Consider the following 55,925-nt stretch of genomic DNA (forward strand, 5'->3'; position numbering starts at 1 on the left):
CGGGGGGCGTGGTGTGGGGGTCTGGGGGGTGGGAGTGGGGGGTGGGGGGGGGGTGGGGGGTGGTTTTCCCTCCCCCCCCCCCCCCCCCCCCCCCCGACAGCCGGGCATCAGCTGAGCCTGGATCGCCGCGGCCGTCCAGGCCACGTACTCCTCGTGCCCCCAGCCGCACACCCCGGTCAAGTGGTCGTAAGCCTCGTGCGAGGTGAGCAACCCGATCGCGTCGGCCAACCGGCCGCGATCCCCCTCGGGCGCCAACCCCGCTTCCTCCAGCCGCGCCACGATCTCCGTGCGGCGGGCCACCGCCAGCTCCGCGCGCACCGCCGCCACCGCCGGGTCGGCCGCCGCCGCGGTGGTGAACGCCCGCCAGATCGGCAACGACCGGCGTACCCCCGCGGCGACCCGGCCGACCACCTCCGGCAGGTCCGGCAGCTCCGCCGGCCCCACCAGCGCGTCCAGGTTCACCGCGTCCGGGTTGCCCGCGAAGCCGTCGCGGAACGCGGCGAGCAGCAGGTCCGCCTTGCGCCCGGCCTGCGTCACCGTCTCCAGGCTGACCTCGGCCGCCGCGGCGATCTGCCGCATGCTCGTGCCCGCGTACCCGCGCTCGGCGAACAGCCGGCCCGCCGTCGCCACCACGTGCGCCCGGGTGCGGCGGGCCCGGGCCTCGCGCAGCGGCGATTCGTAACGTCGCCGTTCGCCTTCGGGTATCGTCATCATTTGGATAGTACAACGTATCGGTCAATCAAGGGGGAACCATGGCTTCGGTGCTCGTGTGCGTCCAGCCCGCTCGCGGGCACGTCGGGCCGACCAAGCCGATCGTCGAAGCGCTCCGGGCCGCCGGGCACGACGTCACCGTCGTCACCGGAGCGCGCTACCGAGCGACCTTCGAGGCCTTGGGCGCCGAGGTGCGCGTGCTGCCACCGGAAGCCGACTTCGACGAGACCGACCTCGACGGCTCCATCCCCGGCCGCGCCGGCCTGAAGGGCCTCGAGCTCGCCCGGTTCGAGCTGACGAACTTCGTCCGCGTGCTGCCCGCCCAGCTGAGCGTCCTGGACCTCGACGTCGACGTCGTGCTGTGCGACCCGCTCTTCATGGCCGGCCTGGCGCTGGTGCGCCGCGAACCCCGGCCACGGCTGCTGACGCTGGGTTTCCTGCCGTTCATGCCCCCGGTGCCGAGCGGCCCGCCGCCGAAGGGGCCGGCCGACCGCCTTCGCGGCGCGGTCCTCCGGACACTCGCGCCGTGGGTGCTCGGCCCGGCCCAGCGGCAAGCCCGCGAGCTGCTCGGCGAAGACCCCGGCATGCTCTTCACGGACTGGCCGCTGCACAGCGACGGCGTGCTGCAGATGACCTGCCCGGGCTTCGAGTACCCCCGCCCCGGAGCGCCGCTGCACTTCATCGGCCCGACGACGGTCAGCGGCACGGGCGAGCACCCGCTGCCGCCGTGGTGGGCCGACCTGGACGGCTCCCGCCCGGTCGTGCACGTGACCCAGGGGACGGTGGCGAACGACGACCTGGGCCGGCTCGTCGAACCGGCGATCGACGCGCTCGCCGGCGAGGACGTGCTGGTGGTCGCGACGACGTGCGGCGGACGGCTGCGGCCCGGCCCGCTGCCCGAGAACGTCCGGGTGGCCGACTTCCTGCCGTACGACGAGCTGCTCCCCCGCTGCGCCGTGATGCTCGGCAACGGCGGGTACGGCGGCGTCAACCACGCCCTCCGCTACGGCGTGCCGCTCGTCGTGGTCGGTGCCAGCGAGGACAAGCGCGAGGTCGCCGCCCGCGTCACCTGGTCCGGCGCCGGGATCGGCCGCGCCCGCGCCTCGGCGTCACCGCGGGCGATCCGGCGGGACGTCCACTCCGTGCTGACCGAGCCGCGCTACCGGAACCGGGCGCGGGAGCTGGCCGCCGAAATGGCCGCCGGACCGGTGATGGACGACGTCGTCAAGCTGGTCACGGAGTGCTGAAGCGCTCGTCGACCTCCTCGGCCGTCAACCCGAAGTCCGCCAGGCTGTACTTGTGCACCGGTTTCGCGGAACCCGTCCGGCTCTGTTCGTGCACGGCCGTCATGGCCGCCCGCGCCTCCGGGGTCAGCGTCAGTCCGAAGTGGTCGTACACAGTGGACACCGTGCCGACCGGGTCGGCGACGAAGTCCTCGTACGCGACATCGCAGAACTGCGCCGGGTTGTGCCGGGCCCGCGCCGAGCGGAACTCTTCGGCGCCGCGCGCCCACAGCTCCAGCTGGCCGCGGCCGATCACCTCACCGCGGAACTTCGTCGACCAGCCGTCCGCGGCCTTCTCGGCCAGGCTGCACATCGAGCCCATGATGGTGCGCGGCGCGCGGTGGGTCTGGATCACCAGCGCGTCGGGGTAGTTCGCCATCAGGGCGTCCAGCGCGAACAGGTGGCTCGGGTTCTTCAGCACCCAGCGCTTGCCGGCGTCCGGCAGCCCGATCAGCTGCAGGTTGCGCCGGTGCCGCGCGTAGGCGTCCGTCCAGTCCTGTTTGGCCAGCCAGCGCGAGTACCGCGGCAGGTGCGCGAGGCATTCGAACGACAGCGACCGCATCGACTGCCGCAGCAGCTGCCAGCACTCCTCCACCTGGTCGGCGGACATGTGGTGCACGCCCATGAACTCCGGGTGCTCGACGTGGTGGCGTTCGTAGCCGGCCTGGATCCCTTGGAACACCGGGTTTTCCGCCCACGTCGAGCGCGGCGGCCGCGGCTGCGGCACCTCGGCGAGCCACACCTCGAGGCCCTGGTGCGCGGGGTCCTCGACGAGCAGCCGGTGCAGCGCCGTCGTGCCGGTGCGCGGCAGGCCGGTGACGAAGATCGGCCGCTCCACCGGGACGTCCACGGAGGCCGGATGCTGTTTCCAGCCCGTTTCGCTGAGCAGCCGGGCGACGAGCGCGCCGCGCAGCATCGCCCGGTGCACTTTGTTGCCGAACGGCGTCAGCTCTTCGTCGGCCTCGTACGACTCCAGCAGCACCCGCAGGCCTTCGGTGTATTCGTCGCCGCCGAAGTCGTCGAGCCCGGTGAGCTTCGACGCCGAGGCGTGCAGGTCCTCGAACGTGCCCAGGTCGTCCCGTCCGGGGAGCATGGCGCCTCCTAGTGGTGGTACTCGCCGCCGTTGACGTCGAGGCACTGCCCGGTGATCGCGCGCGCCATCGGCGAGGCGAGGAACACCACGGCGTCGGCGATCTCGTCGGGTTCCGGCAGCTTGCGCAGGTCTATTGTGGACGCCGTCTCGGCGTACACCTCTTCCGGCGTGATGCCGCGTTCCTTGGCCAGGTAGTTGAAGTACCACTTGAGATTGGGCGCCCAAATGTAGCCGGGAGCGACGGTGTTGACGCGGATCCCGTCCGGCCCGAGCTCGCTCGCGAGGCTTTGGGACAGCGACAGCAGCGCCGACTTCGCCATCTTGTACGCGCCGAACGTCCGCCGCGAATGCCGCAGCACCGCCGAGTTGATCATCACCAGCGAGCCCTTGCTCTCCTTGAGCGCGGGCAGGAACAGCCGGGTCAGCCGGAGCACGGAGATCCCGGCGGTCTCGAACCCCTTGCGGACGGCGTCGAGGTCCACAGTGGCCAGATCGGTGAGCGGCGGCACGGCGAAAGCGTTGTGCACCACCGCGTCCACCCGGCCGAACGCCTCGACGGCCTCGCTGACGAGGTTCGCGGCCGAGTCCTCGTCGTCGATGTCGGTGCGGACCGCGACGGCTCGCCGTCCGAGATCGGTGACCTCCTTGGCGACTTCGGTGAGCCGCGACTCGGTGCGCGCGGCGACCACGACGTCCGCGCCCGCCATGGCGCTGCGCACCGCGATCGACCGGCCGAGCCCGGGGCCGATGCCCGAGACCACGACCACCTTGCCCTGCAACAGGTTCTCCACGCTCACCCCAGCATCCGGGCGGCGACGGCGTCCTGCCGCGCCGCGATCCGCGCCGACCACTCGGCCGGCGTCACCCGCGCTTCTTCGTGGAACGGCAGCCGGTCGGGCAGCTCGTCCACCTTGACCACCTCGACGACCGGGCCGTCCTCCGGGCCGAGGTCCCGCGCGAGCCGCTGCCAGCGGATCTGGACGTACCCGCGGTCGTGCCCGGTGCGCTCCAGCCAGTTCGCGACACCCGGGTCGCGTTCGCTGATGACGAACCGGATCTTGCCGTCCGGGTCGACCCGCGCCTGGTCGGCGGTGAGGCTGGTCTGGTGGTTGATGTAGTCGAGCGAGACGTACCAGAGGCTGCCGAGCTGGATGCCCTGGTAGGGCGCGTCCGCGCAGCGCGGCACGGTGACGACCATGGCCTCTTCGTCGCCGAGCTCGTAGTGCCCGGCCGAGGAGAACTGCGTGGTCAGCCCGCCCGGCGTCGAGCGCGGCTCGGTCATCGTGTTCACCGGCAGGTTGTCGTAGAACCACTTCGGGAAGGCAAGGAACGTCTTCAGGCGGCTCAGCAGCATCTTGCCGGTGACGCCGTAGCGCTTGGCCAGCGCCGAGCGGTCCGGCACCGGCGGCGCCTGCCCGGCGGTGTCGACGCACTGGATCCGGATTTCACCACGCTTCTCGGTCGCCCAGTCGCTGTGGACCTCGCGGACCACGAGCATCGACGAGCCCTTGCCCAGGACGAAGTAGTTCGGGCCCGGGTCCTCGCGAGCCGGGCCGAAGCGCAGCTCGAACCGGCCGTCTTCGCCGATTTCGATCGCGCGGTCGTCGAACGCGGCGAGACTGTCGGGCACCACGACCGGCGAGTAGTCGCCGTTGAGGACCTGGAAGCTCAGGTCGGCGGTGGTCCCGCGGACGCCGGTGACCAGGTACTCGCGGTCGTCGCGGATGTTCGCGTTGAAGTACAGCGTGTCCGGGTTGTCCAGGCCCATCTTCGTGTAGGGCCCGGTGGACGCGGTGAAGTACGGGTAGTCGCGCTGGTAGGCCCAGGCCATCTGCAGTGACGCGCGGATGCTCCCGGCGAGGTAGTCGTACCCCTCCAGGAGCCCCTGCTCGGTCTGCGCCGGCGGGGCCTCGGCGATCAGCTTCTCGGCCTCCGCGATGGCGTCGGCGAACGCCCGGGTCAACGAGAACTCGTTCTCGATCATGCCGGCACGGCCCAGCGGTTCGCGAGCAGCCGGAAGCCCGGGTTGCCCGCCCACGAGAGCATCGACTCGTAGGTGCGGACGTACCCGATGTGCGTCGTCCGCCAGACCCCGTCGGCCTCGCGGCGGTAGGTGTCCTCGTAGAACGCGGCGCCCTCGATGATCACCTTGTGCTCGGGCACGATGACCTTGTCGGTGAACGCCCAGCGCCCGGTCGCGGTGTCGCCGTCCACCTCGATCTCGGGCTGACCTGCGTGGTGGACGGTGATGATGCCGTTGCCGAGGCTCTCGGTGAGGAACGCGACGATGGCGTCGCGCCCGTCGAAGTGCTTCCCGTCCTCACCGGTCGCGCGGGTCCCGTAGTCGGCCGTGGCGTCGGCGGTGAAGGTGTCGGCCACCTCGTCCCACTGCTTCAGGTCGACCGCGCGGAGGTAGCGGTACTTCAGCCGGCGGATCTCTTCGAGTACGACCAGGTCCATCGTCCCAGGGTCCCGCACCGCTTGACCAATGACAAGAACATGTTCTACTTTTTTCCGGTGTCCGTGACCTCGTACGAGCTCTCGCACCTGGCCGCGCTCGAAGCGGAGGCCGTGCACGTCTTCCGCGAGGTCGCGGCGACCTTCGAGCGCCCCGTCCTGCTCTTCTCCGGCGGCAAGGACTCGGTGGTGATGCTGCACGCCGCCGCGAAGGCGTTCTGGCCGGCGCCGCTCCCCTTCCCGGTGCTGCACGTCGACACCGGCCACAACTTCGACGAAGTGCTCCGCTTCCGCGACGAGACAGTCGCCGCGTTGAACCTCCGGCTGGTCGTCGCGAGCGTGCAGGACGACGTCAACGCCGGGCGCGTCGTCGAGGAGACCGGGCCGCGGGCCAGCCGCAACCGGCTGCAGACGACCACACTCCTGCGGGCGATCCGCGAGGGCGGGTTCGACGCGGTGTTCGGCGGCGCGCGCCGCGACGAGGAGAAGGCCCGCGCGAAGGAGCGCGTCTTCAGCTTCCGCGACGAGCACGGCCAGTGGGACCCGCGGGCGCAACGCCCGGAGCTGTGGAACCTCTACAACGGGCGGCACCGACGTGGTGAGCACATCCGCGTCTTCCCGCTGTCGAACTGGACCGAGCTGGACATCTGGCAGTACATCCGCGACGAGCGGATCGCGCTGCCACCGCTGTACTACGCGCACCGCCGTCCGGTGGTCCAGCGCGACGGCATGCTGCTCGCGGCGACCCGCTTCCTGTCCCTTGTGGACGGCGAGACGCCGTACGAGGCGACCGTGCGGTTCCGGACCGTCGGTGACGCGACGTGCACCGGCTGCGTCGAGTCGTCGGCGGCGACACCGTCCGAAGTGGTCACCGAGGTGGCCGCGACGCGCGTCACCGAACGCGGTGCGACTCGCGCCGACGACCGGATTTCCGAGGCAGGCATGGAAGACCGCAAGCGGGAAGGCTACTTCTGATGCAGCTGCTGCGGATCGCCACGGCGGGCAGCGTCGACGACGGCAAGTCCACTTTGATCGGCCGTCTGCTCTTCGACTCGAAGGCGATCTTCACCGACCAGCTCGCCGCCGTCGAACGGGCAAGCCGCGAGCGCGGTGAGGACTACCCGGACCTCGCGCTGCTCACCGACGGCCTGCGCGCCGAACGCGAGCAGGGCATCACCATCGACGTCGCGCACCGCTACTTCGCCACGCCCAAGCGGAAGTTCATCATCGCCGACACCCCGGGCCACCTGCAGTACACGCGGAACATGGTGACCGGAGCGTCCACTGCGGACCTGGCGCTGATCCTCGTCGACGCACGCAAAGGGGTGCTCGAGCAGTCGCGGCGGCACGCGTTCCTCGCGTCACTGCTCGGGATCGGGCACCTCGTGGTGTGTGTCAACAAGATGGACCTCGTCGGCTGGTCGTCTGCGCGCTTCGAGGAGATCCGCGACGAGTTCCGGCGGTTCGCGATGAAGCTCGACGTCGCCGACCTGACGTTCGTGCCGGTTTCGGCGCTGCACGGCGACAACGTCGTCCACCGCAGCGCGAGTATGCCTTGGTACGAAGGGACTTCGCTGCTGCACCAGCTGGAAGAGGTGCACGTCGCGTCCGACCGCAACCTGATCGACGCCCGGTTCCCGGTGCAGTACGTGATCCGCCGGTCGGACTTCCGCGGCTACGCGGGCACGATCGCCGGCGGGGTGTTCAAGCCGGGTGACGAGGTGGTGGCACTGCCGTCGGGGTTCACCTCGACGGTCCGGGCGGTGTGGGGCCCGGGCGGCACGCCGCTTTCGGAGGCTTTCACCGGCCAGGCGGTGGCGGTGGAGCTGGCCGACGACCTCGATCTCGGCCGCGGCGCGATGCTGTGCCGCCCGGGCAACCGCGCGGAGCAGGCCCGCGACGTCGACGCGCTGGTGTGCTGGTTCTCGCCGCGGTCTTCCCTGGCACCGGGTGCGTCGTACGTCGTCCGCCACACGACGACCGAGACGCGCGGTTCGGTGGAGCGGCTGGAGTACCGCCTGGACGTGACGACGTTGCACCGCTCCCCGGCGGATGCGCTGTCGCTGAACGACATCGGCCGGATCCGCCTGCGCACGCGGGCGCCGTTGCTGTTCGACCCGTACCGCCGCAACCGCGCGACGGGCGGGTTCCTGCTGGTGGACGAGCACACGGGCGACACGGTCGCGGCGGGCATGATCACCGGCGCCCCGGCATCCCCGGTCGTCTGGCACACGGCGGCGGTCCGCCGCGAGGACCGCCCCACCCGCGGCGCGACGGTCTGGCTCACCGGCCTGTCGGCGTCGGGCAAGTCGTCGGTGGCGGTGGAGCTGGAACGCCGTCTGGTGGCGGCCGGCCGCCCGGCATACCTCCTGGACGGCGACAACCTGCGCCACGGGCTGAACGCGGGCCTGGGGTTCAGCCCGGCGGATCGCGCCGAGAACGTCCGCCGGGTGGCCGAGGTGGCGCGCCTGTTCGCGGACGCGGGGGTGGTCGCGATCGCGTCCCTGATCAGCCCGTATGCGTCGGACCGCGCTTCGGCGCGCGAGATCTCCGGGGATCTGCCGTTCGTGGAGATCTTCGTCGACACGCCGCTGGAGGTGTGCGAGGCGCGCGACCCGAAGGGGATGTACGCGAAGGCGCGCGCCGGGGAGATCCAGGGGTTCACGGGCATCGACGCCCCGTACGAGCGGCCGTCGTCGCCGGACCTGGTGCTGCGGCCGACGGACGGCGACCCGGCCACGATGGCGGCGGCGATCCAGGCCCTCCTCGACGACCTCGGCTAGGTGGCCTCGACGACGAAGAACAGGAAGCTCGGGAAGGTGTCGAGTATCTGGAAGTCGTCGGGGAAAAGCTCTCGAGCCTCCGCGACGGGATGAGGCTCGCTGAGGGCACAGATCCGGAACCCGGCAGCGGTGAAGGCGTCGGTCATCGCGTGCAGCGGGCGGTTCCAGAAGGTCATGCGCGCGGTTTCGCCGTGCATCTCGAACTCGTCGGTCCAGGTGTAGTGCTCGAAGTAGTCGGGGCGAGGCCCGGCCTGGCGATGCGTGAGGTTGACCATGAGCGGGTGGTTGACCGACGCGATCAGGCGGCCGCCGGTCTTCAGCACGCGCCGGACTTCCGCGAGCGTCGGCTGCCAGTCCCGCAGGTAGTGCAGCACCAGGGACGCCATGACGTCGTCGAAGACGCCGTCCTCGAACGGCAGCGGTTCGGCCAGGTCGGCGACCCGCAGCTCGGCGTCGGGGCCGAGCCGTCGCCGGGCGTGCTCCAGCATCCCGGCGCTCTGGTCGATCCCGCTCACGACCGCACCCCGCTCCCGCAGGGCGGCGAACAGCGGACCCGAGCCACAGCCGGCGTCGAGGATCCGCCGTCCGGCGACGTCCCCGGCGAGCTCCAGGGCCGCGGGCCGCTCGTAGTAGGCGTTCATGAGGCTGGATTCGTTCTCGGCCGTGTACGCCTCGGCGAAGTTGTCGTATTCGGCGACGGAAGTCATGGACCCCATAGTGCCCGAACTAACCGCCAGGGGTCACGAAGCCCGAGTTGTACGCCCGGATCACCGCCTGCGTCCGATCCCGCGCCCCCAGTTTCGCCAGGACGTTGCCCACGTGGGTCTTCACCGTCTGGACACCCAGGTACAGCTCGCCCGCTATCTCCACATTGGACAGTCCGGCCGCCATCAGCCGCAGCACCTCGCTTTCGCGGCCGGTCAGCCCGGCGCCCGCCAGGCCGTCTCCGGGCACGGCCGGGGCATTCTGGGCCGCCAGGCGGCGGATCGCCGCCGGGAAGAGCAGGGACTCGCCCGTCACGACCGTCCGGATCGCCGCGACGATCTCCTCCGGCCGCGCCCGCTTGAGCAGGAACCCGCTGGCGCCGGCGAGCAGGGCGTCGTACACGTAGTCGTCGTTCTCGAACGTGGTCACCACGATCACCTTCGGCGGTCTGTCCACAGTGGACATCAGGTGCGTCGTGGCCCGGATCCCGTCCACCGCGGGCATCCGGACGTCCATCAGCACGACGTCCGGGCGCAGCCGGGCGACCAGGCCGGGCACCTCCGCGCCGTCGGCGGCCTCGCCCACCACGCTCAGGCCCGGTTCGCTGGTGATGATCGCCTGGAGCCCGGCGCGGATCAGCGGCTCGTCGTCGACCAAGAGCACGCGCACGGTCATTTCCACGGCACCCGCACCACGACCTCCCACCGCTCGTCCACCCGCCCGGCCGACAGCTCGCCGCCGAGCACCGCGGCCCGCTCGGTCATGCCGCGCAGGCCACGGCCGCCGCCGGCGCGGCCCGTGCCGGCGCCCAGCGGGTTCGCCACCCGCGCGACCAGCCCGTGCGCCGCGACGTCGACGACCACCGTCACCGGGACCCTACCGGCGTGGCGGACCGCGTTGGTCAGGCATTCCTGCAGGATCCGGTACACCTCGCGCGACACGACCGGCGGCACGGCGCCCGGCTCGCCGCGGACGTCGGCGGTGACCTCGGTCCCGGCCAGGCGGGTCGTCGCGAGCAGCGTCTCCAGCTCCGTCAACGCCGGCTGCGGCGTCCGGCTCGCGGCCTCCTCACGCAGCAGTCCGAGCACGTGGTCGAGGTCGTCGAGCGCCGTGCGGGCCGACTCCTCGATGGCGCCCAGCGCGCGCTCGGTGAAGTCCGGGTCGGTGCGCAACGTCCGCCGGGCCGCGCCGGCCTGCACGGTGACGACGCTCAGGGCGTGCCCCACCGAGTCGTGCAGCTCCCGGGCCAGCCGGTTGCGCTCGGCGAGCTGTTCGGTCCGCCGCTCCAGCCGGGCGATCCGGTCGGCGGCGGTCATCCCGAGCAACCCGGCCGCGGCCCGGCGCAGCAGCCCGCCGACCACCCAGACGGTGTAGATCAGCAGCACCACGGCGAAGACGAAGACAACCGGGAGCCAGGCCGACGCCCAGCCGGTCGGCACGGTGACCTCGCCGCCTTCGGTGGTCTGGAAGAAGTGCCCGGTGAACACGGCGCTGACGGAAAGGCCGATCATGACCGGCGCGACGAGGCTGAAGAAGCTGACGACAAACCCGGCGACGACATGCAGGACGAACATCGTCGCGGCGTGCAGCCGGCCTTGCCGGGTGTGCGGCTTCGCGGGCGCGTCGGGGACGGGGTCGTCGAGCAGCTCACGGACGGCGGTGGACTCGAGCACGTGCACGGCGGGCAGGAAGGCGGTTCCGGCCAGCACGAGCAGCGTGATCAGCCCCCCGACCACGGCGGCGCGCTCCATGGTGGTGACGAAGGGCAGTAAAGACGGCACGGCGACCGCGGCGAGCAGCAGGTAGGGCACGCTGATGGCACCGCCGAGGACGAGGTAGACCCAGCGGCGGTAGGTCGCCTTGCTCGTCAGGGGGCGGAGTACACGCACGGGTCGATCTTCGCAGGTAGGCGGGGCGAGCGCTTCCCTCTTGAGCGGGAACGGGTGATGGCTCCGGCGGAAGCCGAGGAGGACCCTGCCCGCCGGGTCAGTTCTCCGGCAGGCGGCTGCCGAGACAAATCATCCGCGGCCCGCCTGGAGCGAGTTCGCCGACGCGTCCTGCTCTCTGCAGTCAGAGACCGTCTCCCTCTTGCGGGCGAGACGAAGTCGGGTCTGTACCGCCGGGCTTGGCCGGATCCGCGCAGACGCGGAGTCGCGATGAAGTGAAGGACTCATTCACTTCGCCTGGCGACGGGGAAAGGGCCGTTGGCGACGTTGAGCTGCCGCCCCGGCAGCGCCGTGGGACTTTCCGCGGGCCCTGCGGGATGGGGGCCCAAGAACGCAGCGCCCACCCTCCCGGGGGTCCGGCCCCGCTCCAGCCTATCGGCGCCCCCGGACGAAAACCCGGATCGGCCGCCGTCGACGCCTGGTTGTCCACATCTCGACCGACCTGTGCACAACCAGGCGTCAGCCGGCTAGTAAGCGACCTTCCGCATCTGCGTCGCCGCGAAACCGTTCACCCACAACGACTGCACCTTCGCCGCTTCCGCCGGCGAAGGCTTCGCGTTCTTGCACGCCGTCCCCGGGCCGTGGCCGGACATCAGCTCCGTGCACGGGCCCGTGTAGTGGTCGGGCAGGCCGAGGTTGTGGCCCAGCTCGTGCGCCGCGATGCGGGTCGGGTCGAAGCCCTCGGCCACCTGGCTCGTGTCCAGGTAGATGTCGCCGCGGCCGTGGCCGTTCGTGTTCGTGTACGAGCCGCCGCTGTGGATCTCGTGGAACACGATCGTGGCGCCCGAGCTCCGCTTCACCAGCTTCACGTCGGTGACCGCGGCGTTCCAGTTGGCCGCGCCGCCGTCGATCTGGCTGACGTAGTCCGGGGCGCCCGACGAGGTGTAGTACAGCGTCGTGACCGCGGCCGCCGAGGCGGCTGGTGCCGCCGCGAGGCCCAGGCCCAGCGGTGCCGCGACGGCCGTGGCCAGTGCCACGACCCGGCCGATCACGCGTCCGTTCATCGTGTCTCCTTCGTCCGGTTTAGAGAACACTTCACCGTGGTTCGCGCGATCAGGTTAGAAGTCCACCCGGGGCCGGGCCACGGCCGAAAGTAGTTCCCTCGCGGGAGGGAGGCCGGTCCCGCCGCTGCGTGAGCCGCCCCGCCGCGCCGCCGTGGTCTGCTCTGCGGCGTGGACATCCTGCTGGGCCTGCTGACCCTTCCCCTCTACGCGCTCGTGCTGTGGCCGCTGGTCGTCGCGTCGCGGCGGGTGCTCGGTGTCCGGATCGGCGCCGTCCGCGCGTTGTGCGCCGCCGGGTTCGGCTGGCTGGTCGCCGGCGGGATCGGGCAGGCGTTCCCGCTTTCCCTGCTGCACAACGGTTCTGCGGCAATAGGCCTGTTGATCCCGTTGGCGGGCAGCGCTTTCCTGGCGACGCTGATCTTCCTGTTCGTCGCCGAGATGGCGCTCCCGAGCGGCTTCAGCCCGCTCGGCCGGCTGCGCTCGCTCCGCGCCCGCCTCTCCCGCACCCGCCGGTACTCGCAGATCAGCCGGATCGCCATCAAGCACGGCCTCGGCCGCTACCTCGCCGGCCGCCGCGAACCCGGCCTCCCGCCCGGACGGCACGCCAAGCTCGCCCGCTCCCTGCGCCGGGCGCTGGAGGAGGGCGGCGTGACGTTCGTGAAGCTCGGCCAGCTGCTCTCGACCCGCGCCGACCTGCTGCCCCCGGTCTTCGTCGACGAGCTCGGCAAGCTCCAGGACCAGGTCGCGCCCGCGAAGGCCGACGCCGTGTGGGCGGTGCTGGCCGCCGAGCTCGGCGGCTCGCCCGACGACGTCTTCGCCGAGTTCGACCCCGAACCGCTCGCCGCCGCGTCGGTCGCGCAGGTCTACCGGGCGAAGCTGCGCAGCGGCGAGGAAGTCGTGGTCAAGGTCCAGCGCCCGGGGGTGCGGGAGCAGGCCGAACGCGACGTCGACATCGTCCGCCGCGTCGCCGCCGCGCTGGAGGAACGCGCGGACTGGGCGCGCTCGCTCGGTGTCGCCGAACTCGCCGACGGGTTCGCCCAGGCTCTCGCCGAGGAGCTCGACTTCACCATCGAAGCCCGCAACATCACCGCCGTGGCCGTGGCTTCCGGCCCGGACGTCGTGCTGCCGAAAGTCCACAAGGGACTGTCGACCGACCGCGTGCTCGTGATGTCGAGACTCGTCGGAAAGCCGCTGGAAACCGCACCGGCGCCCGAGCGCAAGCGGCTGGCCCGGACGCTCCTGCGCTGCCTGCTCGACCAGGTGATGATCGGCGGGGTCTTCCACGCCGACCCGCACCCCGGCAACCTCATGCTCCTCGACGACGGCCGCCTCGGCCTGCTCGACTTCGGCTCGGTCGGCCGGCTCGACGCGGGGCTGCGCGGTGGCCTGCAGAACCTGCTGCTGGCCCTGGACCGCGGCGACCCGCCGGGTCTGCGCGACGGGCTCCTGGAGATCGTCGACCGCACCGTCGAGATCGACGAACAGCGGCTCGAACGCGCACTCGGCGCCCTGGTCGCCCGGCACTTCGGGCCCGGCCGCACCCCGGACCTCGACCTGTTCACCGGGCTGTTCCGGGTGGTCGCGGACTTCCGGCTGAGCGTCCCGCCGCCGGTGGCCGCGGTGTTCCGCGCCTTGGCGACGGTCGAAGGCACGCTGGCGACGCTCGATCCCGGGTTCGACGTCGTGGCCGAGTCCCGGGCCTTCGCGGTCGAGCAGGTCGGCGCCCGCCTGCGCCCGGAGTCGGTGCGCACCACCGCGGTCAACGAGCTGATGGCGCTGCTGCCGGTGCTGCGCCGCATCCCCCGCCGCGTCGACCGCGTCGGCGCGGCCCTGGAGGAGGGCCGGCTGTCGGTGAACGTCCGGCTGTTCTCCGACGAGCGCGACCGCGCCGTCGTCACGAGCCTGGTCCACGAAGTCCTGCTGGCGTTCGTGGGCGCGGCGACCGGCCTGATGGCGGTGCTCCTGCTGACCGGTAACGGCGGGCCGCGCATCGCGGAAGGCCTTACGCTGCACCAGGTTTTCGGCTACAACCTGCTGGTGATCAGCGCCCTGGTGGGGCTGCGGCTGCTGTTCGTCGTCTTCCGGCGGTCCGGACCGCGGACACGATCACCCCGGTGAGCCCGACGACAATCGACCCCCGGGCCACGTCCAGGCCCGAGTCGGGCGGGGAGACGCCGGGCAGGCCCGCGTCGGTGAACGCGGTCACCGCGGGCAGCGGGTGCGGGCTGACCACGGTGCCGGTGGCGACCACGAACTTGCTGACCCACAACAGCCGCACGACCCCGCGGAAGCGCGAGTCGTCGGCGTTGCCGCGGTTGTCACCGGCGACGAAGACCGACTCCTGGGGCACCTGGGTCCGGAAGGGGCGGGTGGCGGTCTCGGGCTGCGAGCCCGGGCCGGCGCCGAACAGGCCGACGGCGACACCGAGCACGGTCACGGCCACCAGCACGAAGAACACCGGCGAGCGCCGGCGACGCACGGGCGGAGCCGGTGGCGCGGGCGGGAAGACGGATTCGGTCACAACGATCCATCGGGACACAGTGGACGGTGTTAGCCCGTCCGCGGCGCGTACATGATCACCGCGACGCCCGCCAGGCACAGCAGGGCCCCGATCACGTCGTAGCGGTCGGGGCGGTAACCGTCCGCCACCACGCCCCAGGCCAGGGAGCCCGCCACGAACACGCCGCCGTACGCGGCGAGGATGCGGCCGAAGTGGGCGTCCGGCTGGAGCGTCGCCACGAAGCCGTACACGCCGAGTGCCAGCAGTCCCCCGCCGATCCAGAGCCAGCCGCGGTGTTCGCGGACGCCCTGCCAGACCAGCCATGCGCCGCCGATCTCGCACACCGCCGCCGCGAGGAACAGGAGGATCGAGCGCAGGACCACCTCGGGATACTAACCGGGTGCCGTTCACGCTGAGTCATCCCGCCGCCGTGCTGCCGCTGGCGAGACGGCCGCTCGTGCCCTCCGCGCTCGTTGCCGGGTCCGTCGCGCCGGACATCTTCTGGTTCGTGCCGCGGCTGCCCGGTGTCGGCCTGACCAAGACCCACGAACTCGCCTCGGTCCTCTGGCTCGACCCACTGCTCGCGCTCGCCCTGCTGGCCGTCTTCCACGTGCTCCTGAAGCGGCCGCTGGTGGCGCTGGCACCACGCCCGCTCGCCGAACGGCTCCCCGGCGGTTTCACCTGGAAGCGGCCGGGCTGGATCGCCCTGTCCCTGGTGCTCGGCGCCGCCACGCACGTCGGCTGGGACGCCTTCACCCACGAGCACGACGGGTTCGCCTTCCTGCGGATCCCGCTGGTCACCGGCGTCGACGTCGGACGGCTGATCCAGCTCGTCAGCACGGTCGCCGGGGCCGGGATCCTCGTCTGGTGGCTGGTGCGCTGGTACCGCACGGCGCCCGCCAAACCCGCGCCGCCGTCCACCCGCCACCGCAGGCCGGTGGTGGCGCTGCTCCTCGTCGGAGCGCTGGCCGGCGTGCTGACGAGCGTCCTTCCGTTCCTCGCCCACCACGACCCGATGACCCGCGCCGGCGTGGTCGGCAACACGACCTACCTCGCCGTCACCGGCGCCGGCAGCGGGTTCCTCGCCGCGCTCGTCCTGTACGCGCTGGCCTGGCACGGGCGGTATAGGTCGTTATACACAAAAAGGGCCGCTCCGAAGAGCGGCCCTTCCCGAGCGGATCTCAGACGGTGAAGCCGAGGGCGCGCAGCTGCTCGCGGCCGTCCTCGGTGATCTTCTCCGGGCCCCACGGCGGCATCCAGACCCAGTTGATCCGGAAGTCCTGGACGAGGCCACCGGACGTCAGCGCGGCCGACGTCTGGTCCTCGATGACGTCGGTCAGCGGGCAGGCCGCCGACGTCAGGGTCATGTCGATGGTCGCCGTGTTGTCCTGCTCGACGCGGATGTCGTAGACCAAGCCCAGGTCGACGACGTTGATGCCGAGCTCCGGGTCGACGACGTCGCGCATCGCCTCTTCGACGTCCTCGATCTTGGCGAGGTCGAGGTCCTGCTTCGCGGTGGTCTCGGCGTCGAGGTCGGCGGCGGTGCGCCCCTCACGAGTGGCGGTCTCTTCAGTCATGCGCTCTCAGCTCCACTGGTGGTCCGGGCGACGGCGTCCTTGAAGGCCATCCAGCCGAGGAGGGCGCACTTGACCCGTGCCGGGTACTTGGCGACGCCCGCGAAGGCGATGCCGTCCTCCAGCACTTCCTCGTCCGGTTCGACCTTTCCCTTGCCCTGCATCAGTTCGACGAACGCGTCCATGGTGGTGAACGCTTCCTCGAGGGTGTGCCCCACGACGAGATCCGTCAAGACCGACGTCGACGCCTGGCTGATCGAGCAGCCCTGGCCGTCGTAGGAGACGTCGGCGACCTTCCCGTCGTCGAGCTTGACCCGCAGTGTCACCTCGTCGCCGCAGGTCGGGTTGACCTGGAACGACTCGGCGTCGAACGGGTCACGCAGACCGCGCCCGTGCGGGTTCTTGTAGTGGTCCAGGATGATCTCCTGGTACATGCTTTCCAGGTTCACTGCGCCACCCCGAAGAACTTCTGGGCCTCGCGAACACCCGCTACCAGGGCGTCCACTTCGGACAGCGTGTTGTAGAGGTAGAACGACGCGCGCACGGTCGCCTGCGCGTTGCAGGCCCGGTGCAGCGGCCACGCGCAGTGGTGGCCGACGCGGACGGCGATGCCGAGGCTGTCGAGCACCTGGCCGGCGTCGTGCGGGTGCACGCCGTCGATCACGAACGACACGGTGGCGCCGCGGTCCTTCAGGTCGGTCGGCCCGATGATCCGGACACCCGGGATCGCGCCGATGCCTTCGAGGGCCGCCGCGGCGAGCTCGTGCTCGTGCGCCGCGATGCGGTCCATGCCGACGGCGGAGAGGTAGTCGACGGCCGCGCCGAGGCCGATGGCCTGCGACGTCATCGGGACACCGGCCTCGAACCGCTGCGGCGGCGGCGCGAAGGTGGAGCCCTCCATGCGGACCATCTCGATCATCGACCCGCCGGTGAGGAACGGCGGCATGGCCGACAGCAGCTCGGTGCGTCCATAGAGGACACCGATGCCGGACGGGCCGAGCATCTTGTGGCCGGAGAACACCGCGAAGTCGACACCCAGCGCGTGGAAGTCCACCGGGAAGTGGGGCACCGACTGACAAGCGTCGAGGACAGTCAGCGCGCCGACCGCGCGAGCCTTTTCGACCAGCAGCGACACGGGGTTGACCGTACCGAGCACATTGGACTGGTGCGCGAACGCGACCACCTTGGTGCGCGGCGTGATCAGCTCGTCCACATCGGACAGGTCGAGGCGGCCCTCGGGAGTCACCTTGAACCACTTCAGCGTGGCCCCGGTGCGCTGGCACAGCTGCTGCCAAGGCACGAGGTTCGCGTGGTGCTCCATCTCGGTGATGACGATCTCGTCACCCGGCCCGACCACGAAGCGCGCGGCTTCCGGACCGGCCGTGGCGGCGTTGCTCATCGAGTACGCGACGAGGTTGATGCCCTCGGTCGCGTTCTTGGTGAACACCAGCTCTTCGGGGTCGGCGCCGACGAACTCCGCGATCTTCGCGCGCGCGGACTCGTAGGCGTCGGTGGCCTCTTCGGACAGCTGGTGCGCGCCGCGGTGGACGGCCGCGTTCGACGTGAAGACGTAGTCGCGTTCGGCCTCGAACACCGCGGTCGGCCGTTGGGACGTCGCCCCGGAGTCCAGGTACACCAAGGGTTTCCCGTCGCGGACGGTGCGCGACAGGATGGGGAAGTCGGCCCTGAGGGCCGCCACGTCGAGTGGCAGAGAGCTGGCCGAGGTGGTGGTCATCGGGCCGACTCCTCTCGTTCTCGGTGTAGTACTACGGAAGTCAGAGAGCGGCGGGCTCGGGCTTGCCCACGTACTTGACGTAGCCGTTCTCCTCCAGCTCGTCTGCCAATGCTGTCTGGCCCGACTCGACGATCTTGCCGCCGGCGAAGACGTGCACGAAGTCCGGCGTGATGTGCCGCAGGATCCGCGTGTAGTGCGTGATCAGCATGACGCCGACCTCGCTGGAAGCCTTGTACGCGTTGACACCCTCGGAGACGACGCGCAGCGCGTCGACGTCCAGGCCGGAGTCGGTCTCGTCGAGGATGGCGAACTTCGGCTTGAGCAGCGCCAGCTGCAGGATCTCGTGGCGCTTCTTCTCGCCGCCGGAGAAGCCCTCGTTGACCGAGCGCTCGGCGAACTCCTGCGAGATCTCGAGCTTGCCCATCTCCTCCTTGACCTCCTTGACCCAGTGGCGCAGCTTGGGGGCCTCGCCACGGACCGCGGTGGCCGCGGTGCGGAGGAAGTTGGACATGGAGACGCCGGGGACCTCGACCGGGTACTGCATGGCCAGGAACAGGCCGGCGCGGGCACGCTCGTCGACGCTCATCTCGAGGACGTTCTCGCCGTCGAGCAGCACCTCGCCGGAGGTCACCTGGTACTTCGGGTGACCGGCGATCGCGTAGGACAGGGTGGACTTGCCGGAGCCGTTGGGGCCCATGATCGCGTGGGTCTCGCCCGACTTGATCGTCAGGTTCACGCCCTTGAGGATCTCCTTGGCGCCTTCGTCGGTGTCGACCGAGGCGTGCAGGTCCTTGATTTCCAGGGTAGCCATTTCTTCGTTTCCTAAGTCAGAGAGCGGTCAGGCGCCAACGGCTTCGAGCTCGGCCTCGATCGCGGCTTCGAGGCGCTCGCGCACCTCGGGGACGTCGATCTTCACCAGGATCTCGTGGAAGAACCCGCGCACGACCAGACGGCGAGCGGCTTCTTCGGCGATCCCGCGCGACTGGAGGTAGAACAACTGCTCGTCGTCGAACCTTCCCGTCGCGCTCGCGTGGCCGGCGCCTTCGATCTCGCCGGTCTCGATCTCGAGGTTCGGCACGGAGTCCGCGCGCGCACCCGGCGTGAGCACCAGGTTGCGGTTGAACTCGTAGGTGTCGGTCGACTCGGCCGCGGCGCGGATCAGCACGTCGCCGATCCACACCGTGTGCGCGCCCTCGCCCTGCAGCGCGCCCTTGTAGCCCACGCGCGACTTGCAGTTCGGCACCGCGTGGTCGACGAAGAGGCGGTGCTCCTGGTGCTGGCCGCCGTCGGCGAAGTAGACGCCGAGCATGTCGACGTCGCCGCCCTTGTCGGTGAAGGTCGCCGTCGGCGAGACGCGGACCAGGTCACCGCCCAGGGTGATGACCGTGTGCCGCAGCGCGGCGTCGCGGCCCAGCTTCAGGTGCTGCTCGGAGACGTGCACCGCGTCGTCGGCCCAGTCCTGGACGCTGACCACGGTGACCTTGGCGCCGTCGCCGATGACGAACTCGACGTTGTCGGCGTAGGTGCCGGAGCCGACGTGGTCGAGGACGACGACGGCTTCGGCGAACGCCTCGGCGCGGACCTGCAGGTGCCCGTAGGCCACCTTGTCCACACCCGGGCCGTGGATGCGCAGCACCGACGGCTTGGACGCCTTCGTCTCCTTCGGCACCGTCACGACGGTGGCCTGGGTGAACGAGGAGTACGCCTGGGCGGCGATCCGGTCGCTCGGGATACCCGCGGCGCCCAGCCGCGAGTCGTCGCGGCCGACGGTCTCGATGGTGAGCTCGGGGGCGGCGTCGGCTTCCAGCGTGATCTCGCCGGTGGCGACCGCGGACCCGTCGTGCAGGCCACGCAGCCGCTTCATCGGCGTGAAGCGCCAGTTCTCCTCACGGCCGCCCGGAACCTCGAAGGCCTCGACGTCGTAGGAGGTGAAGCGCTCCGCGCGGGACGCGGCCGGGATGACCGCGCCCTCGCGAAGCGACTCCGAAACGTTGTTCTCGGTAACCGACATGACTAGCCGACGGACCCTTCCATCTGGAGCTCGATCAGGCGGTTCAGCTCGAGCGCGTACTCCATCGGCAGCTCACGCGCGATCGGCTCGACGAACCCGCGCACGATCATCGCCATCGCCTCGGCCTCGTCGAGGCCGCGCGACATCAGGTAGAACAGCTGCTCTTCGCTGACCTTGGACACCGTGGCCTCGTGGCCCATGGACACCTCGTCGTTGCGGATGTCCACGTACGGGTAGGTGTCCGAGCGCGAGATCGTGTCGACCAGCAGGGCGTCGCAGACCACGCTGGAGCGCGAGTGGTGCGCCCGCTTCGCCACGCGGACCAGGCCGCGGTAGGAGGTGCGGCCGCCGCCGCGCGCCACCGACTTCGACACGATCGTCGAGGAGGTGTACGGCGCGAGGTGCTCCATCTTGGCGCCCGCGTCCTGGTGCTGGCCCTCGCCCGCGAACGCGACCGAGAGGACCTCACCCTTGGCGTGCTCGCCCATGAGGAAGACCGACGGGTACTTCATGGTCACCTTGGAACCGATGTTGCCGTCGATCCATTCCATGGTCGCGCCCTCTTCGCACTTGGCGCGCTTGGTGACCAGGTTGTAGACGTTGTTCGACCAGTTCTGGATGGTCGTGTAGCGGCAGCGGGCGCCCTTCTTGACGATGATCTCCACGACCGCCGAGTGCAGCGAGTCGGACTGGTAGATCGGCGCCGTGCAACCCTCGACGTAGTGCACGTACGCACCTTCGTCGACGATGATCAGGGTGCGCTCGAACTGGCCCATGTTCTCGGTGTTGATCCGGAAGTAGGCCTGCAGCGGGATGTCCACGTGCACGCCCTTCGGCACGTAGATGAACGAGCCGCCGGACCAGACCGCCGTGTTCAGCGCGGAGAACTTGTTGTCGCCGGCCGGGATGACCGAGCCGAAGTACTCCTCGAACAGCTCCGGCTGCTCCTTGAGCGCCGTGTCCGTGTCCAGGAAGAGCACGCCCTGCTTCTCGAGGTCCTCGCGGATCGAGTGGTAGACGACCTCGGACTCGTACTGGGCGGCGACACCGGCGACGAGGCGCTGCTTCTCCGCCTCGGGGATGCCGAGCTTGTCGTACGTGTTCTTGATGTCCTCGGGCAGGTCTTCCCAGCTCGCAGCCTGCTTCTCGCTGGAGCGGACGAAGTACTTGATGTTGTCGAAGTCGATCCCGGAGAGGTCGGCCCCCCAGTTGGGCATGGGCTTCTTCTCGAAGAGCTTGAGCGCCTTCAGTCGCGCTTCGCGCATCCACTCCGGCTCGGACTTCTTCCCGGAGATGTCGGTGACGACATCCTCGTTCAGCCCGCGACGGGCGCTGGCGCCCGCCTCGTCGGAGTCGGCCCAGCCGAACGCGTACTTGCCAAGGGACTCGATGGTCTCTTCCTGGCTCAGTGGCGCGGTGGTGGGAGTGCGCTGCTCGGCAGCGGCAGTCATGCGGGTTTCCCTCCATTCGGGATCCGTGCTTCGCGCCCAGAGGGCACCGTGCTTCCCGGCTCGGGATGGGCCGGGTTACCCGTCGTGACGGGCACGTGCGTGGTGCACGCGGAGTCACCGCGTGCGATGGTCGCCAGCCGCTGGACGTGGGTGCCCAGCAGCTTCGCGAACGCCTCCGTCTCGGCCTCGCACAGCTGCGGGAACTCCGCGGCCACGTGGGCGACCGGACAGTGGTGCTGACAGAGCTGCGCTCCGACCGTCTGGCCCGGTGCCGGAGCACCGACCTGACGGGTCGACGCAGCGTAGCCCTCCCTGGTCAGAGCGGTCGCCAGGGCCTCCGCGCGTGCCGCCGGATCACTCGATCCAGTGATCGCCGGGCGGTGGGGCTCGACCAGCGAGGCGACGCGGCGCTCGGCGAAGGCGCGTACGGCGTCTTCACCGGCGTGCTCGGCGAGGAAACGGATGGCGGAGACGGCCAGGTCGTCGTAGGCGTGCCCGAAGCGGGCGCGGCCGGACTCGGTCAGCAGGAAGAGCTTGGCCGGACGGCCCCGGCCGCGGGGGCCACGCCGGGGCGCGTCCCTCGTCTCGGCTTCGCCATCCGAAAGAAGCGCGTCGAGGTGCCGGCGGACGGCGGCCGGGCTGATCCCGAGCTGCTCCGCGACCACTACAGCGGTCATGGGACCCTGTTCCAGGAGCAGCCGCGCGACCTCGTGCCGGGTCTTGCCCTCGGCGCTGACCTGCGACGGAACGTGCGGGAGTGCGGCGCGGGGCATGTCGCCGCCCGCCTGCTCACCCGCCTCCGTCTTTTTCACAACACAAGTGTGTCTTATTTCCCGGCGGTCGGCAAAGGCGGGGTGCCGGGCAGTGACCCGACTCACTCCGGGGCGGACCGATACCCTGCACGCGTGGCTGTGGGTGAACATCCTGCGCGGCAGGAGCGGGAAACGGACGTGCGCACCGAGGGTGCCCACGCGGTGACGCTTTCGCCCATCCGCCCGCTGGAGCCGCTCCCCCTCGAAGCCGACGAGCAGCGCGGGCTGAACGTCGTCCGCCGGTTCGGCACGGTCGGCTCGCTCTTCCTCGCCCTCGGCTCGCTCGGCGCCGGCGCCGCCCCGGTGATCAACCCGGTGCAGGAGATCCCGGTGCTGCGGCTGTTCACCCGCATCCCGACGGTGTCGCTGGCCATCGCCATCTCCGGCATGGGCATCCTGGTGCTGAGCTGGCTGATGCTCGGCAAGTTCGCCCGGCCCGACCGCGCCCGGCTCGCGTCGCAGGGCCAGCTGGCACGCACCATCGCGCTCTGGGTGCTGCCGCTGCTGGTCATCCCGCCACTGTTCTCCCGCGACGTCTACAGCTACCTCGCGCAGAGCGAGATCGTGCACCGCGGCATGGACCCGTACGTCCTCGGCCCGGCGCAGGCGCTCGGCGTCGCCGACCCCTACACCGCGGGCGTGTCGAACATGTGGCGCGAGACACCGGCGCCGTACGGGCCGCTGGTCCTGCGCCTCGGCGGCTGGCTCGCCCCGCTCGCCGGCAACAGCATCGCGGTCGGCGTGCTGCTGCAGCGCGTGCTCGCGCTCGCGGGTGTGGTGCTCATCGTCTGGGCCCTGCCGCGGCTGGCCCGCCGGTTCGGCGTCCAGCCCGCGACCGCGCTGTGGCTCGGCGCCCTGAACCCGCTGCTGATCTTCCACTTCGTCGCCGGCGCCCACAACGACGCGCTCGCCGTCGGCCTGATGCTCGCCGGGCTGGAGGTGGGCATCAGGCGGCTGCCGATCCGGGTGAAGGGCGACACACCCCCGCCACTGGCGCGGGGCGAGCTCCTCTACATCGGGCTGGGCGTGGCGATCATCACCCTCGGCGTCGCGGTGAAGGTGCCCGCGGTGTTCGCGCTGCCGTTCTTCGCGGTGATGGTCGCGCGCCGCTGGCACGGCCGGCTGAAGGACCTGTTCCTGGCCGGGGCGCCGATGGCGGCGTGGTTCGGCGTGGTGCTGGCCGCCGTCTGCTTCGGCTCCGGGCTCGGCTTCGGCTGGGTCGGCGCGACGTTCAACACACCCGGCCTCGTCCGCGCGTGGATCTCCCCCACCGCCGAGCTGGCCAACCTCTCCGGTGTCCTCGGCATCGCGCTCGGGCTGGGCAACCACACCAACGCCCTGGTGCCGATCCTCGGCGCGCTGGGCTACCTCGTCGCCGTCGCCATCACCGTCAAGTTCCTCTGGGACAGCTTCAAGTGGCGCTACCGGCCCATCATCGGGCTCGGCGTCTCCCTGGGCGCGGTGATGATCCTGCAGATCAACCTGCAGCCCTGGTACGTGCTGTGGGCGGTGATCCCGCTCGCCGCGGCCGCCGGGACGTCCCGGTTCCGGGTGGCCGCGACGGTGCTGTCCGCGGCCCTGCCGTTCCTGCTGCCGCCGACCGGCAGCACCTTCGACGGCCGGCCGTACGTGCTGCCGTTCGCCTACGTCGCGGCGATCGTCGTGTGCGGCGCGGGAATGCTGATCGTGCGGCGGCTGGCTCCCGTGTTGCTGTCCAGGCCGTCCCCGCGGCTGCCCGCGCATGCCGACGCCGTATCGTGACCCGATGTGAGTGCCCCCGCCGTCGAGATCACCGGGCTGGTGAAAAGCTACGGCTCCACCCGCGCGGTCGACGGTCTCGACCTGCGGATGGAGCGCGGCAGCCTGCTCGCCCTGCTCGGCCCGAACGGGGCCGGCAAGACCACCACCGTCGAGGTCTGCGAAGGCTTCCGGCGGCCTGACGGCGGCACCGTCCGCGTGCTCGGCCTCGACCCCGTGCGGCAGTCGGCCGACCTGCGCCCCCGCGTCGGGATCATGCCCCAGGGCGGCGGCGCGTACCCGGGTGTGCGGGCCGACGAGATGCTCCGCCTGGTCGCCTCCTGCGCCGCGTCCCCGCTCGACCCGGCCTGGCTGCTGGACGTCCTCGGGCTGGCCTCGGTGCGGCGGACGCCGTTCAAGCGCCTCTCCGGCGGGCAGCAGCAGCGGCTTTCCCTGGCCTGCGCGCTGATCGGGCGCCCGGAGCTGGTGTTCCTCGACGAGCCGACGGCGGGCATGGACCCGCAGGCCCGCCGGCTGGTCTGGGACCTGCTGGGCGCGCTGCGCGCCGACGGCGTCTCGGTGCTGCTGACCACGCACCTGATGGAGGAGGCCGAGGCGCTGGCCGACACGGTGGTGATCGTCGACCACGGCAAGGTCGTCGTCTCTGGCGCGCCCCAGTCGCTGACCATGGACGAAACCGGCGCGGCCGGGCTGCGCTTCAAGGCCCGCACGCGGCTGGACACCGAGCTGCTGACCGCGGCGCTGCCGGAGGGTTACGCCGTGCGCGAGTCGGCGCCGGGCACCTACGTGGTGGTCGGCTCGGTCGACCCGCAGGTCGTGTCGACGGTGACCGCGTGGTGCGCGCAGCAGGGTGTCCTGCCCGAAGAGCTGCAGGTCGGCAAGCGGACGCTCGAAGAGGTCTTCCTCGAGCTGACCGGACGGGAGCTGCGCGCGTGACCTTTCCGGCCGGCACGTTCACCCCGGCGCCCGGGCGCGGCTCGCTCGGCCGCATGCTGCGCACGCACGCGCGGATCGAAGCGAGCCTGACCCTGCGCCACGGCGAGCAGGTGCTGCTGACCCTGCTCATCCCCCTGGCGTTGCTGATCGGCCTGTCCCTCTTGGACATCCTGCCCGCGGCCCAGCTCGGCTCGGCGTCCAAAGTGGACTGGATCACCCCGCGCATCCTGGCGCTGGCGGTGATGTCCTCGGCGTTCACCGGCCAGGCGATCGCCCTGGGCTTCGACCGGCGCTACGGCGTGCTGAAGCGCCTCTCGGCGACGGCGCTGCCCCGGTGGCTGCTGGTGGCGGGCCGGGTGGCGGCGGCGCTGGTGGTCGTGGCCCTGCAGTCGGTGATCATCGGCGTGGTGGCGGCGTTCCTCGGCTGGTCGCCTTCGCCGGCCGGGCTGGCTTCGGCGATCCTGCTGCTGGTGCTGGGAACGTTGGCGTTCGGAGCGCTCGGCGTGCTGCTCGGCGGCGCCCTGCGCGCGGAAGCCGTGCTGGCGCTGGCGAACGTCGTCTGGTTCGTCCTGCTGCTGGCGGGCGGCATCCTGCTCGCGCCTTCTGCGCTGCCTTCCGGGCTCGCGGTGGTGGTCGAGCTGCTGCCGTCGGGAGCGCTGGCCGAGGGCATGCGGGCGGCGCTGGTCGACGGCGCGTTCGCGCCCGGGCCGATGGCGGTCCTGGTGGTGTGGGCGGTTCTCGCCGGAGCACTGGCTTCCCGCACGACGAAGCTCACCTGACCCGGCTCTGGTCCCCGGGCAGCCCGGCCGCGGCGCCGGCCCACGGGCTCGGTCGAACCCAGGAGTGCCGCGCGGCTGAGCCGCTGAAGGAGAGCCCGCCGGTGGGCCGGGCGACCGACCGAGACCGCGGCCGTCTGCTGGGCGATCTCGGACCACGAGGTGACCGGCCCGATGGGCCGCGCCTGACCTTCGGTGCCGGTCATCGATGACCTAGGTCCCTTGCGCCGGCCACGCCGTTCTGGACGCCGGGACCTGCCGAAAGCCGCTTTTCCGCGCGCTCTACCATCGGTGTCGTGCCGTTCACCAGCCTCGTCGCCCGCCTGCCGTTTCCCTCCGCCGCCGTGCAGCGGGCCGTCGGGATCGCCGCGGTGCTCGCGCAGGCGCTGATCGGCGTCACCGGCTCCGTCGTGCGCGTCACCGGGTCCGGCCTCGGCTGCCCGACCTGGCCGCAGTGCGTCGCCGGCAGCCTCGTGCCGGTGAACCACCCCGGCGTCCACGCGCTCAACCAGTGGATCGAGTTCGGCAACCGGATGCTGACGGGGGTGGTCATCGCCGTCGCCGCGATCGCCGTCCTCACCGCGTGGCGGGTCCAGATCGACCACCCGTCCCGCAAGCGCCTGGTGAAGCTCGCCTGGACGATGCCCGGCGGCGTGGTGCTGCAGGCCGTCGTCGGCGGCATGACCGTGCTCGCGAAGCTCGAGTGGTGGACCGTCGCGATCCACTTCCTCGCCACCACTCCCCTGGTCTGGCTGGCCGTCCTGCTGCTGCGCGCGTTCCGCGAAGGCGACGAACCCGCCCGGTCGCTGGTCCCGCCGTCCGGGCGCAAGCTGCTGGTCGCGCTCGCCGTGGTCATGTGGCTCGTGCTCGCGGCCGGCACCACCGTCACCGGCGCGGGCCCGCACAGCGGTGACATCAACACCCACCGCCTCGCCGTCCCGGTCGAGTCGCTCGCCCAGGTCCACGGCGGGCTGCTGGTGCTGTACCTGCTGCTGCTCGCGGTGTTCGGCCTGCAGCTGATGCGCGTCAACGCGCCGAAGAGCCTTTGGCAGCGCTACACCTGGGTCTGGGTGGTCGCCGTCGCGCAGGGCGGGCTGGGTTCGCTGCAGTACGCGCTGGGCGTGCCCGAGGCGATGGTCTCCTTCCACGTCCTCGGCGCGATGGCGGTCATCGTCGCGACGGCGACCCTGTGGACCGGCAGCCGCGACCGCGGCCCGGTCGTCTCGCTGACGGCCGCGCCGAAGCAACCGGAACTCGCCACCACCTGAGCAACCGTCGGCCACGCCGTCGTAACTCGCTACCGCTACGGTCTCGGCCATGACCTCGCGCGCCGCCCCCAAGCCGCTGATCTCCCACCGCCGCGGCACCGGCGAGATGATCGTGCTGAAGACGTTCCTCCTGGTGCCGTTCGTGGCACTGCTCGTCGCGGTCCCGCTGGTCTGGGGCTGGGGCATGAGCTGGGTCGACCTGATCCTCGCCGCGGTGTTCTACGTGTTCGCAACGCTCGGGGTGACCGTCGGCTACCACCGCTACTTCACCCACGGCGCGTTCAAGGCGAACCGGCCGCTGCGGATCGTGCTGGCCGTCGCGGGCAGCATGGCGGTGCAGGGCTCGGTGATCTTCTGGGTGGCCAGCCACCGCCGGCACCACGCGTTCGCCGACCGCGAGGGCGACCCGCACTCCCCGTGGCTGTTCGGCACCTCGCCCTCGGCGCTGCTGCGCGGCTTCTGGCACGCGCACATGGGGTGGATGTTCGGCCGCGAGGTGACCAACGCCGACCGGTTCGCGCCGGACCTGGTGGCGGACGCGGATCTGCGGGTGGTGAACCGCTACTTCTGGCTGTGGATCACGCTGAGCCTGGCCCTCCCGGCGGTCCTGGGCGGCCTGCTGTCGTGGTCGTGGTGGGGCGTCGTGACGGCGTTCTTCTGGGCCGGCCTGGTGCGGATCGCGTTCCTGCACCACGTGTCGTGGTCGGTCAACTCGATCTGCCACCTGATCGGCGAGCGCCCGTTCGCCAGCCGCGACAAGGCGGCGAACTTCTGGCCGCTGGCGATCCTGTCGATGGGCGAGTCCTGGCACAACTCGCACCACGCGGACCCGACCTGCGCGCGCCACGGGGTGCTGCGGGGCCAGGTGGACGTCTCGGCGCGGGTGATCCGGACCTTCGAGCAGCTGGGCTGGGCCAGCGACGTGCGGTGGCCCCGAGCGGACCGGCTGGCCGCGAAGCGCGCCTGAGCTTCCGCCCAGTGGAAACGCGGCTGGCCGATTCGCCGCGCTTGAACTGAGCTGGGCGCGCCTGAACCGCGAGAGCCCGTGGAGTCCCGATGACCGCACCCACCCTGCTGCTCGTCCACGGCGCCTGGCACGGCTCCTGGTGCTGGGAGCCCGTCCGGACGCGGCTGGCCGCCCACGAGTTTCCCGTGGTGACCGTCGACCTGCCCAGCGTCGCGCCGCCGGCCGGGCGGCCCGGGCTGCACGACGACGCCCGCGCGGTGCGCGAAGCCCTCGACACGATCGACGGGCCCGTGGTCGTCGTCGCCCACTCCTACGGCGGGGCGCCGGTGAGCGAAGGCGCGGCGGGCGCGTCCCAGGTCACGCACCTCGTCTACGTCACGGCTTTCCAGCTCGACGAGGGTGAGTCGCTCCTCGGCACGGTAGGCGGGCAGCCGCCGTCGTGGTGGAAGGTCGACGGTGACCTCTTCAGCCCGTTGACACCGCAGGAGATCTTCTTCGGCGACGTCGATCCGGAGGTCGCCGCGGACGCCGTCGCCCGGCTGCGGCCGCAGAGCTACGCGGTCGCCCGCGAGACGCTCACGGCGGCCGCGTGGAAGACGGTGCCCAGCACGTACGTCGTGTGCGAAGACGACAACGCCATTCCCGTGTTCGCCCAGGAAGCCATGGCGCGGCGGGCCGGGCACGTCGAGCGGCTGCCGTCGTCGCACTCGCCGTTCCTGTCGCATCCGGCGGAGCTGACGGCGATCATCGAGGCCGCCGCCGGTTAGGCCAGCTGCTGCCGCACCGCCGAGGCGAACCGCGTCGCGGCCGCCGGGTCGGTCTGGCGGAAGCCCAGCGACGGCTCGGTCAGCTCCAGCTCCAGCAGCAACGGCTTGCCGTCCGCGCCGCGGACCAGGTCCACCCGGGCGTACAGCAGCTCCGCCCGCAGGACCCCCAGCAGGCCCGACGCCGCGTCCAGCACGTCCTCGGCCAGCGCCACGGCGTCCGCCGGGGGCTCGGCCGCCGCCAGCTTCTCCGACAGGTACAGCCCCGACTCGTCCATTGTGGACCCGAGCATCGCGCCCTTGGTGAACGCGTGGGAGTAGATGCCGCCGAAGTAGGACAGGGCCAGCTCGCCCTCGGTGTCCACACTGGACTGGTACGGCTGGACCAGCGCCGTGTGCCCCTCGGCGTGCAGTGCCGCCACGTGCTCGGCCGCGTCGGCGCCGGCGTCGAACCGTGCCGCTCCGCGGGAACCCGCGCCGACCGACGGCTTGACCACGTACGCCGACTTCGGGAACTTCACCGGTTCGCCCGGGCCGACCAGGGTGGTCGGGACGACCGCCACCCCGGCGTCCAGCAGCTCCGCCAGGTACGACTTGTCGGTGTTCCAGCGCACCACTGGGGCCGCGTTGAGGAGCGCGGGCACCGACTCGCACCACGACAGGAACTCCGCGCGGCGGGAGGCGTAGTCCCAGGTCGCACGCAGGATCACGGCGTCGGCGGAGGCGAAGTCGGCACCGGAGTCCCAGGCCGCCCACGAAACGTCGAAGCCCAGAGAGGTCAGGGCGGGCACCACGGCGTCGTCGTCGCCGTCGCCGGACGGCAGCTCCGCGCAGCCGACCAGGATCGCGGTGCGGCTCACCGGCCGGCCATCTTGCGGCGGTGCTCCGGGCCGATCTTCGTGGCCTGCACGGTCTCGGCGTCCCACGACGCCGCTTCGAGGTCCTCGACCGCCTCGACCAGCGCCTCGCCGGTCGCCACCGACGCCACCACGACGTCGCCGAGCGCGCCGTCCGCGCCGACCAGCACGACCCGGGCCCCGGCCCGGCCGATGTTCTCGACCACCGCGCGGGACGGCTTGCCGTGCGCCTTCACGAACTTGCGCGCCGCGCCCAGCTGAGCGCCGGACGGCGGGGCGACGGTCTCAGAAGTTTCCTCAGCCACGTCCCGAACCATAACCAACCCGCGGCCGGAACGCGGAACAGCGTGGCGTCGGCCATAGTTGTGCCCGGTAGAACCGACTCGAGGAGGACCCATGCCCACCGCAGTGCAGGTGACGAAGACCGGCGGCCCGGAGGTGCTCACCACGGCCGATGTGGACGTCCCGGCGCCGCAGGCCGGCGAGCTGCTGGTCGACGTCGCCGCCGCCGGGGTGAACTACATCGACACCTACCAGCGCCAGGGCATCTACCCGATCGACCTGCCGTTCGTGCTCGGCCTCGAGGGCGCGGGCACGGTCGTCGAAGCCGGCGCCGGCAGCGGCTTCGCCCCCGGCGACCGCGTCGCCTGGCAAGGCTCGCTCGGCAGCTACGCGGCCCGCAAGATCGTGCCGGCCGCCATCGCCGTCAAGGTTCCCGAAGCCGTCTCCCTGGAGACCGCCGCCGCCACGATGCTGCAGGGCATGACCGCGCACTACCTGGTCGCGTCGACGTTCGAGGTCAAGCCGGGCCACGACGTGCTGGTGCACGCGGCCGCGGGCGGGGTCGGGCTGCTGCTCGTCCAGCTGGCGAAGGCGCGCGGCGCCCGCGTGATCGGCACCGTGTCGACCGAGGAGAAGGAGAAGCTCGCCCGCGAGGCCGGCGCCGACGAGGTCATCCGCTACGACCGCGACGACTTCACGAAGCTCACCCGCGACCTGACCGGCGGCGCCGGGGTCGACGTCGTCTACGACGGGGTCGGCAAGGACACGTTCGACGGCAGCCTCGCCAGCCTCAAGGTCCGCGGCCTGCTCGCCCTGTTCGGCGCGTCCAGCGGCCCGGTGCCCCCGGTCGACCCGCAGCGCCTCAACTCCGGCGGCTCCCTCTACCTGACCCGTCCGACGTCCGCGCACTACACGCGCAGCCGCGACGAGATCGACTGGCGGTCGAAGGAGCTGTTCGACGCCGTCGTGGCCGGCGACCTCACCATCCGGATCGGCGGCAAGTACCCGCTCGCCGACGCCCGGAAGGCGCACGAAGACCTTCAGGGCCGCCGGACGACGGGCAAGCTGCTGCTCATTCCCTGACCCGAGCGCCCCAAGGCGGCCTTGGGTGCGTCCAACGCACCGAAGGCCACCTTGGGGCGGGTGGGGACTCAGCCCTTGTCGGTCGGCACCGCGACGGCGTCGGTGACGAAGACGAGCGTCTCGTTGGGCTTGATGCCCTGGCCGCCCTGGCCGTACCCGAGGTCCGGCGGGATGATCAGCAGGCGGCGGCCGCCCTGCTTGATGCCGACCAGGCCCTGGTCCCAGCCCGGGATCACCATGCCGGCGCCCAGCTGCAGGTCGAACGGCTCACCGCGGTCGAACGAGCTGTCCAGCTTCTGCTTGTCCGACCAGGTCACCAGCGAGTAGTTCATCTTCAGGTTCTGGCCGGCCTTCGCGCCGTTGCCGGTGCCCTCGGACAGGTCCTTCGTGATCAGCTTCTTCGGCGGGTCGCAGGTGTCGGGAATGGTGATCGTCGGCGCTTCGCCGAACTTCCCCGTCGTCTTGACGTCGTCCGCGGTGCACTCACGGCCCTTGCTCTGGGTCGCCTGAGCGGCGTCCGACGACGGGACCGGCGGGCCCGCGGGGGCGGCCGTCTCGGTCTTGGCGTCCTGGCCACACGCGGCCAGCGACAGCGCCGCCGCGGCGACGACCACGATCTTCCCGATTTTCTGCATGCCGGGCACCCTAGCGAAGCACGGAGAGTGCCGGTACTTCGTCACCGGTCCGGACCACACCGAGTCGCCGGGTCGCCCGCGTCAGGGCCACGTACAGGTCGTTGAGCCCGCGCGGCGAGCCCGCCACGACCTCGTCCGGCGCGACGAGCACCACCGAGTCGAACTCCAGGCCCTTCGACCGCTCGACGGTCAGCACGCTCAGCCGTTCGTCCCGGTCGGCGAGCCACGCCGAAACCTGCTCGAGACGCCCGGACGGCACCAGCACCGCCACCGTGCCACCGTCCACTTCGGACAGCTCGTGGGTCACCAGCTCCGGCAGCGCGTGCTCGAGGGAAGCCGGGTTCGCCGACCACGGCGGCACTCCCGTCTCCCGCACCGACGACGGCGCCGACAAGGCGGGGTCCACCTCGGCCAGCACCCGGGCCGCGACCGCCATGATCTCGGCGGGCGTGCGGTAGTTCACGGTCAGCTGCTCCAGCCGCCACCGGTCCGCGACGTACGGCGAGAGCACCTCGTCCCACGACCGCGCGCCCCCGGCCGCGCCGGTCTGCGCGACGTCGCCGACCAGCGTCATCGACCGGTTCGGCGAGCGGCGCATCAGCAGCCGCCAGTCCATCGCCGAGAGCTCCTGGGCCTCGTCGACGATCACGTGCCCGAACGTCCAGGTCCGGTCCTGCGCCGCGCGCTGGGCCGCGGTCAGCTCGCTGCGCGCGACCTGGCGCTCGGCGAACAGCTCGGCGTCGAGGACGTCGGAGACGCGCAGCAGCTCCTCGTCGATGATCTCTTCGTCCTGTTCGAGGATGTCGAGAACACCTTCGGCGTACGCGCGGTCTTCGCGCTCACGGCGTTTGCGCTCGACGCGGGCCTCGGTGTCGTCGACGCCGATCAGCTCGGCCAGCTCGTCGAGCAGCGGCACGTCCGCGGGGGTCCACTTCGTGTCGCGGCCGCTCTCCAGCAGCGCGCGCTCGTCGGCGGACAGCAGCTTCCCGGCGGCGCTCGTGAGGCGTTCGCGGTCGGCGAACAGGTCGTCGAGCACCCCTTCGGGGGTCAGCACCGGCCACAGCTCGTTCACCGCCTTCGCAACGTTCTCGTCCGCGGCCAGCTCGGCGCGGATGTCCTGGAGATCCTGGCCGTCGAGCAGGTCGTCCCCGAGCTTCCGCGCGGCCTGGCGGGTCAGCGCGTCGAGGACGTCGGAGACGAACAGGCGGCGCGCCGGGTTGTGCGGGCGGCGCGACCGGCGGGCGCGGGTGCGGGCGTCGGCGCACGTCTTGCGGTCGAGCCGCAGGACGTCGTGCTCGTACTCGATCTCCACCACCGGCTCGGGCACCCGCTGGCGGTCGCGGACGGCGTTCGCGAGCACATCGGCCATGATCAGCCGGCCCTTGACCTCGGCCGTCTCGCGCCCTTCGACGCCGTCGGCGTCCAGGCCCGGGTAGAGCTGCCCGACCGTGGCGAGCAGCACACCGGTCTCGCCGAGCGACGGCAGCACCTGGCCGATGTAGCGCAGGAAGGTGCTGTTGGGCCCGACGACGAGCACGCCGCGCGTGGTGAGCTGCCGGCGGTGGGTGTAGAGCAGGTAGGCCGCGCGGTGCAGCGCGACCGCGGTCTTGCCGGTGCCCGGCCCGCCCTGCACGACCATGACCCCGCCCAGCGGCGCGCGGATGATCCGGTCCTGCTCGGCCTGGATGGTCGCGACGATGTCGCTCATCTCACCCGTGCGCCGCTGTTCGAGCGCGGCCAGCAGCGCGGCCTCGCCGGCCAGGCCGAGGTCCTGGCCCTGGTCGGCGGCGGTGAGGTCGAGGATCTCGTCGTCGAAGCCGGTGACCTTGCGGGTCAGCGACCGCAGGTGCCGTCGCCGGCGCACCCCGTCGGGTGACGCCGCGGTGGCGAGGTAGAACGGCCGCGCGACCGGCGCCCGCCAGTCGACGAGCAGCGGCTTGTAGTCGTCGTCTTCGTCGAACAGCCCGAGCCGGCCGATGTAGGTGGTTTCCTCGGCGCTGCCCGGGACGAAGTCGAGCCGGCCGAAGGCCAGCCCCTGCTCGACGGAGCCGAGCTGGGCCAACCGGTCGGTGTAGAGGGTCGTGGCGACGTCGCGCTCGGTGCGGGCCTGCGGCGTCCCGCCGGTCTGGCGCAGCGTCTCGTCGAGGCGGCGCTGGGCGTCGACGCGCTCGGCGTCGAGCTTCGCGTAGAGGGTGGTGACGTACGCCTGCTCGCGCGCGAGCTCGGCGGAGAAGTCGTCCGAAGACAAAGATCCTGCTTTCGCCTCAAGGAAAAGAGCCAGCCAAGTTTAACGGCGCACGCCGCGCGATCATTCCGGCGCGAGGTCGCAGTACGGGGAGACCTCGCTGCCGGGAGCGAGGGTGGCCGGCAGCTCCTTCTCCCCCACCGCGCACGACACGCCCGCCGCCGGCAGCTGCTCGCCGCCGGTGATGCGGCCGGCCGCGTCGCGGTGGAGCACCGCGGCTCCGCGGCTGGTCAGCGCCCGGCAGTTCGCCGAGTGGTAGCGGACCCCGCCGGGGACGACGGTCGCGGTCACCGGGGTGAAGCCGCCGAGAGACTCCGGGGGCAGCCAGGTTGCCGGGCCCGGCTCGGGCCGGTCCAGGGCGATGCCGATCCGCTCCCCCGGCAGCAGCAGCGGCACCTCGACCGTCCGGGCCCCCGAGGTCACCGGGATCCGGTAGGCGGCCAGGGTGCTCGTGTTCTCCAGCACAGCCGCGCCCGGTCCCTGCTCGGCGACCCTCACGACGCCGCCGTCCGGGGCCGGGCCGGGAACCGCCGTGATCCGCGTGGGTACGGCGCAACCGCTGCCGAGGAGCGCGTTCGTGTCGAGCGACACCTTTCCGCGGCCGAGGAACGCCAAGAGGCCGAGGACCACGACGGCGGCCAGCACCGCCAGGATCCGGTCCTTGCCGAGCCGGGGAATCACGGCCGGTCCGGGCTGGACACCTTGTACACGTCACCCGCGGTGCCGTAGTAGGACCCGGCGACGACGTAGACCGTGGTCCGCGAGTCCGGCTGCCAGTACGCGCGCATCTCGTCCGGCTCCAGCGGGTACGGCACCTCCGCCAGTGGGACGCCCCGTTCGGTGAGCAGTGCCCTGACCTCGTCGAACGTCACCGGACCGGCGAACGGGCCGTAGCGCTCGCGGATCAGGGGGTTGACCAGCTCGGGATCGCCGTACCGGAGGCGGTGGGCCTGGACCGAGAAGTGCGTCCCGGCCCACGGCTGACCGGGATCGGAGCGCTGCCAGAAGAACTCGACCATGCCGTGGTCGCGGCCCAGCGAGTAGTCCGAGGGGTTGTCGCCGTAGTCGTCACCGAACACATGCGCCACCTGTTCGGGTGACCAGGTGGAGTCGGCCCCGAGCACGGTGCCCGACTCGATGACGTCGGCGAAGAACCCCGCCGGGCTCAGAACGGGAGGCCGAGGGTCGGCAGGCCGATCGCCGAGTCGACGGCCAGCGCGACGAACACGATCATCAGGTAGGTGTTCGACCGGTGGAACAGCGCCATCGGCTTAGTCTCTTCCCCGCGCCGGACCGCCGCCTGCAGGCTGTGCGCGTAGAAGAGGAACCAGCCGCCCGCCAGGATGGCGAACGTGCCGTACAGCCACGACGTCACCGGGAGCAGCAGCAGCGTCCAGGCCACCATCACCCACGAGTAGATGACGATCTGCCGCGCGACGTGCTGCGCGGTGGCCACGACCGGGAGCATCGGGACGCCCGCGCGCTCGTAGTCGTCGCGGTACTTCATGCCCAGCGCCCACGTGTGCGGCGGCGTCCAGAAGAAGATGACGCCGAACATCACGAACGCCGGCCACTGCACGGTGCCGGTGACCGCGGCCCAGCCGATGACGACCGGCATGCAGCCCGCCGCACCGCCCCAGACCACGTTCTGCGACGTGCGCCGCTTGAGGCCGAGCGTGTAGACGAAGATGTAGAACAGGATCGTCGCGACCGCGAGGATCGCGGACAGCAGGTTCACCGTGAAATAGAGCACGGCGGCCGAGGCGACGCCCATCACCAGGCCGAAGATCAGCGCGCCGCGCCGCGGCACCGAGTCCTTCACCAGCGGCCGGCGCTTCGTGCGGTTCATCACCTTGTCGATGTCCGCGTCGATCACGCAGTTGAGCGCGTTCGCGCTGCCCGCGGCCATCGTCCCGCCGACCAGCGTGGCGAGGACCAGCCACGGCGAGGGGATCTGACGGCCGGCGAGGAACATCGCCGGGATGGTGGTCACCAGCAGGAGCTCGATCACCCGCGGCTTCGCCAGTGCGGCGTAGGCGCCGACGACCTGGCGGATGCTTCGCCGGTCACCGTGCGGTCGTTCACCGGTCGGGTGCACGGCGCTGGTGTCGTCACTGCGTCCGTGCGCAGCGTTCACCAACGACATTTCACTCCCTGCGTCAGGTTCGGGGTGGGCCCGCTGCCGGAGGCGTGTGGTGCCGCTGAAACCGCCGGTGTGAACCCTCGAACGATGTTAGACGTGGTGAATCCCGTGGGTGATCGCGGGTCTGGAACGGGTCCAAGCACTAGGCTGGCCGCGACGGGCCGCGATTGCCCCTGCGCACGGCCGCGAGCAGGAATATCGTCCCTTCGGGATCGATTGAGATAGAGGTCCGTGCGCACGGGTAACCGGAACGAGGAAGACCAGCCGCAACCATCATGACCGGGAGTTGGAGTTCAGTGTCCGAAACCGCCCCTACCAGCGAGAACAACCCACTCCTCCGGCGTAACGTCCCCGCCGACTGGACCGACACCGACACCCGCGCCGTGGACACCGTCCGGGTGCTCGCCGCGGACGCGGTCGAGAACTGTGGCAGCGGCCACCCCGGCACCGCGATGAGCCTGGCGCCGCTGGCCTACACGCTGTTCCAGCGCACCCTGCGGCACGACCCGAACGACCAGCACTGGCCGGGCCGTGACCGGTTCGTCCTGTCGGCCGGGCACTCGAGCCTGACGCTCTACATCCAGCTGTACCTCGCCGGCTACGGCCTCGAGCTCGAGGACCTCAAGCAGCTGCGCAAGTGGGGCTCGAAGACCCCGGGGCACCCGGAGTACCGCCACACCGACGGTGTCGAGACCACCACCGGCCCGCTGGGGCAGGGCCTGGCGAACGCCGTGGGCATGGCGATGGCCGCCCGCCGCGAGCGCGGCCTGCTCGACCCGGACGCGGCGCCCGGCGAGAGCATCTTCGACCACCACGTCTTCGTCATCGCCTCCGACGGCGACATCGAAGAGGGCGTCACCTCCGAGGCGTCGTCCATCGCGGGCCGCCAGGAGCTGGGGAACCTGATCGTCTTCTGGGACGACAACAAGATCTCGATCGAGGACGACACGAACATCGCCCTCTCCGAGGACACCGTCGCGCGCTACGACGCCTACGGCTGGCACACCCAGGTCGTCGAGGGCGGCGAGGACGTCGTCGCGATCGAAGAGGCCATCGCGAACGCCAAGGCCGAGACCGGCCGCCCGTCCTTCATCGCGCTGCGGACCGTGATCGGCTACCCCGCGCCGAAGAAGATGGGCACCGGCAAGGCGCACGGCGCCGCGCTGGGCGGCGAAGAGGTCGCCGCGGTCAAGGAGATCCTCGGTTTCGACCCGGAGCAGTCGTTCCAGGTCGAGGACGACGTCATCAAGCACACCCGCCAGGCGCTCGACCGCGGCAAGGCCGCGCACGCCGAGTGGGCCGGGAAGTTCGACGCGTGGGGCAAGGCCAACCCGGAGCGCAAGAAGCTGGCGGACCGGATGGCCACCCGCTCGCTGCCCGAGGGCTTCGCCGACAACCTCCCGAAGTGGGAGCCGGACGCCAAGGGCATCGCGACCCGCAAGGCCTCCGGTGAGGTGCTCAACGCCCTCGCCGACCCGCTGCCGGAGCTGTGGGGCGGCTCGGCCGACCTGGCCGAGAGCAACAACACCACGATGAAGGGCGCCGACTCGTTCGGTCCCGAGAAGGCCGCCACCGACATGTGGCAGGCCAACCCGTACGGCCGGACGCTGCACTTCGGCATCCGCGAGCACGCCATGGGCTCGATCCTCAACGGGATCGCGCTGCACGGCGGCACCCGCCCGTACGGCGCGACGTTCCTGATCTTCTCCGACTACATGCGCCCGCCGGTCCGGCTGGCCGCGCTGATGAAGGCGCCGGTCACCTACGTGTGGACGCACGACTCGATCGGCCTCGGCGAGGACGGCCCGACGCACCAGCCGATCGAGCAGCTTTCCGCGCTGCGCGCGATCCCGGGTCTCAACGTCGTCCGCCCGGCGGACGCCAACGAGACCGCCTACGCGTGGAAGGCCGTGCTGGAGGACATCCACCACCCGTCCGGCCTGGCGCTCACCCGCCAGAACGTGCCGGTGCTCGAGGGCACCAGCGCCGAAGGCGTCGCCAAGGGCGGTTACGTCCTGGCCGACTCCGACGGCACCCCGGACGTCGTGCTGATCGGCACCGGCTCCGAGGTCCAGCTCGCCGTCGAGGCGAAGAAGACCCTCGAGGCCGACGGCGTCAAGGCGCGCGTCGTGTCGATGCCGTGCGTCGAGTGGTTCGACGCGCAGGACGCGGCCTACCGCGAATCCGTCATCCCGGCCGGGGTGAAGGCCCGCGTGTCCGTCGAGGCGGGCATCGCCCAGTCGTGGCACCGCTTCACCGGTGACGCCGGGGTGAACGTTTCGATCGAGCACTTCGGCGCCTCCGCCGATGCCGCCACACTGTTCCGTGAGTTCGGGTTCACCGCGGAAGCAGTCGTCGAGGCGGCCCGCCGCTCGATCGCCAACACCAAGAACTGAAGGGGATGACAGTAATGAGCACCGACAAGCTCGCGCAGCTGTCCGAGGCCGGCGTATCGATCTGGCTGGACGACCTCTCGCGCGAACGCCTGAACACCGGCAACCTCGCGGACCTGATCCGCGACAAGCACGTCGTCGGCGTCACGACCAACCCGACGATCTTCGCCAACGCGATGTCCAAGGGTGACGCCTACGACGAGCGGACCCGTGAGCTGGCCGCCCAGAACGCCGACGTCGAGGCCACCATCCGCGACCTGACCACGACCGACGTGCGCAATGCCGCGGACCTGTTCCGCGACGTCTACACCGCCACGAACGGCGTCGACGGCCGCGTCTCCATCGAGGTCGACCCGCGTCTGGCCAAGGACACCGACAAGACGGTGGCCGAGGCGAAGGACCTCTGGAAGACCGTCGACCGGCCGAACACGCTGATCAAGATCCCGGCCACCCAGGAGGGCCTGCCGGCGATCACCGCCACGCTCGCCGAGGGCATCAGCGTCAACGTCACGCTGATCTTCTCCGTCGAGCGCTACCAGGCGGTCATCGAGGCCTTCTTCGCCGGCTTGGAGCAGGCGAAGGCCAACGGCCACGACCTGCGCGGCATCCACTCGGTCGCGTCGTTCTTCGTGTCCCGGGTGGACACCGAGATCGACAAGCGCCTGGACACGATCGGCACGGACGAGGCCAAGGCCCTGCGCGGCAAGGCGGCCGTCGCCAACGCGCGGCTCGCGTACGCCGCCTTCGAAGAGCTGTTCGCTTCGAACCGCTGGAAGGCCCTCGCGGCCGACGGCGCGAACGCGCAGCGCCCGCTGTGGGCCTCGACCGGCGTCAAGAACCCGGACTACTCCCCCACCCTCTACGTCGACGACCTGGTGGTGAAGAACACCGTCAACACCATGCCGGAGAAGACGATGGACGCCGTCGCCGAGCACTCCGAGCTCAAGGGTGACCAGGTTTCCGGTCGTGGTGCCGAGGCGCAGGTGGTCTTCGACAACCTGAGCGCCGTCGGCATCGACATTCCGGACGTGTTCGTCGTCCTGGAGAACGAGGGGGTCGAGAAGTTCGAGAAGTCCTGGACCGAACTGCTCGACACCGTCAACGGCCAGCTCGAAAAGGCGAAGGGCTGAAGCACGACATGACGACAGGGGAAAACACCGGCGTCGAGATCGTGGACGCCGCGCTGGCGGAGCGGGCCGCTCCGCTGGCCGAGCGCCTGGTCGCGGACCAGGCCGCGTCGAAGCTGGCGGCCCAGGACGCCACGCTGTGGGGTCCGGACGCCGAGTCCGAGGCGTCGATCCGGCTCTCGTGGACGTCGCTGCACAAGTCGTCCCGGCCGCTGATCGGCGAGATCGAAGCCCTGCGGACCGAGCTGCGGTCCGAGGGCGTCGACCGCGTCGTGCTCGCCGGCATGGGCGGCTCGTCGCTGGCGCCGGAGGTCATCACCGGCACCGACGACGTCGCGCTGACCGTGCTCGACACGACCGACCCGGGCCAGGTCGCCGACGCGCTCGCCGGCGACCTCGAGCGCACGGTGATCGTCGTGTCCTCGAAGTCGGGCGGCACCGTCGAGACCGACAGCCACCGGCGGATCTTCGCGAAGGCGTTCACCGACGCGGGGATCGACGCGGCGCGGCGGATCGTGGTCGTCACCGACCCGGGCTCGCCGTTCCAGGAACTGTCCGAAAAGGAGGGTTACCGCAAGACCTTCCTCGCCGACCCGCACGTCGGCGGCCGCTACTCGGCGCTGACCGCGTTCGGGCTCGTCCCGGCCGGCCTCGCCGGCGCGGACGTCGCCCGCCTGCTCGACCAGGCCGCCTCGGTGGCCGAGGAGCTCGGCGCGGACTCGGTGGACAACCCGGCGGTCAAGCTGGCCGCCGCGTGGGCCGCCGCGCACGAGACCGGCGCCGAGAAGGTCGTGCTGGCCGACTCAGGCTCCGGCATCAAGGGCTTCCCGGACTGGGCCGAGCAGCTGATCGCCGAGTCCACCGGCAAGCAGGGCACCGGGTTGCTGCCCGTCGCGGTCGAAGGCACGGAGGCACCCGGCTTCGCCGACGCGAAGTCCGACGCCACCCCGGTCGCGGTCGGCGCCCCGAAGGGCGCGGCGAAGATCGCCGTCACCGGCTCGCTCGGCGCGCAGTTCCTGCTCTGGGAGTTCGCCACGGCGCTCGCCGGCCGGCTGCTCGGAATCAACCCGTTCGACCAGCCCGACGTCGAAGCGGCCAAGAAGGCGGCGCGCGCGCTGCTGGACGACCCGGAGAAGCTGAAGGGCGGCGAAGAGCCGTCCAATGTGGACGGACCGGTCGAGATCTTCGGCAGTGCCGGGGTTTCCACGGACGGCAGCCTGACCGACGTGCTCCGCGCGTTCTTCGCGTCGGCGCCGAAAGCCGGCTACATCGCGGTGCAGGCCTACCTGGACCGCCTCGACGACGCGTCGACCGAGCTGCTGCGCGGCGAGATCGCCAAGCGCACGCAGCTGCAGACGACGTTCGGCTGGGGCCCGCGGTTCCTGCACTCCACCGGGCAGTACCACAAGGGCGGGCACCAGAACGGCGTCTTCCTGCAGCTGTCCGGCGCCGTCGAGCACGACCTCGAGGTGCCGGAGCGGCCGTACACCCTGGGGCAGCTGCAGCACGCCCAGGCCCTGGGCGACGGGCAGGTGCTCGCCGAGCACGGCCGCCCGGTGCTGCGCCTGCACCTGACCGACCGGGCCGCGGGCCTCGCGGCCGTCGTCCGCGCGGTACAGGAGGTCTCTGTACAGGAGGGGGACGCATGACCTGGCGCAACCCGCTGCGCGATCCGCGGGACAAACGGCTCCCGCGCATCGCCGGGCCGTCCAGCCTGGTGATCTTCGGGGTCACCGGGGACCTGGCCCGCAAGAAGCTGATGCCCGCCATCTACGACCTGGCCAACCGCGGGCTGCTGCCCGCGGGCTTCTCGCTCGTCGGGTTCGCCCGCCGCGACTGGGAGCACCAGGACTTCGGCGAGCTCGTGCACGACTCGGTCAAGGCGCACGCGCGCACGCCGTTCAAGGAGTCGGTCTGGAACCGGCTCGCCGAGGGCATCCGGTTCGTCCAGGGCACCTTCGACGACGACGACGCCTTCGACCGGCTCGCGCAGACGGTCAAGGACCTCGACAAGGAACGCGGCACCGGCGGCAACACCGCGTTCTACCTGTCGATCCCGCCCGGCGCGTTCCCGGTGGTGACCAAACAGCTGGCCCGCTCCGGGCTCGCGAACGCCGACGAGAACACCTGGCGCCGCGTGGTCATCGAGAAGCCGTTCGGGCACGACCTGAAGAGCGCCGAAGAGCTCAACGCGATCGTCAACGACGTCTTCCCCGAGGAGTCGGTGTTCCGCATCGACCACTACCTCGGCAAGGAGACGGTCCAGAACATCCTGGCGCTGCGCTTCGCGAACCAGCTGTTCGAGCCGATCTGGAACGCCAACTACGTCGACCACGTGCAGATCACCATGGCCGAAGACATCGGCCTCGGCGGCCGCGCGGGGTACTACGACGGCATCGGCGCCGCCCGCGACGTCATCCAGAACCACCTGCTGCAGCTGCTCGCCTTCACCGCGATGGAAGAGCCGCTCTCGTTCGAGCCGCGGGCCCTGCGCGCGGAGAAGATCAAGGTGCTCTCGGGCACCAGCGCGATCGGGCCGCTGAGCCAGACCACCGCGCGCGGCCAGTACGCGGGCGGCTGGCAGGGCGGCACGAAGGTGCCCGGCCTGCTGCAGGAAGAGGGCTTCGCGAAGGACTCGAAGACCGAGACCTACGCCGCCGTGACGCTCGAAGTGCAGAGCCGCCGCTGGGCCGGGGTGCCGTTCTACCTGCGCACCGGCAAGCGGCTCGGCCGCCGCGTCACCGAGATCGCCGTGGTGTTCAAGCGGGCGCCGCACCTGCCGTTCGACTCGACGTCGACCGAGGAGCTGGGGCAGAACGCCCTGGTCATCCGGGTGCAGCCGGACGAGGGCATCACGCTGCGGTTCGGCTCCAAGGTGCCGGGGACCACGATGGAGGTCCGCGACGTCACCATGGACTTCGGCTACGGGCACGCGTTCACCGAGTCCTCCCCCGAGGCCTACGAGCGCCTGATCCTCGACGTCCTGCTCGGCGAGCCGTCGCTGTTCCCGGTCAACGAAGAGGTCGAGCTCTCCTGGAAGATCCTCGACCCGGTGCTGGAGCACTGGGCCAAGGAGGGCTCGCCGGAGCAGTACCCGCCGGGCACCTGGGGCCCGCCGTCGGCGGACGAAATGCTGGAGCGCACCGGCCGGAAATGGAGGCGCCCGTGATCATCGACCTGCCGTCCACCACGACTTCGGCACTCAACAAGAAGCTGGTGGAGATCCGCGAACAGGGCGGGCAAGTGGCGCTCGGGCGGGTGCTGACGCTGGTCATCGCGGCCGACGACGACGCCAACCTCGAAGAGGCGATCGAAGCGGCCAACGGCGCGAGCCGCGAACACCCGTCGCGGGTGATCGTGGTGGCCAAGGGCGCGCGTACGGCGGCGCCGCGGATCGACGGCCAGATCCGCGTCGGCGGCGACGCCGGCGCGAGCGAGGTCATCGTGCTGCGGCTCTACGGCCCGCTGGCCGCACAGGGCCAGAGCGCGGTCGTGCCGCTGCTGCTGCCGGACGCGCCGATCGTCGCCTGGTGGCCCGGCGCCGGTCCGAAGGACCCGGACAAGGACCCGCTCGGCGAGCTGGCCCAGCGCCGGATCACCGACTCGGCCGCGGAGAAGAGCCCGGTGCGGGCCCTGACCACGCGAGCCAAGGCGTACACCGCGGGTGACACCGACCTGGCCTGGACACGCCTGACGCACTGGCGCGCCCAGCTCGTCTCGGCGCTCGACCTGCCGCCGTACGAGAAGGTCACCGCGGCGACGGTGACCGGCGAGGCCGAATCGCCGTCGACCGAGCTGCTGGCCGCCTGGCTGGCCGAGTACCTGAAGGTGCCGGTCAAGCGCGTCAAGAGCTCGGGCGCGGCCGGGATCATCTCGGTCACCCTGGAGCGTCGTTCGGGCGCGGTGGAGCTGCACCGGCCGGACGGCCGTGTCGGCACGCTGACCCAGCCGGGCCAGCCGACCCGGCGGATCGCCCTGCAGCGGCGCAGCACCCAGGACTGCCTGATCGAGGAGCTGCGCCGGCTCGACCCGGACGAGGTCTACGAGACGTCGCTGCACGGCCTGGGCAAGATCACGTCCGGCACGAACGGCAAGACCGGCGCGCCGGCCAAGCCCGACGTCACCTCCGCGGGGGCCGCGGCCGCCGCCGACAAGGCGCCGGCTGCCACGAAGGAGCCGGCCGCCGCGAAGGCGCCGAAAAAGGCGGCTGCGGGGAAGAAGAGCGCTTCATGAGCAAGACCGAGGTCGTCGTCTACGCGAACCAGGACCTGCTGGCGGCCGCCGCGGCCGCCCGGCTGGTCACGCGGCTGGTGGACGTCCAGGCCGCCAAGGGCTCGGCGTCGCTCGTGCTCACCGGCGGCGGCACCGGCATCGCGGTGCTGTCCGAGCTGCGGGCGTCCTCGGCCCGGGACGCGATCGACTGGTCGCGCCTGGACATCTACTGGGGCGACGAGCGGTTCGTCCCGGCGGGTTCGGACGAGCGGAACGAGAAGCAGGCCCGCGAGGCCCTGCTGGACCACGTGCCGCTGGATCCCAAGCGGGTCCACGCGATCGCCGCCTCGGACGGCGAGTTCGGCGACGACGTGGACGCCGCCGCGGCGGCGTACGCGCACGTGCTGGCGGACAACGCGGACCCGGAGGACCACGGCGACGTCCCGTCGTTCGACATCATGCTGCTCGGCCTCGGCGGCGAGGGGCACACGGCGTCGGTGTTCCCGGAGTCCCCGGCGGTGTACGAGACGGAGCGTTCGGTGGTGGCGGTCCGCAACTGCCCCAAGCCGCCGCCGACGCGGGTTTCGCTGACCCTGCCGGCGATCCGGCGGGCGCGGGACGTCTGGCTGATGACGGCGGGCGAGGCGAAGGCCGACGCGGTGGCGCTGGCGTTGTCGGGAGCGGGCGAAGTCCAGCTCCCGGTCGCGGGGGCGCGAGGGCATCGGCGGACGCTGTGGCTGCTGGATCGTGCTGCCGCTGGGAAGCTGACGAAGGTGTATCAGCCGCCTACGGCGTGAGTTTTTTCGAAGGCCCCCTGCTTCGGCAGGGGGCCTTCGTTCTTTGCGCGTCTATTTCGTTCGCCAGCCGCGGCCCAGGTTGCCGAAGATCTCCTCCGCCGCCTGGCGCGGGTTCTCGTGGGCCACGATCAGGTCCCGGGACGCCAGTGCGAACCGGGCCAGTGACGCGCACGAGACGTCGTCCTCGGGGGCGCCCTGCTCCTCCGCTATCGCGCGGGCCAGTGCCGTCTCGTGGCGCATCCACATCCGCCTGCCGTAGTCGCGCAGGGGCGGGGTGCTCTCGATCAGGCTGAGGAACTCGGGGCTCGGACCGCCGTCGGCGATGTCGCGCAGGACGTGCTCGCGCAGGGCGTCCACGATCGTGTGGCCCGGCGGGCGGCCGCGGACCGCGAGGACCAGCGCCGCCTCGATGTCGTCGTCCTGGTCGAACAGGAGGGCTTCCTTGCTGGGGAAGTACTTGAACAACGTCGTCACCGAGACGTCCGCCGCGTCCGCGACCTCCTTCACCCCGACCGCGTCGTAGCCCCGCTCGAGGAACAGCTCCAGTGCCGCGTCGGCCAGCGCCTGCCGGGTCTGCGCCTTCTTGCGCTCGCGGCGCCCGATCACTTCGGTCATGGGCTCCAGCCTACGTGATGGTGGACTCATTTCAAAAGTTGAGTCGTTGCACTTTTTGAGTCACTGTGCTTTTCTGGGTTCAGGCCACCGGAACCGCCGGGGGCACCGACTTCCAGGGGGAAGCCATGACCACCACCAAGATCGACAACGCCAGGATCGACACCGCCAGGATCGCGATCGTCGGCGCCGGGCTCGGCGGGCTCGCCTGTGCCCGCGTCCTGCAGCTGCACGGCCTCGACGTCACCCTGTTCGAACAAGAAGCCGCCGCCGACGCCCGCCCCCAGGGCGGCACGCTCGACATGCACGGCGACACCGGCCAGGTCGCGCTGCGCACCGCCGGCCTCCACGACGAGTTCCACGCCCTCTCCCGGCCCGAAGGCCAGCAAATGCGCGCCCTCGACCCGTTGAGCGGCGAGGTCGTCGTGGACGAGGTCCCCGCCGAGGGTGAGGACTTCCGCCCGGAGATCGACCGCGGCCAGCTCCGCGGGCTTCTCCTCGGCTCCCTGGCGCCCGGCACCGTCCGCTGGGGCCGGCCGATCACCGACGTCTCCACGACCGGGCGCCTGACCTTCGCCGACGGCACCGCCCAGGACTTCGACCTGGTGATCGGCGCCGACGGCGCGTGGTCGCGCGTCCGCCGCGCCCTCACCGGCGTCCGGCCGGAGTACAGCGGGGTCACGTTCGTCGAGTTCGGGCTCGACGACGCCGACCGCCGCCATCCGGCCCTCGCCGCGCTGACCGGCCAGGGCACGATGATGACGAAGGTCGGCGGCCAGGCGCTCTTCGCGCAGCGCAACAGCAACGGCCACATCCGCTGCTACGCCGTCTTCTACGCGTCGGAAGAATGGGTCACCGGTGTCGACTTCGCCGACACGGCCGCCGTGCGCGCGGGCCTGCTGGAGCGCTACGCCGGCTGGGACGCGAGCCTGCTCGGCTACCTGCGGGACTTCGACGGCGGGTTCACGCCGCGGCCGCTGTACGTCCTGCCGGTCCCGCACGCGTGGACCCACACGCCCCACCTGACGCTGCTCGGCGACGCGGCGCACCTGATGCCGCCGCTCGGGGTCGGCGCGAACCTCGCCCTCCTGGACGGCACCGAGCTCGCCACGGCGCTGGCGACCGCGCCGAGCGTCGGTGAGGCCGTCCGGACCTACGAGGCCGGGATGCTGCCGCGGTCGATCGAGACTGCGAAGGCGTGCGCCTCGGGTCTGCACGACCTGCTCAGCGACGACCTCCGGTCGATGGCGGCCTGAGAACTACCGCCGGACGGCCACACGTGGGTAACATGATTCCCACGATGTGGTCGTCTTGGTGCACGCTGGGAAGCAGAGCTCCCACTCTCGGTAGCACCCGTCCGTGGCTATCGCCCGGATGGACCAGTCGATTGCGAAATCCGGACGCCGGAACGCCGACGGCGGGTGAAACTTACCGTCTTCGTACGCCACCTCGTTAGCATCCGCACATTTGTCCGTTGCTGCGCGTCCCGATCGGGCCCTGAGCACCTCTCACCATCAAGTCCACAAGACGAATGGGGTCGCCAGCGATGAGTACAGAGGGACTCTCGATTCCAGGCATCTCGATCGGAACCTCGGGGCCGTCGGCCGCCGAGCGGGTCCGAAAGCGCGGGCTGAGCCTGTTCGGCTCGGTGCCCCGCCCCGCCGTGGTCACGTTCGCCATCGAGGCGGCCGCGGTCATCCTGGCCGTGCTCGACGTCTGGCTGGTGATCCCCGAGAAGGCCCAGCCGTACTCGATCTACCTGTCCGGCGCCGCGTGCCTCGCGGTCGTGTTCCGCCGGAAGTTCCCGTTCCTCGCCGTGCTCGTCGCGGTGCCCGGCTTCCTGGCCGGCTGGGCGCAGCTCGCGTCGATGATCACCCTCGGCATGCTCGCCACCCGCCGTCAGCTGCACTGGCAGGTCTGGGTCGGCGCCGGGCTGGTGTGGATCTGCCGGTTCGTGCAGTGGCCCCTGGAGGACTTCGCCGAGCTCAGCTGGCGCGAGCACATCCTCGACGGCATCTACGGCGTGCTGGTCGCCGGCATGCCGATCGCGATCGGCCTGCTCATCGGAGCGCGGGCCGAGGTTGCGAACAAGCTCGCCGAGCTGGCCACGAGCCGCGACCGCGAGCGCCGCTTCCACGCCGACGCCGTCCGCGCCGAGGAGCGCGCCCGGCTGGCCCGCGAGATGCACGACGTCGTCTCGCACCAGATCACGCTGATCGCGATGCAGGCGGGCGCGCTGCAGGCTCAGACCACCGACGACCGCGCGCAGGAGACGGCGCAGGTCATCCGCACGCTGTCGAAGCGGACGCTGGAGGAGCTGCGTTCCCTGCTGAGCGTGCTGCGCGCGGACGCCGACGACGACGGCCCCCGCCCCGGGATCAACGACCTCGACCGGCTGATCCGGACGTCGGAGGTCCCGGTGCACCTGTCGGTGGAGCAGCTGCCGGAGGCTCTGCCGAACCAGGTCTCGGCGGCGGCGTACCGGACGGTGCAGGAGTGCCTGACGAACGTCCACAAGCACGCCCCGGGCGCGACGGCGACGATCCGCATCCACGGCGAGCACGGCGCCCTCAAGATCGAGGTCCGCAACGAGCGCGCGAACCGTCCGTCGGAGAAGCTGCCTTCGGGTGGGCACGGGCTGACGGGGCTGGCCGAGCGGGCCCGGTTGCTGGGCGGGAGTTTCGAGACGTCGGGCACCGAGGACGGCGGGTTCCGGGTCCGGGCTCGGTATCCGCTGGACCGCTGAGGGCGGCCGCCGGCCCCCGGTCTCCATTTTACCGGCGGGGTCGGACGATTTCGGATTCGATGAAGCCGCGAACGGCGGATTCCGGGCTGTGACGGCCGGAATCCGCCGTTCGCGGCTTTCTTGGCCCGGGGAACTGTCGGGGTCCTGCCGTAGCGTGGAAACGGGGGCTGCTCAGGCGCGGAACGCCCGGCGGAAAGGCCTGCGTGTGCTCCGGCAGCCGGTTCGCGTGCTTGGCGGGGCGACTCGCGTGCCTGGTGAGTCAGCTCGCGTGTCTGAAGGGTCGACTCGCGTGATTAAGCAGTCAACTCGCGTGATTGAGCAGTCGACTCGCGTGATTGAAGCGCCGACACACGCGCCCGGGGAGTCGGGTCACGCACCCGAAGAAGCGGCTCGTGCTCCTGGAGAGCGCGGTCCGGGCCGCGGAGTGTTCAGGCCCGAAACGCGCTAAAAACCACCCCGAGGTGTCCCGGGGTGGTTTCCGGCCGGCGAACGCTTAGATGATCTCCCGGCGCTGACGCAGGCGCTCGAGGGCTTCGGCCAGGATGGCCTCGCCGTCGGCGTCGCTGCGCCGCTCCTTCACGTAGGCCAGGTGGGTCTTGTACGGCTCCGTCCGCGGCGCGGCCGGCGGGTTCTTCTCGTCCTGCCCGCCGGGGAGCCCGCAGCGGGGGCAGTCCCACTCGTCGGGGATCTCCGCGTCGAGCGCGAACGATGGGCGGGCTTCGTGCCCGTTGGCACACCAGTAGCCGACGCGGCGTCGCGGCGCCGACTCACCTCGTTCCGATTCGCCCGTAGGTCCGGCACCCACCCGGGTGCCCCGAATCGCGTTACCGCCAACCATGAATCCTCACACCTATGGAATCGGCGGCGCGCCCCCCAATAGGCACGCCGAATCGCTGCGCCCTGCCGTCGTGACCCGGTCTCGATCGACGACGTGACGCCGGACGTCACACCTTGAGCAGCAGGCCCAGCCCCACGATGCTGATCAGCCAGACCGCGCCCAGCAGCAGGGTGATCCGGTCGAGGTTCTTCTCGGCCACGCTCGACCCCGCCAGGCTGGACTGCATCCCACCGCCGAACAGCGACGACAGGCCACCACCCCGGCCACGGTGCAGGAGAACCGCCACCACGAGGAACACGCTGGTGACGATCAACAGGATTTGCAGGAACAGCTTCATGTCATCCTCTGGGCTCTAGGAGAATGCAGGGGTACGGCATGGTCGTTTCCGACCACCACCGTACCCCTGGACTCGTCCACTGCTGTGTGACGGACCGGATACACAGGTTACCCGGTCGTGGCCTCGATCAGGGCAGCGGCCCGCCCGCGGCGAGTGCGCAGAGTTTCGTGAACTCCTCGCCGTCGAGGCTCGCTCCGCCGACCAGGGCACCGTCGATGTTCTCGCAGCCCACCAGCTCGCTGATGTTGCCCGACTTCACCGATCCCCCGTAGAGCACCCGGACGGACGAAGCGACCTCGTCGCCGTACTTCTCCTGGAGGGTGGCGCGGATGGCCTTGCAGACCTCTTCGGCGTCGGCCGAGGAGGCGACCTTGCCGGTGCCGATCGCCCAGACCGGCTCGTACGCGACGACCACGCCGGTGACCTGCTCGGCCTTGAGGCCCTTCAGGCCGTCGATCAGCTGCGTCGTGGTGTGGTGGATGTGCTCGCCGGCCTCGCGGACCTCGAGCTTCTCCCCGATGCAGAGGATCGGCGTGATGCCGTGCTTCAGCGCGGCCTTGACCTTCTTGTTGACCAGCTCGTCGGTCTCGGCGTGGTACTCGCGCCGCTCCGAGTGCCCGACGGCGACGAACTTGCAGCCCAGCTTCGCCAGCATCAGGCCCGAGATGTCACCGGTGTAGGCGCCGGAGTCCTGCGGCGCGATGTCCTGGGCGCCGTAGGTGAGCGACAGCTTGTCGCCGTCGACCAGGGTCTGCACGCTGCGGATGTCGGTGAACGGCGGCAGCACCGCCACGTCGACCTTCGCGTAGTACTTCTCCGGCAGCGCGAAGGCGATCTTCTGCACCAGCGCGATCGCCTCGAGGTGGTTCTGGTTCATCTTCCAGTTGCCGGCGATGAACGGCTTGCGTGCCACTAGTTCTTCTCCTCCAGGGCGGTGACGCCCGGCAGTTCCTTGCCTTCGAGGTACTCCAGCGAGGCACCGCCGCCGGTGGAGATGTGCGAGAAGCCGTCTTCGGGCAGCCCGAGCTGACGGACGGCCGCCGCCGAGTCGCCGCCGCCGACCACGGTGAACGCGTCGCTCTTGACCAGGGCTTCCGCGACGGCACGGGTGCCGCCGGAGAACGCCTCGAACTCGAACACGCCCATCGGGCCGTTCCAGAACACGGTCTTGGCGTCGGCCAGCTTGCCGGCGAACAGCTCGCGCGTCTTCGGGCCGATGTCGAGACCCTGGCGGTCGGCCGGGATGGCGGTGGCGTCGACGACCTCGTTCTCGGCGTCGGCCGCGAACTCCGTCGCCGCGAGGACGTCGACCGGCAGCACCAGTTCGACGCCGCGCTTCTCGGCTTCGGCGAGGAAGCCCTTCACCTGGTCGAGCTGGTCGGCCTGCAGCAGCGACTGGCCGACCTCGTGGCCCTGGGCCTTGAGGAAGGTGTACGCCATGCCGCCGCCGACGAGCAGCCGGTCGACCTTGGTCAGCAGGTTCGCGATGACGCCGAGCTTGTCGGACACCTTTGCGCCGCCGAGCACGACCACATACGGCCGCTGGACGTCGTCGGTGAGCTTCTTCAGCACGTCGAGCTCGGCCAGCACCAGGCCGCCCGCGTACGCCGGGAGCACCGAGGCGACCTCGTAGACCGAGGCCTGCTTGCGGTGCACCACGCCGAAGCCGTCGGAGACGAACGCGCCGCCCGGGACGAGCGCGCCCAGCTCGGCGGCCAGCTCGGAGCGGTCCACGGCGTCCTTGCTGGTCTCGCGCGCGTCGAAGCGCACGTTCTCCAGCAGGACGACGCTGCCGTCGGCCAGGCCGGCGGTCAGGGCCTTCGCGGAGTCGCCGACCAGGTCACCGGCGAGGGTGACGTCGGCGCCGAGCAGCTCGGAGAGCCGCTGGGCGACCGGGGCCAGCGTGTACTTCGGGTCCGGCTCGCCCTTGGGGCGGCCGAGGTGCGCGGTGACGACGACCTTCGCGCCCGCGTCGGCGAGCTTCTTGATCGTCGGCAGCGCGGCGCGGACCCGGCCGTCGTCGGTGATGCGAGACCCGTCGAGCGGGACGTTCAGGTCGGAACGCACGAGTACGTACCGGCCCTGAACGCCTTCGCCCAGCAGGTCGTCGAGGTTCTTGACGGACATCCGGCTCAGAGCTTCGAGCCGACGAGCTTGATCAGGTCCGCGAGGCGGTTGGAGTAGCCCCACTCGTTGTCGTACCAGCCGACGACCTTGACCTGGTTGCCGATGACCTTGGTCAGCGGCGAGTCGTAGATGCAGGACGCCGGGTCGGTGACGATGTCCGAGGACACGATCGGGTCGACCGAGTAGCGCAGGATGCCGGCGAGGGGGCCTTCGGCGGCGGCCTTGTAGGCGGCGTTGATCTCCTCGACGGTGGCGGACTTCTTCAGCGTCACCGTGAGGTCGGTCGCCGAGCCGGTCGGCACCGGGACGCGCAGCGCGTAGCCGTCCAGCTTGCCCAGCAGCTCCGGCAGCACCAGGCCGATCGCCTTCGCGGCGCCGGTCGAGGCGGGCACCACGTTCAGGGCGGCGGCGCGGGCGCGGCGCAGGTCCTTGTGCGGGCCGTCCTGCAGGTTCTGGTCCTGCGTGTAGGCGTGGATCGTGGTCATCAGGCCCTGCTCGATGCCGAAGGCGTCGTTGAGGACCTTGGCCAGCGGGCCGAGGCAGTTGGTGGTGCAGGAGGCGTTGGAGATGATCACCTGCGAGCCGTCGTACTTCTCGTCGTTGACGCCGAGGACGACGGTCAGGTCCTCGCCCTTGGCGGGCGCGGAGATGATGACCTTCTTCGCGCCGCCGGCGATGTGCGCCTTGGCGGCGTCGGCGTTGGTGAAGAAGCCGGTCGACTCGACCACGACGTCCACGCCCAGGTCGCCCCAGGGCAGGTTGGCCGGGTCGCGCTCGGCGAGGGCCTTGATGGTCTTGCCGTCCACGACGATGCCCTCGTCGCTGACGCTGACCTCACCCGGGAACCGGCCCAGGATGGAGTCGTACTTCAGCAGGTGGGCCATGGTGGCGACGTCGCCGAGGTCGTTGAAGGCGACGACCTCGATGTCGTGGCCGCTGGCCTGCACGGCGCGGAAGAAGTTGCGGCCGATGCGGCCGAAGCCGTTGACACCTACGCGAACGGTCACTGCTGCCACTCCTCTGAGGATCGGCCGGAGTCCCGGCCGTGACTTGCGGGCTCGCGGCAACCCTAGCGTGCGGGCATGCGCGTCCCTGACTGCCCTGACGAGACTTCCACCACTTGGCGAACGGGTCAAGAATCGATTAAGAAGTCTGGTGGTTTCCGGGTGGGTCCGCCGGGTGGACCACGGTGGACCGGTGAGGCCCGCGGTTCGGCGGTTCCGGCTGGGAGTGTGGGGTGCGGACGGGCGACGGGGAGGTGTCCCGCGAGGCGCTGGAACGATTCAGTTGATCTGGCCGGAAGGCGGCTTCCGGCCGCTGTCCGACGCCGGGTCGCGGGCGCGCGGGAGCGGGCGTGAGGTCCATGACTCGACCGATCCAGCGAGACCGCTTCACCCGGTCAGCTCCCGCTCCAGCGGTGTCCGGAACCGCGGCACGGCACGAACCTCGCCGTACCAGCCCGCGCAGCGGTCCGCCTCCGCCTCGACCATCGCCGTCGCCTCCTTCCCCACCTCCTCCAGCAGCCGGAACACGACTTCGCCCGAGGTGCGCTGGGCCCAGCCGCCCACCACTCGGCCGTTGAGCCAGATCGTCGGGCCGATGTTGCCGCTGCGGTCGAACAGCGCCGGGCGGTGCGGGCCCAGGAACCAGTCCCTCTCCTGCCAGCCCATCGGGGTCGGGTCCAGGGCCGGGAGGAACGCGACCCACGGCGGCGGCGACGGCACCGGTGAGACGTCGTCCGGCAGCACCACGCCCGGCACGCCGTCGAGATCGACCTCCGCCGGCTTCAGCACGGCCAGGGCCTTCTTCGTCTGGCCGGCCGTCCAGCCCGTCCACCAGCGCAGGTCGGTCACCGGCGCCGGGCCGTACGCCCGCAGCCAGCGCCGGGCCAGCTCGACCCACGCCTCCTCCGCCTCCCACGGACGCAGCCCAGGCGCCCAGGAATCCATCGGATGCCAGACGTACTGGGTGCTGATCCAGCTGCCCCGCGGACGGCCGCGGACGATCCGGCCGCTCGCCGCCAGCAGGAACAGCACCCGGCTCGTGACGTTGCCGATCGCCTCGTACGGCTTCCCCGCCGCCATCAGCAGCTGCTGGCGCAGCCTCGGCTCGTCCTCGCTCAGCTGCTGCGCCGTCGCCGAGCCGCGGGCGCGCAGGGCCGCCTCCACCGAGGCTTCGACCTCGGCCAGCCACTTCCCCGGCTCCGGCACGTTCTCCGGGTGGCCCTGCTGCCCGAGGTGCTGCTCCAGGAGCTTCCGCTGCTTGACCTTGATGTCCGCGGAGCACGCGGCCTGCACGAGCGCCGCTGTGTCCAGGCCGGTGACGAACACCGTGCGGCGCATGCCCAGCAGCCGCAGCAAGGTGCGGTCCTCGTACAGCGCTTGCTCCACCGCGGCGATCGCCGGGGACGCGAGCCGCGCGCACGCCGACAGGTGGACGGTCGCCGGGTCGGTGGCGTGCAGCGCGACCACCCCGGCCACGGCGTCGGCCACCGTGGCCGCGGGCGCGGCCAGGTGGTGCCGGACGGCGAGGCGGGCCCGGCGCTGCTCGGTGGTGATCTTCGGCGGAGGCACCCGCTGTTGATACCACCCCGCACCGACAAAAACGCCTGGTTGCCCGGTCAGGGGCCGTTTACGCTCGCAGCATGGTTTCCGGTACGCATTTCGCGGCCTTCGCCGCGCTGACCTTCCTCATGGTCGTCGTTCCCGGCCCGAGCGTGCTCTTCACGATCAGCCGCGCGCTCACCGTCGGCCGGCGCGACGCGCTGCTCACCGTCCTCGGCAACTCCGTGGGCGTCTACACGCAGGTCGTCGCGGTCGCGTTCGGCCTCGGCGCGCTCGTCACGACGTCGGCCGCGGTGTTCACCGGGATCAAGATCGCGGGCGCGATCTACCTGGTGTACCTGGGGATCCAGGCGTTCCGGCACCGGCGGAAGCTGTCCGACGCGATGGCGGCGAAGGTGCGCACCACGCCGGGCCGCGTCTTCACCGTGCTGCGCGACGGTTTTGTCGTCGGCTTCGCCAATCCGAAGTCGATCGTGTTCCTCGCGGCGCTGCTGCCCCAGTTCGTCGACCCGGCGGCCGGCTCGGTGCCGGCGCAGATGCTGCTGCTCGGCCTGTGCCTGCCCGCGATCGCGCTCACCACCGACACCGCGTGGGCGCTGGTGGCGGGCACCGCACGCGCGTGGTTCGCCCGCTCACCGAAGCGCCTCGAGATGGTCGGCGGCACCGGCGGCCTCGTCATGATCGGCCTCGGCACCACGCTGGCCTTCACCGGCCGGGGTGACTGAACACCCTCACCGCAGGGCTTCCGCCAGCGCGGGCCACCACTCGCGGGGCAGGTCACCGGCCGGGACGACCACCTGGTCCGCCCCCGCCGACCGGTATTCGCGCAGGCGAGCCACCACGGCGTCGAGGTCGCCGCGCACGGTGAGGCCGTCGACCAGCCGGTCCGACAGGTCCGCGATGTCGGCGTCGGTGAAGCCCATGCGGCGGAAGTTGTTCGCGTAGCCCGGCATCCCGGCCAGGAACCGGAGCGAGCCGGAACGGGCCTTCTCACGGCCCGCGGAGACGTCGGAGTCCGGGACGACGCTCAGCAGCACCACCAGCTGCTTCCCCGCGCCGAGGATCTCCCGCGCCGAGGCGACGTAGTCCGTCGTCACCAGGAACGGGTACGCGCCGGCCGCGCGGTCGCGCGCCAGCTCCAGCATCTTCGGGCCCAGTGCGGACAGGATGCGGTCGGCCGCCGGGACGGTGTCGTCCAGCTCGTCGAGGTAGTCGTTCAGCGTGGCCAGCGGACGCGGGCCGTGGGCACCACCGAGGCCGACGACGAACCGCCCGGCCGGCAGGTCCGCGTACGCCCGGGCGACGTCGGCCGCGGGCACCCGGTCGACCGGGAGGATGCCGCTCGCCACCGGGATCTTCGCCGTCCCGTGGATCACGTCGGTGATCAGCGGCAGGTTGTTGCCCTGCCCGCCGGGCAGCCACAGCGTGGCGTAGCCCAGCTCGTCCAGCTCCGCGGCGGCCGTGACGGTCTCCGGCCCGGTCGTGCCCACCGTGGCGCCCAGCGCCCCCAGGTTCGTCATGCGCGCGTCAACCTCCCGCGCTCCCGGGGTGTTCCGGCTCAGGCGCTCTGTTCGCCTTCGGCGGAATCCTCGGGCTCGTCGGCGGTCCGGGAGAACATCCGCGTCGCCGAGAGGCGCGCGACCCCGTCGGGCTCGCCCAGGTCCTCCAGCGACGTGCGGATCGTCGAGTCGACCGACAGGTACTTGCGGCCCGCCCGCAGGTCGGCGTCGTTGCGCAGCCGCACGATCAGCGGGAACTCCGACAACGCGCCCGCGTCGAACAGGCCCGTCGTGTAGATCAGCTGCACGCCCAGCGCTTCCGCCACCGCGCGCTGCAGCTCCAGCAGGTACCCCGCGGACGCGCGGCCGATCGGGTTGTCCAGGAACAGCACACCCGAGTGCCGGTTGCGGACCTTGCCGCGGTTGTTGGCCCGCAGCGCGGCCAGCGTGCAGTACAGGATGATCGCCGCGGTCAGCTGCTGGCCGCCGGAGAAGACGTCCCGGATCTCCGAGACGCGCTGGCGTTCGGTCCGCAGCACCGAGTCCGGCTTGAGCATGTCGACGCGGAAGCCCTTCGGCGCCGCGGCCCGGACTCCGCGCAGCACCAGGGAAAGCCCGTCGCGCTTGACGTCGCGGCCGTCCGCCGTCTTGCCCACCGCGGCCTCGTCGACGACCTCGCCGAGCTTCTCGGTGAGCGCGTTGTCCTCCAGCTCGGTGAAGCGGATGCGGAGGAACTCCTGCCCGGACCAGTCGCCGAGGCCGTCGGGCAGCCGGGAGACGCGCTGGGCCGAGCGCAGCTGCCGGAGCGCGCCGTCGACCATGCCCTGCAGGCGCGTGATGATGCCGCCGCGGTGCCGGTCGATCTGCGCGAGGTCGTCGGTGAGCGACCGCAGCCGC

At 71.2% G+C, this 55,925-nt stretch carries 55 protein-coding genes (1 of these 55 cut by a window edge); 21 read left to right on the forward strand and 34 right to left on the reverse strand.

The genetic code is table 11. The annotated features are described in order from the left end of the window. A partial coding sequence (locus ACZ63E_RS20105) for a TetR/AcrR family transcriptional regulator (protein WP_465337668.1) occupies positions 1-711 on the reverse strand: 711 nt, incomplete at its 3' end. A 41-nt stretch (positions 712-752) separates the two neighbouring features. Between ACZ63E_RS20105 and ACZ63E_RS20110 the strand changes: the two genes are divergently transcribed. Then, positions 753-1,958 (forward strand): glycosyltransferase, encoded by a 1,206-nt coding sequence (locus ACZ63E_RS20110; RefSeq protein ID WP_465337669.1) that lies wholly within the window; start codon positions 753-755, stop codon positions 1,956-1,958. On the opposite strand, the gene ACZ63E_RS20115 is transcribed toward ACZ63E_RS20110, so the two are convergent. From ACZ63E_RS20115 to ACZ63E_RS20130, 4 genes are read right to left on the reverse strand one after another with little or no spacing between them, the layout of a single operon-like run. Continuing rightward, positions 1,945-3,087, reverse strand: coding sequence for a sulfotransferase family protein (locus ACZ63E_RS20115; RefSeq protein WP_465337670.1), 1,143 nt, complete (start codon positions 3,085-3,087; stop codon positions 1,945-1,947). The genes ACZ63E_RS20110 and ACZ63E_RS20115 overlap by 14 nt on opposite strands. Positions 3,088-3,095: 8 nt before the next feature. Continuing rightward, positions 3,096-3,884: an SDR family oxidoreductase gene (locus ACZ63E_RS20120; protein ID WP_465311221.1), complete on the reverse strand. Its 789-nt coding sequence runs from the start codon at positions 3,882-3,884 to the stop codon at positions 3,096-3,098. Next, the gene (locus ACZ63E_RS20125) at positions 3,881-5,071 is read right to left on the reverse strand and encodes a hypothetical protein (protein ID WP_465337671.1); all 1,191 of its coding nucleotides are present in this window, start codon (positions 5,069-5,071) and stop codon (positions 3,881-3,883) included. The genes ACZ63E_RS20120 and ACZ63E_RS20125 overlap by 4 nt, the downstream gene beginning before the upstream one ends. Further along, positions 5,068-5,547 (reverse strand): nuclear transport factor 2 family protein, encoded by a 480-nt coding sequence (locus tag ACZ63E_RS20130; protein WP_465337672.1) that lies wholly within the window; start codon positions 5,545-5,547, stop codon positions 5,068-5,070. Before ACZ63E_RS20130 ends, ACZ63E_RS20125 begins: the two co-directional genes overlap by 4 nt. 39 nt (positions 5,548-5,586) lie before the next feature. On the opposite strand from ACZ63E_RS20130, the gene cysD reads away from it, so the two are divergent. Next, a complete protein-coding gene (gene cysD / locus ACZ63E_RS20135; protein WP_465337674.1) occupies positions 5,587-6,519 on the forward strand; it encodes a sulfate adenylyltransferase subunit CysD in 933 nt (310 codons plus the stop codon). After that, a complete protein-coding gene (gene cysC / locus ACZ63E_RS20140) occupies positions 6,519-8,327 on the forward strand; it encodes an adenylyl-sulfate kinase (RefSeq protein WP_465337675.1) in 1,809 nt (602 codons plus the stop codon). Before cysD ends, cysC begins: the two co-directional genes overlap by 1 nt. Here the strand turns inward: cysC and ACZ63E_RS20145 are convergent. The 4 genes from ACZ63E_RS20145 to ACZ63E_RS20160 all read right to left on the reverse strand — a co-directional run bounded on the left by ACZ63E_RS20145 (position 8,324) and on the right by ACZ63E_RS20160 (position 11,982). Continuing rightward, complete coding sequence (locus ACZ63E_RS20145) at positions 8,324-9,034, reverse strand: class I SAM-dependent methyltransferase (protein ID WP_465337676.1); 711 nt, start codon at positions 9,032-9,034, stop codon at positions 8,324-8,326. The two genes, cysC and ACZ63E_RS20145, sit on opposite strands and share 4 nt — an antisense overlap. Positions 9,035-9,053: 19 nt before the next feature. Then, entirely contained in the window at positions 9,054-9,707 is a 654-nt protein-coding gene (locus ACZ63E_RS20150; protein ID WP_465337678.1) for a response regulator, read from the reverse strand. After that, the gene (locus tag ACZ63E_RS20155; RefSeq protein WP_465337679.1) at positions 9,704-10,921 is read right to left on the reverse strand and encodes a sensor histidine kinase; all 1,218 of its coding nucleotides are present in this window, start codon (positions 10,919-10,921) and stop codon (positions 9,704-9,706) included. Before ACZ63E_RS20155 ends, ACZ63E_RS20150 begins: the two co-directional genes overlap by 4 nt. Positions 10,922-11,445: 524 nt before the next feature. Then, positions 11,446-11,982 carry a snapalysin family zinc-dependent metalloprotease gene (locus ACZ63E_RS20160; RefSeq protein ID WP_465337680.1) on the reverse strand — a complete coding sequence of 179 codons (537 nt, stop codon included), beginning with the start codon at positions 11,980-11,982 and terminating at the stop codon, positions 11,446-11,448. A gap of 168 nt (positions 11,983-12,150) precedes the next feature. Here ACZ63E_RS20160 and ACZ63E_RS20165 point away from each other — a divergent pair, with 168 nt between their 5' ends. Continuing rightward, the gene (locus ACZ63E_RS20165; RefSeq protein WP_465337681.1) at positions 12,151-14,097 is read left to right on the forward strand and encodes an ABC1 kinase family protein; all 1,947 of its coding nucleotides are present in this window, start codon (positions 12,151-12,153) and stop codon (positions 14,095-14,097) included. Here the strand turns inward: ACZ63E_RS20165 and ACZ63E_RS20170 are convergent. Then, the gene (locus ACZ63E_RS20170) at positions 14,021-14,500 is read right to left on the reverse strand and encodes a S26 family signal peptidase (RefSeq protein ID WP_465337682.1); all 480 of its coding nucleotides are present in this window, start codon (positions 14,498-14,500) and stop codon (positions 14,021-14,023) included. The two genes, ACZ63E_RS20165 and ACZ63E_RS20170, sit on opposite strands and share 77 nt — an antisense overlap. 29 nt (positions 14,501-14,529) lie before the next feature. Beyond that, the gene (locus ACZ63E_RS20175) at positions 14,530-14,862 is read right to left on the reverse strand and encodes a YnfA family protein (RefSeq protein ID WP_465311211.1); all 333 of its coding nucleotides are present in this window, start codon (positions 14,860-14,862) and stop codon (positions 14,530-14,532) included. A 17-nt stretch (positions 14,863-14,879) separates the two neighbouring features. On the opposite strand from ACZ63E_RS20175, the gene ACZ63E_RS20180 reads away from it, so the two are divergent. Next, a complete protein-coding gene (locus ACZ63E_RS20180; RefSeq protein WP_465337684.1) occupies positions 14,880-15,671 on the forward strand; it encodes a DUF4184 family protein in 792 nt (263 codons plus the stop codon). On the opposite strand, the gene ACZ63E_RS20185 is transcribed toward ACZ63E_RS20180, so the two are convergent. The 7 genes from ACZ63E_RS20185 to ACZ63E_RS20215 are packed head-to-tail and all read right to left on the reverse strand — an operon-like array spanning position 15,661 to position 22,023. After that, positions 15,661-16,056 carry a metal-sulfur cluster assembly factor gene (locus ACZ63E_RS20185; protein ID WP_465311208.1) on the reverse strand — a complete coding sequence of 132 codons (396 nt, stop codon included), beginning with the start codon at positions 16,054-16,056 and terminating at the stop codon, positions 15,661-15,663. The two genes, ACZ63E_RS20180 and ACZ63E_RS20185, sit on opposite strands and share 11 nt — an antisense overlap. Continuing rightward, the gene (gene sufU / locus ACZ63E_RS20190; protein WP_465311207.1) at positions 16,053-16,502 is read right to left on the reverse strand and encodes a Fe-S cluster assembly sulfur transfer protein SufU; all 450 of its coding nucleotides are present in this window, start codon (positions 16,500-16,502) and stop codon (positions 16,053-16,055) included. The genes ACZ63E_RS20185 and sufU overlap by 4 nt, the downstream gene beginning before the upstream one ends. Further along, entirely contained in the window at positions 16,499-17,788 is a 1,290-nt protein-coding gene (locus ACZ63E_RS20195; protein WP_465337686.1) for a cysteine desulfurase, read from the reverse strand. The genes sufU and ACZ63E_RS20195 overlap by 4 nt, the downstream gene beginning before the upstream one ends. Positions 17,789-17,828: 40 nt before the next feature. Then, on the reverse strand, positions 17,829-18,599 hold the full coding sequence (gene sufC, locus ACZ63E_RS20200; protein ID WP_465337687.1) for a Fe-S cluster assembly ATPase SufC: 771 nt from the start codon (positions 18,597-18,599) through the stop codon (positions 17,829-17,831). A gap of 27 nt (positions 18,600-18,626) precedes the next feature. Then, positions 18,627-19,799 (reverse strand): Fe-S cluster assembly protein SufD, encoded by a 1,173-nt coding sequence (gene sufD / locus ACZ63E_RS20205; protein WP_465337689.1) that lies wholly within the window; start codon positions 19,797-19,799, stop codon positions 18,627-18,629. Between the two features lie 2 nt (positions 19,800-19,801). Continuing rightward, on the reverse strand, positions 19,802-21,250 hold the full coding sequence (gene sufB / locus ACZ63E_RS20210; protein ID WP_465311204.1) for a Fe-S cluster assembly protein SufB: 1,449 nt from the start codon (positions 21,248-21,250) through the stop codon (positions 19,802-19,804). Beyond that, positions 21,247-22,023 (reverse strand): helix-turn-helix transcriptional regulator, encoded by a 777-nt coding sequence (locus ACZ63E_RS20215; protein WP_465311422.1) that lies wholly within the window; start codon positions 22,021-22,023, stop codon positions 21,247-21,249. The genes sufB and ACZ63E_RS20215 overlap by 4 nt, the downstream gene beginning before the upstream one ends. A gap of 177 nt (positions 22,024-22,200) precedes the next feature. Here ACZ63E_RS20215 and mptB point away from each other — a divergent pair, with 177 nt between their 5' ends. The 6 genes from mptB (at position 22,201) to ACZ63E_RS20245 (ending at position 28,534) form a co-directional block, all read left to right on the forward strand. After that, positions 22,201-23,823, forward strand: coding sequence for a polyprenol phosphomannose-dependent alpha 1,6 mannosyltransferase MptB (mptB, locus tag ACZ63E_RS20220; protein ID WP_465338088.1), 1,623 nt, complete (start codon positions 22,201-22,203; stop codon positions 23,821-23,823). A 6-nt stretch (positions 23,824-23,829) separates the two neighbouring features. Next, the gene (locus tag ACZ63E_RS20225; protein ID WP_465311203.1) at positions 23,830-24,756 is read left to right on the forward strand and encodes an ABC transporter ATP-binding protein; all 927 of its coding nucleotides are present in this window, start codon (positions 23,830-23,832) and stop codon (positions 24,754-24,756) included. Positions 24,757-24,809: 53 nt separating this feature from the next. Next, complete coding sequence (locus ACZ63E_RS20230) at positions 24,810-25,535, forward strand: ABC transporter permease (protein WP_465338089.1); 726 nt, start codon at positions 24,810-24,812, stop codon at positions 25,533-25,535. Positions 25,536-25,828: 293 nt separating this feature from the next. Next, positions 25,829-26,800 (forward strand): COX15/CtaA family protein, encoded by a 972-nt coding sequence (locus ACZ63E_RS20235; protein ID WP_465311202.1) that lies wholly within the window; start codon positions 25,829-25,831, stop codon positions 26,798-26,800. A 49-nt stretch (positions 26,801-26,849) separates the two neighbouring features. Then, positions 26,850-27,767: an acyl-CoA desaturase gene (locus ACZ63E_RS20240; protein ID WP_465337691.1), complete on the forward strand. Its 918-nt coding sequence runs from the start codon at positions 26,850-26,852 to the stop codon at positions 27,765-27,767. An 89-nt stretch (positions 27,768-27,856) separates the two neighbouring features. Further along, positions 27,857-28,534: an alpha/beta fold hydrolase gene (locus ACZ63E_RS20245; protein WP_465337693.1), complete on the forward strand. Its 678-nt coding sequence runs from the start codon at positions 27,857-27,859 to the stop codon at positions 28,532-28,534. On the opposite strand, the gene ACZ63E_RS20250 is transcribed toward ACZ63E_RS20245, so the two are convergent. Together ACZ63E_RS20250 and ACZ63E_RS20255 are read right to left on the reverse strand one after the other, a co-directional pair. Beyond that, positions 28,531-29,391, reverse strand: coding sequence for an ATP-grasp domain-containing protein (locus ACZ63E_RS20250; RefSeq protein ID WP_465337695.1), 861 nt, complete (start codon positions 29,389-29,391; stop codon positions 28,531-28,533). The two genes, ACZ63E_RS20245 and ACZ63E_RS20250, sit on opposite strands and share 4 nt — an antisense overlap. Next, positions 29,388-29,705: a hypothetical protein gene (locus ACZ63E_RS20255; protein WP_465311199.1), complete on the reverse strand. Its 318-nt coding sequence runs from the start codon at positions 29,703-29,705 to the stop codon at positions 29,388-29,390. The genes ACZ63E_RS20250 and ACZ63E_RS20255 overlap by 4 nt, the downstream gene beginning before the upstream one ends. A 79-nt stretch (positions 29,706-29,784) precedes the next feature. On the opposite strand from ACZ63E_RS20255, the gene ACZ63E_RS20260 reads away from it, so the two are divergent. Continuing rightward, entirely contained in the window at positions 29,785-30,753 is a 969-nt protein-coding gene (locus ACZ63E_RS20260) for a quinone oxidoreductase family protein (RefSeq protein WP_465337697.1), read from the forward strand. Between the two features lie 68 nt (positions 30,754-30,821). Here the strand turns inward: ACZ63E_RS20260 and ACZ63E_RS20265 are convergent, their stop codons facing one another. The 5 genes from ACZ63E_RS20265 to ACZ63E_RS20285 all read right to left on the reverse strand — a co-directional run bounded on the left by ACZ63E_RS20265 (position 30,822) and on the right by ACZ63E_RS20285 (position 35,779). Further along, on the reverse strand, positions 30,822-31,388 hold the full coding sequence (locus ACZ63E_RS20265; RefSeq protein ID WP_465337699.1) for an FKBP-type peptidyl-prolyl cis-trans isomerase: 567 nt from the start codon (positions 31,386-31,388) through the stop codon (positions 30,822-30,824). A gap of 10 nt (positions 31,389-31,398) precedes the next feature. Beyond that, a complete protein-coding gene (locus tag ACZ63E_RS20270; protein WP_465337700.1) occupies positions 31,399-33,636 on the reverse strand; it encodes a HelD family protein in 2,238 nt (745 codons plus the stop codon). Positions 33,637-33,696: 60 nt separating this feature from the next. Continuing rightward, positions 33,697-34,314: a hypothetical protein gene (locus tag ACZ63E_RS20275; protein ID WP_465337701.1), complete on the reverse strand. Its 618-nt coding sequence runs from the start codon at positions 34,312-34,314 to the stop codon at positions 33,697-33,699. Further along, entirely contained in the window at positions 34,311-34,712 is a 402-nt protein-coding gene (locus ACZ63E_RS20280) for a hypothetical protein (RefSeq protein WP_465337702.1), read from the reverse strand. The genes ACZ63E_RS20275 and ACZ63E_RS20280 overlap by 4 nt, the downstream gene beginning before the upstream one ends. 86 nt (positions 34,713-34,798) lie before the next feature. Beyond that, a complete protein-coding gene (locus ACZ63E_RS20285) occupies positions 34,799-35,779 on the reverse strand; it encodes a heme o synthase (protein WP_465337703.1) in 981 nt (326 codons plus the stop codon). Between the two features lie 293 nt (positions 35,780-36,072). Here ACZ63E_RS20285 and tkt point away from each other — a divergent pair, with 293 nt between their 5' ends. The 6 genes from tkt to pgl are packed head-to-tail and all read left to right on the forward strand — an operon-like array spanning position 36,073 to position 44,305. After that, a complete protein-coding gene (gene tkt / locus ACZ63E_RS20290; RefSeq protein ID WP_465337705.1) occupies positions 36,073-38,172 on the forward strand; it encodes a transketolase in 2,100 nt (699 codons plus the stop codon). A gap of 14 nt (positions 38,173-38,186) precedes the next feature. Continuing rightward, positions 38,187-39,299 (forward strand): transaldolase, encoded by a 1,113-nt coding sequence (tal, locus tag ACZ63E_RS20295; RefSeq protein WP_465337706.1) that lies wholly within the window; start codon positions 38,187-38,189, stop codon positions 39,297-39,299. Between the two features lie 8 nt (positions 39,300-39,307). Beyond that, positions 39,308-40,945, forward strand: coding sequence for a glucose-6-phosphate isomerase (locus ACZ63E_RS20300; protein WP_465337707.1), 1,638 nt, complete (start codon positions 39,308-39,310; stop codon positions 40,943-40,945). Continuing rightward, positions 40,942-42,465: a glucose-6-phosphate dehydrogenase gene (gene zwf, locus ACZ63E_RS20305; RefSeq protein WP_465311189.1), complete on the forward strand. Its 1,524-nt coding sequence runs from the start codon at positions 40,942-40,944 to the stop codon at positions 42,463-42,465. The genes ACZ63E_RS20300 and zwf overlap by 4 nt, the downstream gene beginning before the upstream one ends. After that, positions 42,462-43,529, forward strand: coding sequence for a glucose-6-phosphate dehydrogenase assembly protein OpcA (opcA, locus tag ACZ63E_RS20310; RefSeq protein ID WP_465337708.1), 1,068 nt, complete (start codon positions 42,462-42,464; stop codon positions 43,527-43,529). The genes zwf and opcA overlap by 4 nt, the downstream gene beginning before the upstream one ends. Continuing rightward, on the forward strand, positions 43,526-44,305 hold the full coding sequence (pgl, locus tag ACZ63E_RS20315) for a 6-phosphogluconolactonase (protein WP_465337709.1): 780 nt from the start codon (positions 43,526-43,528) through the stop codon (positions 44,303-44,305). The genes opcA and pgl overlap by 4 nt, the downstream gene beginning before the upstream one ends. Before the next feature lie 51 nt (positions 44,306-44,356). On the opposite strand, the gene ACZ63E_RS20320 is transcribed toward pgl, so the two are convergent. After that, positions 44,357-44,920, reverse strand: coding sequence for a TetR/AcrR family transcriptional regulator (locus tag ACZ63E_RS20320; protein ID WP_465337710.1), 564 nt, complete (start codon positions 44,918-44,920; stop codon positions 44,357-44,359). Positions 44,921-45,045: 125 nt separating this feature from the next. On the opposite strand from ACZ63E_RS20320, the gene ACZ63E_RS20325 reads away from it, so the two are divergent. After that, complete coding sequence (locus ACZ63E_RS20325; protein ID WP_465337711.1) at positions 45,046-46,173, forward strand: FAD-dependent oxidoreductase; 1,128 nt, start codon at positions 45,046-45,048, stop codon at positions 46,171-46,173. A gap of 290 nt (positions 46,174-46,463) precedes the next feature. After that, positions 46,464-47,663 (forward strand): sensor histidine kinase, encoded by a 1,200-nt coding sequence (locus ACZ63E_RS20330; RefSeq protein WP_465337712.1) that lies wholly within the window; start codon positions 46,464-46,466, stop codon positions 47,661-47,663. 493 nt (positions 47,664-48,156) lie between these two features. On the opposite strand, the gene ACZ63E_RS20335 is transcribed toward ACZ63E_RS20330, so the two are convergent. The 6 genes from ACZ63E_RS20335 to ACZ63E_RS20360 all read right to left on the reverse strand — a co-directional run bounded on the left by ACZ63E_RS20335 (position 48,157) and on the right by ACZ63E_RS20360 (position 53,538). After that, positions 48,157-48,501: an RNA polymerase-binding protein RbpA gene (locus tag ACZ63E_RS20335; RefSeq protein WP_086671261.1), complete on the reverse strand. Its 345-nt coding sequence runs from the start codon at positions 48,499-48,501 to the stop codon at positions 48,157-48,159. A gap of 106 nt (positions 48,502-48,607) precedes the next feature. Then, complete coding sequence (secG, locus tag ACZ63E_RS20340; protein WP_086845181.1) at positions 48,608-48,838, reverse strand: preprotein translocase subunit SecG; 231 nt, start codon at positions 48,836-48,838, stop codon at positions 48,608-48,610. Positions 48,839-48,965: 127 nt separating this feature from the next. Beyond that, entirely contained in the window at positions 48,966-49,751 is a 786-nt protein-coding gene (gene tpiA, locus ACZ63E_RS20345) for a triose-phosphate isomerase (RefSeq protein WP_465337713.1), read from the reverse strand. After that, entirely contained in the window at positions 49,751-50,965 is a 1,215-nt protein-coding gene (locus ACZ63E_RS20350) for a phosphoglycerate kinase (RefSeq protein ID WP_465337714.1), read from the reverse strand. The genes tpiA and ACZ63E_RS20350 overlap by 1 nt, the downstream gene beginning before the upstream one ends. A gap of 5 nt (positions 50,966-50,970) precedes the next feature. After that, positions 50,971-51,972 (reverse strand): type I glyceraldehyde-3-phosphate dehydrogenase, encoded by a 1,002-nt coding sequence (gene gap, locus ACZ63E_RS20355; protein WP_465337716.1) that lies wholly within the window; start codon positions 51,970-51,972, stop codon positions 50,971-50,973. 384 nt (positions 51,973-52,356) lie between these two features. Beyond that, a complete protein-coding gene (locus ACZ63E_RS20360; RefSeq protein WP_465337717.1) occupies positions 52,357-53,538 on the reverse strand; it encodes a winged helix DNA-binding domain-containing protein in 1,182 nt (393 codons plus the stop codon). Positions 53,539-53,609: 71 nt separating this feature from the next. On the opposite strand from ACZ63E_RS20360, the gene ACZ63E_RS20365 reads away from it, so the two are divergent. Further along, the gene (locus ACZ63E_RS20365; protein WP_465337718.1) at positions 53,610-54,254 is read left to right on the forward strand and encodes a LysE family translocator; all 645 of its coding nucleotides are present in this window, start codon (positions 53,610-53,612) and stop codon (positions 54,252-54,254) included. A gap of 6 nt (positions 54,255-54,260) precedes the next feature. On the opposite strand, the gene ACZ63E_RS20370 is transcribed toward ACZ63E_RS20365, so the two are convergent. Together ACZ63E_RS20370 and ACZ63E_RS20375 are read right to left on the reverse strand one after the other, a co-directional pair. Next, positions 54,261-55,049 carry a TIGR03620 family F420-dependent LLM class oxidoreductase gene (locus ACZ63E_RS20370; protein ID WP_465337719.1) on the reverse strand — a complete coding sequence of 263 codons (789 nt, stop codon included), beginning with the start codon at positions 55,047-55,049 and terminating at the stop codon, positions 54,261-54,263. Positions 55,050-55,087: 38 nt separating this feature from the next. Then, positions 55,088-55,925, reverse strand: partial view of a coiled-coil domain-containing protein gene (locus ACZ63E_RS20375; RefSeq protein ID WP_465337720.1) — the 3' end only. The gene runs 3,632 nt beyond the window's last position; 838 of the gene's 4,470 nt are visible here — the last part of the coding sequence; the start codon falls outside the window, past its right edge; the stop codon is at positions 55,088-55,090.

It is taken from the genome of Amycolatopsis sp. NPDC104819, from assembly GCF_055583145.1.

Coding starts and splice junctions, on each gene's coding strand:
- ACZ63E_RS20110 (WP_465337669.1), top strand. CDS start 753: ATGGCTTCGGTGCTCGTGTGCGTCCAGCCCGCTCGCGGGCACGTCGGG.
- ACZ63E_RS20365 (WP_465337718.1), top strand. CDS start 53,610: ATGGTTTCCGGTACGCATTTCGCGGCCTTCGCCGCGCTGACCTTCCTC.
- ACZ63E_RS20320 (WP_465337710.1), bottom strand. CDS start 44,920: ATGACCGAAGTGATCGGGCGCCGCGAGCGCAAGAAGGCGCAGACCCGG.
- pgl (WP_465337709.1), top strand. CDS start 43,526: ATGAGCAAGACCGAGGTCGTCGTCTACGCGAACCAGGACCTGCTGGCG.
- cysC (WP_465337675.1), top strand. CDS start 6,519: ATGCAGCTGCTGCGGATCGCCACGGCGGGCAGCGTCGACGACGGCAAG.
- ACZ63E_RS20285 (WP_465337703.1), bottom strand. CDS start 35,779: ATGTCGTTGGTGAACGCTGCGCACGGACGCAGTGACGACACCAGCGCC.
- ACZ63E_RS20350 (WP_465337714.1), bottom strand. CDS start 50,965: ATGTCCGTCAAGAACCTCGACGACCTGCTGGGCGAAGGCGTTCAGGGC.
- ACZ63E_RS20215 (WP_465311422.1), bottom strand. CDS start 22,023: ATGCCCCGCGCCGCACTCCCGCACGTTCCGTCGCAGGTCAGCGCCGAG.
- ACZ63E_RS20115 (WP_465337670.1), bottom strand. CDS start 3,087: ATGCTCCCCGGACGGGACGACCTGGGCACGTTCGAGGACCTGCACGCC.
- ACZ63E_RS20145 (WP_465337676.1), bottom strand. CDS start 9,034: ATGACTTCCGTCGCCGAATACGACAACTTCGCCGAGGCGTACACGGCC.
- ACZ63E_RS20255 (WP_465311199.1), bottom strand. CDS start 29,705: ATGGTTCGGGACGTGGCTGAGGAAACTTCTGAGACCGTCGCCCCGCCG.
- ACZ63E_RS20125 (WP_465337671.1), bottom strand. CDS start 5,071: ATGATCGAGAACGAGTTCTCGTTGACCCGGGCGTTCGCCGACGCCATC.
- ACZ63E_RS20195 (WP_465337686.1), bottom strand. CDS start 17,788: ATGACCACCACCTCGGCCAGCTCTCTGCCACTCGACGTGGCGGCCCTC.
- ACZ63E_RS20230 (WP_465338089.1), top strand. CDS start 24,810: ATGCTGCGCACGCACGCGCGGATCGAAGCGAGCCTGACCCTGCGCCAC.
- ACZ63E_RS20325 (WP_465337711.1), top strand. CDS start 45,046: ATGACCACCACCAAGATCGACAACGCCAGGATCGACACCGCCAGGATC.
- tal (WP_465337706.1), top strand. CDS start 38,187: ATGAGCACCGACAAGCTCGCGCAGCTGTCCGAGGCCGGCGTATCGATC.
- ACZ63E_RS20300 (WP_465337707.1), top strand. CDS start 39,308: ATGACGACAGGGGAAAACACCGGCGTCGAGATCGTGGACGCCGCGCTG.
- secG (WP_086845181.1), bottom strand. CDS start 48,838: ATGAAGCTGTTCCTGCAAATCCTGTTGATCGTCACCAGCGTGTTCCTC.
- ACZ63E_RS20160 (WP_465337680.1), bottom strand. CDS start 11,982: ATGAACGGACGCGTGATCGGCCGGGTCGTGGCACTGGCCACGGCCGTC.
- cysD (WP_465337674.1), top strand. CDS start 5,587: ATGTTCTACTTTTTTCCGGTGTCCGTGACCTCGTACGAGCTCTCGCAC.
- ACZ63E_RS20185 (WP_465311208.1), bottom strand. CDS start 16,056: ATGACTGAAGAGACCGCCACTCGTGAGGGGCGCACCGCCGCCGACCTC.
- ACZ63E_RS20240 (WP_465337691.1), top strand. CDS start 26,850: ATGACCTCGCGCGCCGCCCCCAAGCCGCTGATCTCCCACCGCCGCGGC.
- sufD (WP_465337689.1), bottom strand. CDS start 19,799: ATGTCGGTTACCGAGAACAACGTTTCGGAGTCGCTTCGCGAGGGCGCG.
- sufC (WP_465337687.1), bottom strand. CDS start 18,599: ATGGCTACCCTGGAAATCAAGGACCTGCACGCCTCGGTCGACACCGAC.
- ACZ63E_RS20260 (WP_465337697.1), top strand. CDS start 29,785: ATGCCCACCGCAGTGCAGGTGACGAAGACCGGCGGCCCGGAGGTGCTC.
- ACZ63E_RS20330 (WP_465337712.1), top strand. CDS start 46,464: ATGAGTACAGAGGGACTCTCGATTCCAGGCATCTCGATCGGAACCTCG.
- ACZ63E_RS20245 (WP_465337693.1), top strand. CDS start 27,857: ATGACCGCACCCACCCTGCTGCTCGTCCACGGCGCCTGGCACGGCTCC.
- ACZ63E_RS20130 (WP_465337672.1), bottom strand. CDS start 5,547: ATGGACCTGGTCGTACTCGAAGAGATCCGCCGGCTGAAGTACCGCTAC.
- ACZ63E_RS20370 (WP_465337719.1), bottom strand. CDS start 55,049: ATGACGAACCTGGGGGCGCTGGGCGCCACGGTGGGCACGACCGGGCCG.
- zwf (WP_465311189.1), top strand. CDS start 40,942: ATGACCTGGCGCAACCCGCTGCGCGATCCGCGGGACAAACGGCTCCCG.
- ACZ63E_RS20335 (WP_086671261.1), bottom strand. CDS start 48,501: ATGGTTGGCGGTAACGCGATTCGGGGCACCCGGGTGGGTGCCGGACCT.
- sufB (WP_465311204.1), bottom strand. CDS start 21,250: ATGACTGCCGCTGCCGAGCAGCGCACTCCCACCACCGCGCCACTGAGC.
- ACZ63E_RS20265 (WP_465337699.1), bottom strand. CDS start 31,388: ATGCAGAAAATCGGGAAGATCGTGGTCGTCGCCGCGGCGGCGCTGTCG.
- ACZ63E_RS20150 (WP_465337678.1), bottom strand. CDS start 9,707: ATGACCGTGCGCGTGCTCTTGGTCGACGACGAGCCGCTGATCCGCGCC.